The 57,671-nt window shown below is 57.0% G+C and carries 50 protein-coding genes, 1 tRNA gene and 1 pseudogene (2 of these 52 cut by a window edge); 34 read left to right on the forward strand and 18 right to left on the reverse strand.

The genetic code is table 11. The features are described 5' to 3' along the window. The 21 genes from AC0V61_RS11700 to AC0V61_RS11800 all read left to right on the forward strand — a co-directional run. On the forward strand, nucleotides 1-871 hold the 3' end of the coding sequence (locus AC0V61_RS11700; protein ID WP_486157724.1) for a peptidoglycan D,D-transpeptidase FtsI family protein. 944 nt of this gene lie to the left of the window's left edge; only the last 871 of its 1,815 coding nucleotides appear in the window; its start codon lies off the left edge, out of view; the stop codon is at nucleotides 869-871. Further along, the gene (locus AC0V61_RS11705) at nucleotides 868-2,355 is read left to right on the forward strand and encodes a UDP-N-acetylmuramoyl-L-alanyl-D-glutamate--2,6-diaminopimelate ligase (protein ID WP_486157726.1); all 1,488 of its coding nucleotides are present in this window, start codon (nucleotides 868-870) and stop codon (nucleotides 2,353-2,355) included. Before AC0V61_RS11700 ends, AC0V61_RS11705 begins: the two co-directional genes overlap by 4 nt. Continuing rightward, nucleotides 2,352-3,824 (forward strand): UDP-N-acetylmuramoyl-tripeptide--D-alanyl-D-alanine ligase, encoded by a 1,473-nt coding sequence (locus AC0V61_RS11710; protein ID WP_486157728.1) that lies wholly within the window; start codon nucleotides 2,352-2,354, stop codon nucleotides 3,822-3,824. Before AC0V61_RS11705 ends, AC0V61_RS11710 begins: the two co-directional genes overlap by 4 nt. Nucleotides 3,825-3,846: 22 nt before the next feature. Continuing rightward, nucleotides 3,847-4,917 carry a phospho-N-acetylmuramoyl-pentapeptide-transferase gene (gene mraY / locus AC0V61_RS11715; protein WP_486157730.1) on the forward strand — a complete coding sequence of 357 codons (1,071 nt, stop codon included), beginning with the start codon at nucleotides 3,847-3,849 and terminating at the stop codon, nucleotides 4,915-4,917. Between the two features lie 10 nt (nucleotides 4,918-4,927). Then, complete coding sequence (gene murD, locus AC0V61_RS11720) at nucleotides 4,928-6,349, forward strand: UDP-N-acetylmuramoyl-L-alanine--D-glutamate ligase (protein ID WP_486157732.1); 1,422 nt, start codon at nucleotides 4,928-4,930, stop codon at nucleotides 6,347-6,349. Further along, entirely contained in the window at nucleotides 6,346-7,599 is a 1,254-nt protein-coding gene (locus AC0V61_RS11725) for an FtsW/RodA/SpoVE family cell cycle protein (protein WP_486157734.1), read from the forward strand. The genes murD and AC0V61_RS11725 overlap by 4 nt, the downstream gene beginning before the upstream one ends. Beyond that, entirely contained in the window at nucleotides 7,596-8,816 is a 1,221-nt protein-coding gene (murG, locus tag AC0V61_RS11730; RefSeq protein ID WP_486157736.1) for an undecaprenyldiphospho-muramoylpentapeptide beta-N-acetylglucosaminyltransferase, read from the forward strand. Before AC0V61_RS11725 ends, murG begins: the two co-directional genes overlap by 4 nt. Beyond that, the gene (murC, locus tag AC0V61_RS11735; protein ID WP_486157738.1) at nucleotides 8,813-10,237 is read left to right on the forward strand and encodes a UDP-N-acetylmuramate--L-alanine ligase; all 1,425 of its coding nucleotides are present in this window, start codon (nucleotides 8,813-8,815) and stop codon (nucleotides 10,235-10,237) included. The genes murG and murC overlap by 4 nt, the downstream gene beginning before the upstream one ends. Beyond that, a complete protein-coding gene (gene murB, locus AC0V61_RS11740) occupies nucleotides 10,234-11,229 on the forward strand; it encodes a UDP-N-acetylmuramate dehydrogenase (RefSeq protein ID WP_486157740.1) in 996 nt (331 codons plus the stop codon). Before murC ends, murB begins: the two co-directional genes overlap by 4 nt. Beyond that, nucleotides 11,229-12,227 carry a D-alanine--D-alanine ligase gene (locus tag AC0V61_RS11745; RefSeq protein ID WP_486159538.1) on the forward strand — a complete coding sequence of 333 codons (999 nt, stop codon included), beginning with the start codon at nucleotides 11,229-11,231 and terminating at the stop codon, nucleotides 12,225-12,227. Before murB ends, AC0V61_RS11745 begins: the two co-directional genes overlap by 1 nt. Continuing rightward, entirely contained in the window at nucleotides 12,220-13,122 is a 903-nt protein-coding gene (locus AC0V61_RS11750) for a cell division protein FtsQ/DivIB (RefSeq protein WP_486157742.1), read from the forward strand. The genes AC0V61_RS11745 and AC0V61_RS11750 overlap by 8 nt, the downstream gene beginning before the upstream one ends. Nucleotides 13,123-13,134: 12 nt before the next feature. Next, nucleotides 13,135-14,472: a cell division protein FtsA gene (gene ftsA, locus AC0V61_RS11755; RefSeq protein WP_486157744.1), complete on the forward strand. Its 1,338-nt coding sequence runs from the start codon at nucleotides 13,135-13,137 to the stop codon at nucleotides 14,470-14,472. 183 nt (nucleotides 14,473-14,655) lie between these two features. After that, complete coding sequence (gene ftsZ, locus AC0V61_RS11760) at nucleotides 14,656-16,455, forward strand: cell division protein FtsZ (RefSeq protein WP_486157745.1); 1,800 nt, start codon at nucleotides 14,656-14,658, stop codon at nucleotides 16,453-16,455. A 143-nt stretch (nucleotides 16,456-16,598) separates the two neighbouring features. Then, nucleotides 16,599-18,173 carry a tetratricopeptide repeat protein gene (locus AC0V61_RS11765; protein ID WP_486157747.1) on the forward strand — a complete coding sequence of 525 codons (1,575 nt, stop codon included), beginning with the start codon at nucleotides 16,599-16,601 and terminating at the stop codon, nucleotides 18,171-18,173. A gap of 178 nt (nucleotides 18,174-18,351) precedes the next feature. Next, the gene (locus tag AC0V61_RS11770) at nucleotides 18,352-18,858 is read left to right on the forward strand and encodes a type III secretion system chaperone family protein (protein WP_486157749.1); all 507 of its coding nucleotides are present in this window, start codon (nucleotides 18,352-18,354) and stop codon (nucleotides 18,856-18,858) included. Between the two features lie 19 nt (nucleotides 18,859-18,877). Further along, nucleotides 18,878-19,690, forward strand: a complete 813-nt coding sequence (locus tag AC0V61_RS11775; protein ID WP_486157751.1) for a pyrroline-5-carboxylate reductase family protein — start codon at nucleotides 18,878-18,880, stop codon at nucleotides 19,688-19,690. 147 nt (nucleotides 19,691-19,837) lie between these two features. Beyond that, nucleotides 19,838-20,584, forward strand: a complete 747-nt coding sequence (locus AC0V61_RS11780; RefSeq protein ID WP_486157753.1) for a Bax inhibitor-1/YccA family protein — start codon at nucleotides 19,838-19,840, stop codon at nucleotides 20,582-20,584. A 210-nt stretch (nucleotides 20,585-20,794) separates the two neighbouring features. Beyond that, a complete protein-coding gene (locus AC0V61_RS11785) occupies nucleotides 20,795-21,751 on the forward strand; it encodes a hypothetical protein (protein WP_486157755.1) in 957 nt (318 codons plus the stop codon). 114 nt (nucleotides 21,752-21,865) lie between these two features. Continuing rightward, nucleotides 21,866-22,924, forward strand: a complete 1,059-nt coding sequence (gene obgE / locus AC0V61_RS11790) for a GTPase ObgE (RefSeq protein ID WP_486157757.1) — start codon at nucleotides 21,866-21,868, stop codon at nucleotides 22,922-22,924. Beyond that, nucleotides 22,909-24,051, forward strand: a complete 1,143-nt coding sequence (proB, locus tag AC0V61_RS11795) for a glutamate 5-kinase (protein WP_486157759.1) — start codon at nucleotides 22,909-22,911, stop codon at nucleotides 24,049-24,051. The genes obgE and proB overlap by 16 nt, the downstream gene beginning before the upstream one ends. A 10-nt stretch (nucleotides 24,052-24,061) precedes the next feature. Beyond that, the gene (locus AC0V61_RS11800) at nucleotides 24,062-24,976 is read left to right on the forward strand and encodes an NAD-dependent epimerase/dehydratase family protein (protein ID WP_486157761.1); all 915 of its coding nucleotides are present in this window, start codon (nucleotides 24,062-24,064) and stop codon (nucleotides 24,974-24,976) included. A 12-nt stretch (nucleotides 24,977-24,988) separates the two neighbouring features. On the opposite strand, the gene AC0V61_RS11805 is transcribed toward AC0V61_RS11800, so the two are convergent. The 10 genes from AC0V61_RS11805 to AC0V61_RS11850 all read right to left on the reverse strand — a co-directional run bounded on the left by AC0V61_RS11805 (nucleotide 24,989) and on the right by AC0V61_RS11850 (nucleotide 34,395). Then, nucleotides 24,989-25,771: a phosphoadenylyl-sulfate reductase gene (locus AC0V61_RS11805; RefSeq protein ID WP_486157763.1), complete on the reverse strand. Its 783-nt coding sequence runs from the start codon at nucleotides 25,769-25,771 to the stop codon at nucleotides 24,989-24,991. A gap of 1 nt (nucleotide 25,772) precedes the next feature. Beyond that, nucleotides 25,773-26,228 (reverse strand): DUF934 domain-containing protein, encoded by a 456-nt coding sequence (locus AC0V61_RS11810; RefSeq protein WP_486157765.1) that lies wholly within the window; start codon nucleotides 26,226-26,228, stop codon nucleotides 25,773-25,775. Continuing rightward, a complete protein-coding gene (locus AC0V61_RS11815) occupies nucleotides 26,221-27,852 on the reverse strand; it encodes a nitrite/sulfite reductase (protein ID WP_486157767.1) in 1,632 nt (543 codons plus the stop codon). Before AC0V61_RS11815 ends, AC0V61_RS11810 begins: the two co-directional genes overlap by 8 nt. Further along, on the reverse strand, nucleotides 27,852-28,151 hold the full coding sequence (locus AC0V61_RS11820) for a DUF2849 domain-containing protein (protein WP_486157769.1): 300 nt from the start codon (nucleotides 28,149-28,151) through the stop codon (nucleotides 27,852-27,854). Before AC0V61_RS11820 ends, AC0V61_RS11815 begins: the two co-directional genes overlap by 1 nt. Further along, the gene (gene cobA, locus AC0V61_RS11825) at nucleotides 28,148-28,903 is read right to left on the reverse strand and encodes a uroporphyrinogen-III C-methyltransferase (protein ID WP_486157771.1); all 756 of its coding nucleotides are present in this window, start codon (nucleotides 28,901-28,903) and stop codon (nucleotides 28,148-28,150) included. The genes AC0V61_RS11820 and cobA overlap by 4 nt, the downstream gene beginning before the upstream one ends. A 90-nt stretch (nucleotides 28,904-28,993) precedes the next feature. After that, nucleotides 28,994-29,593 carry a hypothetical protein gene (locus AC0V61_RS11830; protein ID WP_486157773.1) on the reverse strand — a complete coding sequence of 200 codons (600 nt, stop codon included), beginning with the start codon at nucleotides 29,591-29,593 and terminating at the stop codon, nucleotides 28,994-28,996. A 45-nt stretch (nucleotides 29,594-29,638) separates the two neighbouring features. Continuing rightward, a complete protein-coding gene (locus AC0V61_RS11835) occupies nucleotides 29,639-30,712 on the reverse strand; it encodes a mechanosensitive ion channel family protein (RefSeq protein ID WP_486157775.1) in 1,074 nt (357 codons plus the stop codon). Then, the gene (gene metC, locus AC0V61_RS11840) at nucleotides 30,712-31,917 is read right to left on the reverse strand and encodes a cystathionine beta-lyase (protein WP_486157777.1); all 1,206 of its coding nucleotides are present in this window, start codon (nucleotides 31,915-31,917) and stop codon (nucleotides 30,712-30,714) included. The genes AC0V61_RS11835 and metC overlap by 1 nt, the downstream gene beginning before the upstream one ends. Next, nucleotides 31,914-32,786: a sulfurtransferase gene (locus tag AC0V61_RS11845; protein ID WP_486157779.1), complete on the reverse strand. Its 873-nt coding sequence runs from the start codon at nucleotides 32,784-32,786 to the stop codon at nucleotides 31,914-31,916. Before AC0V61_RS11845 ends, metC begins: the two co-directional genes overlap by 4 nt. A gap of 61 nt (nucleotides 32,787-32,847) precedes the next feature. Then, complete coding sequence (locus AC0V61_RS11850) at nucleotides 32,848-34,395, reverse strand: hypothetical protein (RefSeq protein ID WP_486157781.1); 1,548 nt, start codon at nucleotides 34,393-34,395, stop codon at nucleotides 32,848-32,850. 213 nt (nucleotides 34,396-34,608) lie between these two features. On the opposite strand from AC0V61_RS11850, the gene queF reads away from it, so the two are divergent. Then, entirely contained in the window at nucleotides 34,609-35,073 is a 465-nt protein-coding gene (gene queF / locus AC0V61_RS11855) for a preQ(1) synthase (protein WP_486157783.1), read from the forward strand. Between the two features lies 1 nt (nucleotide 35,074). Here the strand turns inward: queF and AC0V61_RS11860 are convergent, their stop codons facing one another. Then, on the reverse strand, nucleotides 35,075-35,971 hold the full coding sequence (locus AC0V61_RS11860; protein WP_486157785.1) for a LysR substrate-binding domain-containing protein: 897 nt from the start codon (nucleotides 35,969-35,971) through the stop codon (nucleotides 35,075-35,077). Next, entirely contained in the window at nucleotides 35,968-37,194 is a 1,227-nt protein-coding gene (gene rnd / locus AC0V61_RS11865) for a ribonuclease D (protein WP_486157787.1), read from the reverse strand. Before rnd ends, AC0V61_RS11860 begins: the two co-directional genes overlap by 4 nt. 194 nt (nucleotides 37,195-37,388) lie before the next feature. On the opposite strand from rnd, the pseudogene aspS reads away from it, so the two are divergent. The 3 genes and pseudogenes from aspS to AC0V61_RS11880 all read left to right on the forward strand — a co-directional run bounded on the left by aspS (nucleotide 37,389) and on the right by AC0V61_RS11880 (nucleotide 40,791). Continuing rightward, nucleotides 37,389-39,174: pseudogene (aspS, locus tag AC0V61_RS11870) on the forward strand (aspartate--tRNA ligase). Between the two features lie 7 nt (nucleotides 39,175-39,181). Continuing rightward, a complete protein-coding gene (locus tag AC0V61_RS11875; RefSeq protein ID WP_486157789.1) occupies nucleotides 39,182-39,736 on the forward strand; it encodes a hypothetical protein in 555 nt (184 codons plus the stop codon). A 65-nt stretch (nucleotides 39,737-39,801) separates the two neighbouring features. Further along, nucleotides 39,802-40,791, forward strand: coding sequence for a tetratricopeptide repeat protein (locus tag AC0V61_RS11880; RefSeq protein ID WP_486157791.1), 990 nt, complete (start codon nucleotides 39,802-39,804; stop codon nucleotides 40,789-40,791). A 211-nt stretch (nucleotides 40,792-41,002) separates the two neighbouring features. Here the strand turns inward: AC0V61_RS11880 and AC0V61_RS11885 are convergent, their stop codons facing one another. Continuing rightward, on the reverse strand, nucleotides 41,003-41,437 hold the full coding sequence (locus AC0V61_RS11885; RefSeq protein WP_486157793.1) for a PA2169 family four-helix-bundle protein: 435 nt from the start codon (nucleotides 41,435-41,437) through the stop codon (nucleotides 41,003-41,005). Between the two features lie 143 nt (nucleotides 41,438-41,580). After that, a complete protein-coding gene (locus tag AC0V61_RS11890; protein WP_486157795.1) occupies nucleotides 41,581-42,591 on the reverse strand; it encodes a histone deacetylase family protein in 1,011 nt (336 codons plus the stop codon). A gap of 45 nt (nucleotides 42,592-42,636) precedes the next feature. Between AC0V61_RS11890 and AC0V61_RS11895 the strand changes: the two genes are divergently transcribed. From AC0V61_RS11895 to AC0V61_RS11930, 8 genes are all read left to right on the forward strand, one after another. Then, nucleotides 42,637-43,419: a hypothetical protein gene (locus AC0V61_RS11895; RefSeq protein ID WP_486157797.1), complete on the forward strand. Its 783-nt coding sequence runs from the start codon at nucleotides 42,637-42,639 to the stop codon at nucleotides 43,417-43,419. Between the two features lie 97 nt (nucleotides 43,420-43,516). Next, complete coding sequence (locus AC0V61_RS11900; protein ID WP_223073001.1) at nucleotides 43,517-43,753, forward strand: acyl carrier protein; 237 nt, start codon at nucleotides 43,517-43,519, stop codon at nucleotides 43,751-43,753. 157 nt (nucleotides 43,754-43,910) lie between these two features. Further along, nucleotides 43,911-45,170: a beta-ketoacyl-ACP synthase II gene (gene fabF, locus AC0V61_RS11905; protein ID WP_486157800.1), complete on the forward strand. Its 1,260-nt coding sequence runs from the start codon at nucleotides 43,911-43,913 to the stop codon at nucleotides 45,168-45,170. A 4-nt stretch (nucleotides 45,171-45,174) separates the two neighbouring features. Further along, on the forward strand, nucleotides 45,175-46,143 hold the full coding sequence (gene mltG, locus AC0V61_RS11910) for an endolytic transglycosylase MltG (protein ID WP_486157802.1): 969 nt from the start codon (nucleotides 45,175-45,177) through the stop codon (nucleotides 46,141-46,143). Between the two features lie 8 nt (nucleotides 46,144-46,151). Continuing rightward, entirely contained in the window at nucleotides 46,152-46,673 is a 522-nt protein-coding gene (locus tag AC0V61_RS11915) for a 2'-5' RNA ligase family protein (protein WP_486157804.1), read from the forward strand. A 141-nt stretch (nucleotides 46,674-46,814) separates the two neighbouring features. After that, the gene (locus AC0V61_RS11920; RefSeq protein WP_486157806.1) at nucleotides 46,815-47,402 is read left to right on the forward strand and encodes a Crp/Fnr family transcriptional regulator; all 588 of its coding nucleotides are present in this window, start codon (nucleotides 46,815-46,817) and stop codon (nucleotides 47,400-47,402) included. Nucleotides 47,403-47,517: 115 nt separating this feature from the next. Continuing rightward, nucleotides 47,518-47,594: transfer RNA gene (locus AC0V61_RS11925), tRNA-Met, on the forward strand. A gap of 297 nt (nucleotides 47,595-47,891) precedes the next feature. Beyond that, nucleotides 47,892-50,801, forward strand: coding sequence for an adenylate/guanylate cyclase domain-containing protein (locus AC0V61_RS11930; protein ID WP_486157807.1), 2,910 nt, complete (start codon nucleotides 47,892-47,894; stop codon nucleotides 50,799-50,801). A 176-nt stretch (nucleotides 50,802-50,977) separates the two neighbouring features. On the opposite strand, the gene AC0V61_RS11935 is transcribed toward AC0V61_RS11930, so the two are convergent. The 4 genes from AC0V61_RS11935 to AC0V61_RS11950 form a co-directional block, all read right to left on the reverse strand. Beyond that, nucleotides 50,978-51,583 (reverse strand): hypothetical protein, encoded by a 606-nt coding sequence (locus AC0V61_RS11935; protein WP_486157809.1) that lies wholly within the window; start codon nucleotides 51,581-51,583, stop codon nucleotides 50,978-50,980. A 169-nt stretch (nucleotides 51,584-51,752) separates the two neighbouring features. Further along, the gene (locus AC0V61_RS11940) at nucleotides 51,753-53,300 is read right to left on the reverse strand and encodes a sodium:solute symporter family transporter (protein ID WP_486157811.1); all 1,548 of its coding nucleotides are present in this window, start codon (nucleotides 53,298-53,300) and stop codon (nucleotides 51,753-51,755) included. 233 nt (nucleotides 53,301-53,533) lie between these two features. Beyond that, nucleotides 53,534-56,413 carry a TonB-dependent receptor gene (locus AC0V61_RS11945; protein ID WP_486157813.1) on the reverse strand — a complete coding sequence of 960 codons (2,880 nt, stop codon included), beginning with the start codon at nucleotides 56,411-56,413 and terminating at the stop codon, nucleotides 53,534-53,536. 234 nt (nucleotides 56,414-56,647) lie between these two features. Continuing rightward, nucleotides 56,648-57,472 (reverse strand): helix-turn-helix domain-containing protein, encoded by an 825-nt coding sequence (locus AC0V61_RS11950; protein WP_486157815.1) that lies wholly within the window; start codon nucleotides 57,470-57,472, stop codon nucleotides 56,648-56,650. Nucleotides 57,473-57,621: 149 nt separating this feature from the next. Here AC0V61_RS11950 and AC0V61_RS11955 point away from each other — a divergent pair, with 149 nt between their 5' ends. After that, a protein-coding gene (locus tag AC0V61_RS11955) for an alpha-galactosidase (protein WP_486157817.1) crosses the window boundary here: on the forward strand, nucleotides 57,622-57,671 show its 5' portion. The gene runs 2,218 nt beyond the window's last position; 50 of the gene's 2,268 nt are visible here — the first part of the coding sequence; the start codon lies at nucleotides 57,622-57,624; the stop codon falls past the right edge of the window.

A 57,671-nucleotide genomic window follows, 5' to 3' on the forward strand; every position in this document is an offset into this window, starting at 1 on the left:
CTCGACCTTTAAACCAATCACTATTGCGGCGGCCATTGATGGCGGGGTGGTAAAGAACCTTCGCAAACAATGGGATGCCTCAAATGTGGAGATTGCAGGGCGCAAAATTCGTGATCTTCACCCCAAGGGGGCAACGCTTAACGTCCCTGAATCGCTGGTCTACTCATCGAACACCGTAACAGCGCGCGTGGCGGATGAGCTGGGCGAGGAAACCATGCGCAAAGTCATGCTCGACCTGCAAATGAACAAGCGCCCTCAAATCGAGCTTCAGGCAAAGGGCCGCCCGCTGTGGCCTGAAGAGCTGCCCAATGGCAAGTGGTCGCGCATCACCAATATGACGGTCAGCTATGGCCACGGGATCGCTGTGACGCCGCTGCACCTCGCCAATGCCTATGCTGCGATGGTCAATGGTGGGATCTGGCGTCCGGCGACTTTGCACAAGATCGAGCCGGGCGAAGCGCCCAAGGGCAAGCGCGTGTTCAAGGCCTCCACCTCTTCGCGGATGCGTCAGATGCTGCGGATGATTGCAATGTATGGCACGGGCCGCAATGCTGATGCGCCGGGATACCGAGTGGGTGGTAAGACGGGCTCTGCTGAAAAAGCAGGGCGAGGCGGGTATCGTCAAACCTCGCTGATCACCTCCTTTGCCGCAGCCTTTCCGATGGATCGTCCGCGCTATGTGGTGGTCACCGTTCTCGACGAGCCGCGCGGCACGATTGCGGCAAGCGCTCAACGCACGGCCGCCTTTAACGCTGCCCCTATTGTGAAGGAGCTTGTGCCTCGGATCGGCCCGATGCTTGGCGTGAAGCCTGATGCCAACCGCGATGTCGACATTTCGGACCTGCGCTATCTGGTGGAGGGCCGCCGGTGAAGCTCAGCGCTCTTATTGACCAGGCGGGATTGCAAGTCGAAGCCGGTGCGGATGTGGCCGTCACCGGCTTTGCCATTGATCACCGCAAAGTCGCATCTGGCACAGTTTTCGGCGCGTTTCGCGGTGCGAAGTTCAACGCGGAAGACTTTATTCCAGCTGCTGTTGAGGCAGGCGCGGTGGCTGTGATCGCGTCATCAGATGCCAAGGTCGAAGGCGCGCTTCATATCGCGAGCGATGAGCCTCGTCAGACATTTGCGCAGATGGCGGCAGGCTTTTTCACGCCCGTCCCTGAAACCGTCATCGCAGTGACAGGCACCAATGGCAAAACCAGCGTCTCTGAAATGACCCGCCAAATTTGGCGCATGTGCGGTGAGCGCGCGGCGAGCATTGGGACATTGGGCGTGACGACACCCGATGGCAGCGTCTTAACTGGGCTCACCACACCCGATATTGTGACGTTCCTAAGCAATATGAGCGGCCTAGCGCGCGAGGGCGTAACCCATGTTGCTTACGAAGCGTCGAGCCACGGGCTCTCGCAATTCCGCAATGAGGGTTTGCGCGTGAAGGCAGGGGCTTTCACAAATTTAAGCCGCGACCACCTCGATTATCACGGCACGATGGAAGAGTATTTCGCTGCCAAGATGCGATTGTTCTCAGAAGTAGTTGAAGATGACGGCCATGCGGTGATCTGGCACGGAGCGGACGATAGCGAATGGGCGGTGAGCGCCATTCAAAGCGCTAAGGCGCGCGGTCTTCAAGTGAACACCGTTGGAGAGAAGGGTGAATTCCTTCGCCTCATATCTCGCGCCGCGACCCAGTTGGGGCAGGTGCTTGAGATAGAATTCGGGGGCGAGGCGCGCTCTGTTAAACTCCCTCTGATTGGTGCCTATCAGGCTGCAAACGCTCTAGTCGCGGCAAGCCTTGCTATTGCGAGCGGAGCGTCGCCTTCGCAGGTGTTTGACGCAGTTTCGCGGCTTCAGCCTGTGCGCGGGCGTTTGGAGCGGGCTTGCATTACTGCGTCCGGTGCGCCTGCCTATGTCGATTATGCACACACCCCAGACGCGTTAGAGGCAGCGATTGCAGCGCTTCGCCCGCATGTAGGCGCACAAGGTCATTTGATTGTGGTGTTTGGAGCAGGCGGCGACCGCGATACAGGTAAGCGCGCACCCATGGGCGAAGTAGCCGCCAAGACAGCCGACCTAGCGATCGTGACCGACGACAACCCACGCGGCGAATACCCCGCAGACATCCGTGCAGCCGTGCTTGCAGGCGCAAAGGGTGTGGCTCATGTGCGCGAGGTGGCGGGACGGCGCGAGGCGATCCTTGCCGCGATCACCGAGGCGAGCGCAAACGACATCATTCTCATTGCTGGAAAAGGCCATGAGCAAGGACAGATAATCGGATCTGGAGAGACAATGCGAATTTTGCCGTTCGACGATGTGGAAGTGGCGCGTGAATGCGCCGCAGTTGAGGTGACAGCATGACCGTCTCGCATGCTCTTTTGCGGCCATGGCCTGCCGATGTGCGTGACGCTCTCCCGCTGGCGCTGTGGGATGCACAGTCTATTGAAGCGGCGACCGGCGGCAAAGCCTCTCACAGTTTTCAAGCATCAGGCGTCGAGATGGACAGCCGTGATGTTCGCCCCGGCGACCTGTTTATCGCGCTCAAAGGTGATGCGATGGATGGGCACAAGTTTATCCCGGCCGCGTTCACCAAAGGCGCGATTGCAGCAATCGTGGACCGTCCCGTGGACTTTCCGCATGTGCTGGTGGAGGACACCACTGATGCGCTCCACGCTTTGGCTCACGCAGCGCGTGACCGCGGCGAGGCGGTGCGCATTGGGGTGACCGGTTCCGTTGGGAAAACGGGCGTCAAAGAGGCAATCTTTGCCGCGCTTGACCGTTCAAGCCGGGGCGCGGCCCATCGCAGCGTTCGCAGTTATAACAACCATGTTGGCGTTCCTTTGAGCCTTGCGCGGCAACCTGCGCGGGCGAAGTATGGCGTGTATGAAATGGGTATGAACCACGAGGGCGAGATTGCGCCCTTGTCGGCCCACGTGCGCCCCCATGTGGCGCTGATTACCACTATCGCACCCGCTCATATCGAGAATTTGGGTTCAATGGAGGCAATTGCTGACGAGAAGAGCCAGATCTTCTCAGGCCTGATGCCCGGCGGCACTGCGATTATCCCAGCAGACAGCGACTACACCGAGCGCATGATCACCAATGCTAAGCGCATGGGTGTCGAAGTCGTCACTTTTGGGCGCAGCGCCAACGCCGATGTGCGGCTGATCGATGCTATTTCTACCTCCAATGGCGGTTCCCTCGTCACGGCGCAGCTTGGCCCTGACGCGGGCAGTACGCGGGTTTGCTTTACTGTTGCAGAGCCAGGTGAACACTGGGTCTCCAATGCGCTTGGCGTGATCGCAGCGGTGCGAGCAGCGGGCGGCGACTTGGGTAGCGCAGGCCTCGCGCTTGGCGAAATGGGCGGCCTTAAAGGACGCGGCGCTCGCCACACTGTGAACGTTCCAGGCGGCACCGCTCTTTTGATCGACGAAAGCTACAACGCAAACCCTGCATCAATGCGCGCAACTCTTAAGGCGCTTGGTCAAACGCCATCTCTCAGGCGTGTTGCTGTGCTGGGTTCGATGAAGGAGTTGGGTGACTTTGCCCCCGACTTCCACCGCCAGCTGTCAGAGCCGCTTGTGGCCGAAGGTATCGACCACGCGATCCTCGTGGGTGAGGAAATGCAGGCGCTGGCTGGAGAACTCGGCCGCAGGGCGGCAAATTCGCTTGGCTTTAAGCCGACATTCGACCAATGCGACACACCTGCAGAGGCGATAGAGGCTCTGGGTGCATTTGGCCTGACGCATGGAGACACGGTGCTGGTCAAAGGCTCCAACTCAGTCGGGCTTGGCAGGCTTGTCACACATTACACAGAGTTGACCCCGTAAATCGGGGGCAAGAGGGGTCTGAATGCTCTATTGGATCGCAGAGTGGTTGAATTTTGAAGGCGCGCTTAACCTGGTGCGTTATCAAACGTTTCGCTTTGGTGCAGCGTTGATGACAGCGCTTATTCTGGGTCTTATAATCGGCCCTCGATTGATTGACATGCTGCGCGTGCGCCAAGGCAAGGGTCAGCCGATCCGCGAAGACGGTCCGCAAAGCCACCTTGCAAAACGCGGTACGCCTACGATGGGCGGATTGTTGATCCTCGTCTCACTTCTGGTGTCGCTACTCTTGTGGATGGACCTTAGCAATCCGTTCGTATGGGCCTGTCTTGCGGTCACGATTGGTTTTGGTGTGATCGGCTTTGTCGATGATTATGATAAAGTTACCAAGAACAGCCATGCCGGGCTTTCAGGCCGTATTCGTTTGCTGCTTGAGTTTGGAGTGGCAGGTATCGCGAGCTATATTATCGTGAGCCAAATCAACACCAACCTCTACATCCCGTTTTTCTCCGACGTCGAGATACCCTTGGGGCCGGCTTATTATGTCTTTGCCGCCTTCGTGATGGTGGGGGCAGGCAATGCCGTCAATCTGACCGATGGGCTTGATGGGCTTGCGATCATGCCCGTCATTATCGCCAGCGGGACTTTCGCAATCATCGCATACCTTGTGGGCCGTCCTGACTTTAGCGAATATCTCGGCATTCCGCATGTGCCGCGCGCCGGCGAACTCGCCATATTCTGCGCAGCGATCATGGGAGGAGGTCTTGCCTTCCTGTGGTTCAATGCCCCCCCTGCGGCGGTGTTTATGGGAGACACCGGGAGTCTTGCCTTGGGAGGCGCTTTGGGAGCGATTGCGGTCGCCTCTCACCACGAGGTTGTCCTTGCGATTGTCGGCGGGCTGTTTGTGCTTGAGGCGGTCTCAGTCATCGTTCAGGTTTTCTGGTTTAAGCGCACAGGCAAACGTGTGTTCCGCATGGCCCCCATCCACCACCATTTCGAACAACTCGGTTGGTCAGAGAGCAAGGTTGTGATCCGTTTCTGGATCATCGCAATCGTGCTTGCGCTGATCGGTCTTTCCACTCTCAAACTGAGGTAATGTACCGCTCGTGATCACATCGCCCGCCTTTGCTGACAAACGCTATGCCATTCTTGGGCTCGCGCGTTCAGGCGCGGCGGCGGCTGAGGCGTTGCTGGCGAGCGGTGCGGTGGTCACGGTGTGGGACCGGCAGGATGTTGCGCGCGCTAAGTTCGAGGGACGCTGTGAGATTGCCGATCCGTTGGAGATGGACCTCACAGGCTTTGATGGTCTTGTGGTGTCGCCCGGAGTGCCCCTGAACACGCATCCGATTTCGGACCATGCGGCCAAGTTTGGTGTGCCGATCATTGGCGATATTGAGCTTTTTGCCATGGCTCGCTCAAACCTGCCCAGGCACCGGATCGTGGGCGTGACGGGCACCAATGGCAAATCAACGACAGTCGCGCTTATTCATCACATCTTGTCTATGGCAGGGGTTCCCTCTTTGCTCGGTGGCAATATTGGCGAACCCATTTTGGGTCAGGAGCCGCTTGCCCCCAATGAGAACGGGGACGCGGTCTATGTGCTTGAACTGTCGAGCTATCAGATTGACCTCACTTACAATTTAGACTGCGCGGTGACGGCGCTTACCAACATCACGCCCGATCATCTTGATCGCTATGACGATTTTGCAGCCTATGCAGCCTCCAAAGCGCGCCTGTTTGAAATGCAGAGTGAGAGCGGTCTTGCGGTCTTTGGGTCATTAAAGGCACCTTCCGGCGCTATCTATGAGGCAGAACGCGAGCGCCGCGCTGTGCCCCGTAGTGAGCCCCGCGCGCTAGCTGCTGATCTTGAGGCTCTGGCGCCTTTGCAAGCCGATTGGCCGACCTTACAAGGCCCGCACAATCTTGAAAATGTTGCCGTTGCAGTGGCTATCGTTGAAGAGCTGGGCGTGACCCGCGCACAGTGGCAACATGCATTGAAGCGCTTCCGCAGCCTGCCGCACCGGATGGAGCTGGTGTGCGAAGAAAACGGCGTTACCTTCGTCAACGATAGCAAGGCGACCAACACAGCATCCTCTGCCCCTGCTCTGGCAGCCTATCCGCCGCGCACCGAAATCCGTTATGCGGCACCGCGCGTTCACTGGATTGTAGGCGGACTCGCCAAAGAGGATGGGCTGGGCGAATGCGAAGCTATGCTGCGCAACGTGGCTGCGGCTTACACAATCGGTGAGGCAGGCCCCCGGTTCGCGGACCTGTTGGAGGGCAAAGTTGGTCAAGTCGAACGCTGCGAACTCGTCTGCGAAGCTGTCAGCCGCGCACGCGAGGCGGCAAAACCGGGCGATGTGATCTTGTTTTCTCCTGCGTGTGCAAGCTTTGATCAGTTTCGGGACTACGAAAATCGCGGCGACCATTTCCGCAAGCTGGTTGGCGTGCTGGTCGAAGATGCCACTTGCGAACCTGCAACCTTCCCCAACACCGATGAAGATTACATCAAAGGAGAGATCGCATGAGCCTCTCTTACAACGCATCCGGCCGTCCTTCCGTTAGGGGAGACGCGCGCTTCCATGCACCGGTCGCTGTTCGGCGCGGTATTGCGGATCGCATCCTGATTTGGTGGCGCGAAGTCGACAAATGGCTTTTGGGCCTTGTGATCCTTCTCATGGCGCTTGGCACTGTCGCGGTGGCCGCGGCCTCTCCTGCGGGAGGAAAGCAATACGGTGTAGGCGAATTTGCCTTCCTTCAACGCCACATCGTCTTTCAGGTGATGGGCCTTGGCGTTATGATCGGTGCCTCGTTCCTTAAACGCGAAGACGCGCGCCGGGTCGGCATTCTGCTTGCAGTAGTGATGCTGTTCCTGCTGCTTTTGGTTCCTCTTATTGGGGTGGAAAAGAATGGGGCACGGCGCTGGCTCAATGTGGGTATGTCGTTGCAGCCCTCCGAATTCTTGAAGCCCGGATTTGCCATTCTGCTTGCATGGATGCTCTCGTGGCGGATGCGTGATGAGAGCCTACCAGTGCTTGGCTATGCGACGCTCGCGATGGTTCTGGTCGCTGCCCTTTTGATGCTTCAACCCAATCTTGGCGCGACCATTTTGTTTGCCGGCATTTGGTTTGTTCTTGTGCTTCTTTCAGGCGTATCGCTCGTGCGCATGGGCGCTTTGGTTGGGGCAGGGATTGCAGGGCTTACAGCGGCCTATTTCTTTTACGACAACGCGCGTTACCGGATCGACAGCTTCCTTGGCGGAGGCACGGCGTATGATCAGGTCTACCTTGCCGAACGCACGCTTACCGCAGGCGGATGGACCGGCAGCGGCTTGTGGCTGGGCACGCGCAAGATGCAGCTGCCAGAGGCGCATACGGACTACATTTTCTCCGTCATCGGGGAAGAATTCGGCCTGTTCGCCTGCGCCATCATTCTGCTGCTTTACGTGGCAATTATCACCCGCGCTTTGGTTCGCCTTGTGAATGAGGAAAACCTATTTGCTTTGCTCGCAGGCGCGGGCCTTGCTGCTATGTTTGGGGGGCAAGCCTTCATCAATATGGCAGTGAACCTCCAACTGTTCCCTTCCAAGGGGATGACCCTGCCTCTGGTAAGTTACGGGGGATCATCCACTCTGGCGATTTGCTTGAGCCTTGGACTGCTTCTAGCGATTACCCGTCGCAATCCCTTCCTCGAGCGCGAAAAGCCGGGTCTCAAAGATCTGCTTGGACGTTCGGTGGGAGGCTCCTTGCGACCGGGCAATTCTAAGGTGCAGGCATGAGCAGTGAAATTCCAACAGGTGCAAGCCGCCATTTCGTACTGGCAGCAGGGGGCACAGGCGGGCATCTCATACCCGCTTTCGCTTTGGCCGAAGAACTGCACGCGCGCGGCCACCATGTCGCGTTGATCACTGATGAGCGCGGTGCGAATATTCCGGGCAAGCCCGATTTTTTGACCGCCCACGTTTTGCCAGCGGGCCGGTTTGGTAAGAACCCACTGAAGTGGGTGAACGGCGTTCGCGCAGTGCTTGAAGGGCGCAATATGGCACTCAGGCTGTTCGAGACGATTGAGCCCACGGCTATCATCGGTTTTGGCGGCTATCCTGCGTTTCCGGCGCTTCTTGCGGCGAGCGCTGTCGATTTACCGAGCGTGGTGCACGAACAAAACGCAGTGCTTGGCCGGGTGAACCGCCTGCTTGCGCGCAGTGTTGATGCGATTGCGACCTCGTATCCTCAGGTTCAGCGGCTGAAGGCGAAATATTCGGACAAGGTCCATCTTGTCGGCAATCCGGTACGCGAAGAGGTGCTCGCACTAAGGGATGAAGATTTCCCGGCGCTGACTGAAGAAGGTCTTTTGCGGGTCCTGATTACAGGCGGATCTCAAGGGGCAAGCGTGCTTTCCGAGGTGGTTCCCGATGGTTTGGCTATGCTGCCGCCAGCGCTTCGCTCGCGCCTTCAGGTGACGCAGCAATGCCGTCCTGAGGATTTGGATAAAGTGCGTGAGCGTTATGCCAATCACGATATCCCAGCAGAGCTTGGCACGTACTTTGAGGACATGCATGAGCGGCTTGCGGGCACGCATCTGTTTATTGGGCGGGCAGGTGCATCGACCATTGCAGAGCTAACCGGCGTGGGTCGCCCTGCTATCCTCATACCGCTTCCCATTGCCACCGATGATCACCAAGCGGCCAACACCGCTGAAATCGTCAAAGCAGGCGGAGCACGCATGATCCGTCAGGATGCTTTCACGCCTAAAGAGCTTGCCAAGCAAATTCAGGCGCTTGCACAAAACCCAGGAAGCATGGCGAATGCCGCACACGGTTCGTGGAACTGTGGCCGGCCTAAGGCTGCAAAGGACTTGGCGGACCTTGTTGAAAGCATGGGCGGCATTGACCTTATGGACGTGATCCGCGTGGGCGAAGGCGCTCCCAAAGAAGCGGCCAAAGCGACCAAGCCGCAAACCGCAACATGCGACAGCGCACAGGATGAGCTCGCGTGAAGGGTGTTGGCACTGACATTGGCACGATCCATTTCGTCGGCATTGGCGGGATTGGCATGTCCGGCATTGCTGAGGTCATGCACAATTTGGGCTACGCCGTGCAGGGCAGTGACCTTGCCGAAGGGCCCAGCGTTGAGCGCCTTAGAAAGCGCGGCATCACCGTTCATGTCGGGCATAAACAAGAGAATGTAGAAGGTTCAGCGGTGGTCGTGACATCCACCGCCGTGCGCCGCACCAATCCGGAAGTGGCTTACGCTTTAGAACAGCGTATTCCGGTGGTGCGGCGTGCAGAGATGCTGGCCGAGCTGATGCGCCTCAAATCCACCGTCGCGGTGGCGGGCACGCATGGTAAGACCACGACGACAAGCATGATCGCAAGCTTGCTTGATAAAGGCCAAGTTGACCCCACCGTCATCAACGGCGGGATTATTGAGCAATATGGCTCGAACGCGCGGCTTGGCGATAGCGATTGGATGGTGATTGAGGCTGATGAAAGCGACGGCAGCTTCCTAAGGCTCGACGGTACAATTGCGGTTGTCACCAATATCGACCCCGAGCATCTCGATCACTATGGCGATTTCGACGGGGTCAAACGCGCCTTTGTTGAGTTCATTCATAACGTGCCGTTTTACGGCGCTGCGATCCTGTGTGTGGATCATCCCGAAGTCCAAGCCGTGATTGGCGAAGTGCGCGACCGCAAGGTTGTGACCTATGGCTTCTCGCTTCAAGCTGACATTTGCGGCGTCAACGTGCGCCCTTCTGATGGGGGTAACACTTTCGATGTGATCGTGCGCCAGCGCGGAGAGGAAGATCGCAGGATCGAGGGCGTGCATCTGCCTATGCCAGGGCGGCACAATGTGCAGAATGCTCTCGCGGCCATTGCGGTTGCGATTGAGATGGGCTGCGCTGACGAGGTTATCCGCGAGGGCTTTGGCAGCTTTGGCGGTGTCCGCCGCCGCTTCACCAAAGTGGGCAGCATTGATGTGGATGGTGGCGCGGTCAGCGTAATCGACGATTACGCCCACCACCCGGTAGAGATTAAAGCCGTGCTCGAAGCTGCGCGCGAAGCCGTACCAAAGGGCCGCGTGATTGCTGTTGCACAGCCCCACCGCTACACCCGCCTACGCGATCTGATGGATGATTTCCAAAGCTGCTTTAACGAGGCGGATACGGTCTATGTCACCCCTGTCTATGAAGCGGGGGAAGACCCGATTGAGGGCGTTGATGCAGAGGCGCTTGCCGCAGGGCTTAGGTCACGCGGGCATCGCTCTGCGCAAACGACTGCCAGCCAAAGCGACCTTGCTGCCACACTGGCGGGGGAAATCGCACCGGGCGACATCATTGTGTGCCTTGGCGCGGGGGATATCACCAAGTGGGCCGCTACCCTTGGTCCAGCTGTTTCAGCGATAAGAGTGGCATGAGCTCTCAGATGAACAATAAGCAGCCCCCCATCCAACCCGATGATTGGAACGATAGAGACGATGGCCGCGCGCCCAATTGCGCGGTCGAAGGCAGCGTTGCTGCGTCTGTTCCCGTCGACAGCATTCGAGGGAAACTGACGAAAGACGCCCCGCTTGCCAAACACGTCTGGTTCAAAAGCGGCGGCAATGCCGATTGGCTGTTTGAGCCAGCGGACTTGGACGACCTTAAAGCTTTCCTCGAAGCGCTCGACCCGAGCATCCCAGTGATGGCGCTTGGCGTGGGCTCCAATATGATCATCCGCGATGGCGGCGTGCCGGGCGTGGTGATCAAGCTTGGCGCACCCTTTGCCGAAGTCAAAGTGACCGGTGAGACCACAATCGAGGCAGGCGCCTTTGCTCCAGTCAGTGTCCTTGCACGCCGCGCGGCAAAGGCTGGTATCGACGGCCTCAGGTTCTTTATTGGCATCCCCGGCTCCGTCGGCGGCGTCACGAAGATGAACGGTGGGTGCTATGGCCGCGAGACCTGCGATGTGCTGACCTCCTGCGACGTGATCCTGCCCGGCGGCGAGTTCGTGACGCTCACCAATGCGGACCTTCAATACACCTACCGCCACTCGGCCTTGCCCGAAGGCGCAGTGGTGGTCGCGGTGCGTTTTGAGGGCTTTCCCGGAGACGCGGAAGAGATCAAAGCCGACATGACCCGCATCTCAAATACTCGCAAAGACAGCCAGCCTATTGGTTCCATGACCGGCGGCTCGACTTTCAAGAACCCGGAAGGGCATTCGAGCTGGAAACTGATCGATGATGCAGGCCTTCGCGGCTTCACCCATGGCGGGGCACAGGTTAGCGAAAAGCACTGCAATTTCTTGATCAACACAGGCAACGCCACCTCGACCGAAATCGAGGAACTGGGTGAACTAGTGCGCGAGAAAGTCTATGCCAATTCAGGCATCAAGCTGGAGTGGGAAATCCGCAGGGTAGGACGGCCATGATGGCGCCTGTGAACCCTCTTCATGTCGTTGTCCTGATGGGCGGCTGGGCGAATGAGCGTGAGGTCTCGCTCATGTCAGGCGCTGGCATAGCTGATGCGCTTGAGATGAACGGGCATCGCGTCACACAAATTGATATGGACCGCGATGTTGCAGCCAAGATCGCTGCCGCCAAGCCCGATGTTGTGTTTAACGCGCTTCACGGTGTGCCGGGCGAGGATGGAAGCGTCCAAGGGATGCTCGACCTTATGGGCATTGCCTACACCCATTCAGGGCTCGCCACGAGTGTCATCGCCATCGACAAACAGCTGACCAAGCAGGCGCTTACGCCCCACGGTATCCCAATGCCAGGCGGGCGGATTGTGCCTTGTGGTGAACTCTATGAACGCGATCCTCTGCCGCGCCCTTACGTGCTTAAGCCCGTCAATGAAGGGTCGTCGGTGGGCGTCGCTATCATTACCGAGGACAGCAATGTGGGCAATCCGATTGCCCGCGATGCGAAGGGGCCTTGGCAGGAGTTCGACGAACTTCTCGCTGAGCCTTTCATCAAAGGGCGCGAGCTGACCACTGCTGTGATCGATGGAGCGTCTGGACCTCGCGCGCTCGGCGTCACCGAACTCATCGTCGACAATGGGTTCTACGACTACGAGAACAAATATACCGAAGGCCGCACTCAGCACGTGTGCCCCGCACAAATCCCGCCGGAAATCGCAGCGCTGTGCGAAGAATACGCCGTTAAGGCCCACACTGTCCTTGGCTGCCATGGCACCAGTCGCACCGACTACCGCTGGGATGAAGAATTGGGTGAGGAGGGGCTATTCGTCCTTGAAACCAACACACAGCCCGGCATGACGCCTTTGAGCCTCGTCCCCGAACAGGCACGCCATGCCGACATCGGATATGCAGAACTGGTTGAACTGATCGTGATGGAAGCGATCCGCGTCCACTCTGACAAAATTCAGGGGGACAAAATCAAACAGGTGGAGGACGCAAATGGCTAAAATCACGCGTTCAGGAAGCAAAGGTGTACGCCGCGCTGCCAAGTCTCAGAGCCGTGCTGCTACCGCGCGCCGCGCAAAGGCGAAGACTGGCGGCGTGCTCGACACAATCATGGGCTGGCTGCCGTTTACCGAAGAGCAGTGGAGCACCATCTGGTTCACAATTATCATCGGCGGTGCGGTGGGCCTTGCCTTTGTGATTGCAAACCTTGCCGGCGTTCCCGCAATGGCAAAAGCGCAGGTTGCTGTCCTCGCCTCTGATGCGGGCTTCGAGGTTAAAAATGTGCGCGTCACCGGCACAAGCCGCATGGACGAACAGCAAATCTATGCCCGTGCGCTTGCGCAAAAAGACCGCCCAATGCCCACGGTCGAACTCGACGCTCTGCGCGAGGAATTGCGCGAGCTGCCCTGGGTGCAAGACGCGCGGGTTTCGATCCAGCTTCCCTCAACCTTAGTGATCGATATCGTCGAGCGCACACCTCATGCAGTTCTTGAGAAGGCCAATCGCATGATGCTGATCGATGCAGAGGGCGTCGAACTGGAGCCGGTTGCAAAAGACAAGATTGGCGAGAAGATGGTGATTTCCGGGCCCGGCTCGAACATGCAAGTTGCCCCGCTTGAGGCATTGCTTGCCGCAGCGCCTGCTCTGGGTCCGCAAGTCGAGGGCGCTGAATGGGTTGGCAATCGCCGCTGGAACCTCTCGTTTAAAAGTGGCCAAGTGTTAGCGCTACCGGAAGGTGCGCAGGCTTCTGCAACAGCGCTCGTCAAGTTTGCGCGCATGGACGGGCAGAACCGCTTGATCGGAGGGCAAGTCGCAACCTTCGATATGCGAAGCCCTCCGCGCATTTACATGCGCGTGCCAGGACGCGCCGATGCGGTTGAGCTGAGCGGCACATAAGAGGACATAAGAATGGCTCGACCAAAATCCCCGCCCAAGCCTGCTCCATCCAAGGCGCGTCTCGCTAAAGTCTTTGGCGCGGTAAATGTTGGGTCTTTCCGCATTTCAGCCATGATCATGGGCGAGACTGAGACAGGCGATCTTGTTGTGCTTGGTTCTGGACACCGGGCAAGCAATGGGGTCAAGCGCGGCTATGTCACCGATATGAAAGCGGCGACTTACGCCATTCGCGACGCGGTGGAGCGCGCGGAAAAGAATGCAGGCACCAGCGTGCAAAGCGTTTGGATTGCGTGTGCCGGCGCAGGGCTCAAAAGCACGATTTCCAAGGTCGAGATCGACATTGGCGGCAGGCGTATAGAGGAAGAGGATATCGAGCACCTCCTCCTTGAGGCGCGCGACATGATCCATCCTGATGGCCGCAGTGTGCTTCACGCCATCCCCGCGCATTACACACTCGACGGCGCGCATGGCGTTGCCAATCCGCGCGGGCTTCATGCAGAGCGACTGGGCGTTGATATCCACGTTATGCTCGCCGATGGCGCGCCGGTGCGCAATCTTATGGAGGCGGTGCAAAGCGCCCATCTTGATGTCGAAGCCGTGGTCGCAGCGCCGCTCGCCTCTGGTTACGCATGCTTAACCGAGGAAGAGCGCGATTTGGGTGTGGCTCTGGTCGAAATCGGCTCTGACGTGACCAATGTGTCAGTTTTCGCAGCTGGAATGCTCTTGGGCCTGAAGTCCATTCCATTGGGATCCGGCGATATAACAGACGCCGTGGCAAGCGCCTTTGGCATTCGCCGGTTTCAGGCAGAGCGCCTCAAATGTGTCTCGGGCTCAGCTATCGCAAGCCCAAGCGATCACCGTGAGATGATCCCGGTGCATGGCCCCAACGAGGCCGAAGCGGGCGCAGGTGGTTCATCAAACGCTCGCGGCGCGGACGACAAAAACCGCATTGCCCGCGCCGACCTTATTTCCGTTATCACCGGGAGCCAGTCTCAACTTATGGGTGAGATCGGCAAAGCCTTAAAAGAGCTCGGCTTTGCAGGTGTTCGCGGTGGGCAAGTTGTTCTTACAGGCGGCGGCGCAGAACTCGCAGGGCTTGCTGAATTTGCGCAAAGCGCGCTTGCGATGCCGGTGCGTATCGGCCGTGCGCCAGCACTCACCGGCATGCCAGAAGCCCATGCGACCCCCGGCTTTTCAGGGCTTGCCGGGCTTTGCCTTTATGCAGCCGTAGATCCTGTCGACATTCGCGCGGTGGGAAGTGCGTATGGCGAAGCGTATGACTTTGGCGGCTCTGTTAACCTGTTCGCAGGTGTTTCGAGGCTTTGGCGAGCATTGAAGGAAAACTTCTAAAATTGACCCTCAATTTCAGCCGTTTCTCGGAGAAATGCGCAAGACTATGCAGATGTGATATTAAATGCCCGCTGTGGATAAGGAAGTGTTAAGTATAACAGACACATCACGAATGTGTCACAGAAGTCTAACCTCACGCTTGGGGTGTGTGATCCAAGCCATGAGGTCTGGAGGATTAAGGCCATGAGCATCAATATCGGACCAGCTGCTACGGACGATTTGCGTCCACGGATCACTGTGATCGGCATCGGCGGCGCGGGCGGAAACGCGATCACCAATATGATCGAGTCCGAGATCGAAGGCGTTGAATTTATTGTCGCGAATACCGACGCGCAGGCGCTGAATTCATCACCTGCCGAAACACGTATTCAACTGGGGCCCGACATCACCGGAGGCCTTGGCGCTGGTGCTCGGCCTGAAGTGGGTAAAGCGGCCGCCGAAGAGACAGTGGCGCAGATCGAAGAAGCGCTCGAGGGCGTCAACATGGTCTTTATCGCGGCAGGCATGGGCGGGGGTACCGGGACCGGTGCAGCGCCCGTCATCGCAGAGGCCGCGCGGCGCAAGGGTGTATTGACGGTTGGGGTGGTGACCAAGCCTTTCTTGTTCGAAGGCACGCGCCGGATGCGCGCGGCAGAAGCAGGGATCACCGAACTTCAAGATCACGTCGACACGCTGATCGTTATTCCAAACCAAAACCTGTTCCTCGTTGCCAAGCCTGAAACGACCTTCAAACAGGCGTTCCAACTGGCTGACGAAGTGCTCCAGCAAGGTGTGCGCTCGATCACTGACCTGATCGTCAATCCGGGCCTTATCAACCTCGACTTTGCCGACATTCGCGCTGTGATGAGCGAGATGGGCAAAGCGATGATGGGCACAGGCGAGGGCGAGGGTGAGAACCGCGCGCTTAATGCGGCGGAACAAGCCATTGCCAACCCGCTGCTCGACGGGGTCAGCATGCAGGGCGCGCGCGGCGTGATCATCTCGATCATTGGCGGCGAAGATATGACGCTGATGGAACTGGATGAGGCTGCCAATTATATCCGCGACCTTGTCGATGAAGACGCCAACATCATCTGGGGCAGTGCGTTTAACCCGGATATGGCGAACAAAATCCGTATCTCAGTCGTTGCAACCGGCATAGAAGCCGCCGCTGGTGCAGAGGCACCGCGCACTGTGCCACAAAGCTTTGCAGCCTCTCGTCCGCCAAAGCGCCCTGTGCTTGATCTTGGTGGGGAAACAGAGGCGACGGAAGAGGATGCAGTTTCCGAAGCTCCTGTTGTCGAAGGGCGCGAAGAGCCAGAGGACAAGTCCGATGCACCCGCAGCGCCATCGTCAGCACCGCGCATTCCTGCCATCCCCAATTCGATAACGGATTATCCTGAGCCAGAAGCTGAGGACGAAGCGCCTGAGCCAACGGCCAAGTCAGAACCTTTCGATCTGTCCGGTATGCAAGCGGGCGATGATATGGGTGATTCTGGCGATGATGTTGATGAGATCATTGACCCACTCGCTGGTCTTCGCGGCGCTGACGATGAAGACGCGGGCGGTGTTGGTGAAGATACTCTCGATCTGGGCTCTGAATTCCAAGAAGGCGGACCTGAAGAAGCAACATCGGTTCAATGGGCTGCAGCCCAAGACGCGAATACCGCGTCCGGGGGTGATGACCTATTGGCGGACGCTGACCGGCTTGCTGAACGCAATGGACAAGTTGAAGCGAAAGGAAGTGGCGGCTCCGCTGGTGCTTCAGGCGGTTCGGGTGACAGTGGCTCTGGTGGCGGTGCTCCGGCGGGTAGCGCATCTGGTGGTGGCGCATCTGGCGGTAGTTCTGGCGGTTCGGGTGCGACCTTGTTTGAGCGCATGGCTAACCTGTCCCGCTCTTCAAGCTCCGACGATGAGGACGATGGAGATGATGAGGATGATGGTAATGACGACGCACCAGCGCTTTCCATTCCGCGTTTCCTTGGTCGTCAAAACAACCAGTAAGACGTTCGGCATAAGACGGCCTACGTAAAACTGCGCGCCTTATCGGTGGCGACGGGCTGCTGATCCCTATTGCAGCCCGGTACAGGGCAAAAAAGGTGCACAGGGCTTTCCCATAGCTTTGCCTTGCTGTTATCGCTGCGAGCGTGACATGTTACCTATTTCTTCGCCTCAGCGGTGCACTTGCAGGTGCTTTTTCGTTTGCATTATGTCCAGCGGTGCATGCGCAAGGTTCAACCGCGCGCGAGGTGGTGCAGCCTTTGCCATCGCCCGAAGTGCAACGCCTCAATCGCGCTCTGCTTGAGCTTGCTAGGAACCCGCGCAGCGTCAGGGCCATGCTTGAGGCAGGCGATGCATCGCTTGCGGTGGGTGATCTGGATGCAGCCATTGGGTTTTACGGAAATGCCGCACAGCGCGATCCTGCAAACCCCCGCACGAAACTTGGCCTTGCCCGGGTATATTTGCGCTCCGGACGACCGGTAGAGGCCTTGCCGCTGCTCGATGAGGCACAAGCCGCTGGTGCAAAGGAGCGCGATGTTATGGGCGCGCGGGCCTTGGCTCTGGACCTGTTGGGCAATCAAGAGGCCGCACAAGCCGCTTATCAGCGGGCTATCGAATTGTCGCCGCAAGACGATGAAGCGCGCCGCCGTTTGGCTATTAGCCAAGCAATCGCAGGCAACGCCACCGAATTTCAAGAGACACTGGCACCACTTATAGAGGCGCGCGATGTGGCGGCATTTCGGGCGCGCGCCTTTGGTCTTGCGATCCTGGGCGAACAGGAGCGCGCAGAGGGGATCGTGAACTCGGTCATGCCGCCCGATCTCTCCGCACGCATCAATCCCTACCTTGCTTACATGCCCCGCCTTACTCCGGGACAGCAGGCAGCGGCGGCTAATCTTGGGATATTCCCGCGCGCTGCCGACATTGGCCGCGAAGACCCGCGCATCGCTCGCTTTGTGCGTGAAAGTGAAAGCGGCGCTTTGCTTGAGCCAGCAGGTGAGCCGCTTGGAACACCTGCCGCAGGCAACGAGCCTGAAGACACCCGAACCCGGCTTGTTTCAAGCGCTGCGTCTGCCAACCTAGCTGAACCCCAGTCTCAACCTCAGCGCCAACCTCAGCCCCAGCCTCAGCCCCAGCCCATACCTGCTATCATCGAGACAGATGCAGGGCCGAGCCTGGCCAAGGCATTGCCTAGCGTAGCCACGCGCGAGATCGAGGGGGAGGCAAGCGGGCAAACCTCGAACGCTCTTGCAGAAGGCAATCAGGCGCCTGATGCCGCAGCGACGCAGCCTGAGCCTGCAAGTGTTGCTGACGCTTTTGCAGACTTTGATATGGCCGATGTGCCTGACGTTAAGAGCAGCAGTGACGCGGTCGATATCGCTGAGATTGAGGTACCGCGTGAAGTCACGCCTGAGCCCAAACCCCAATCTGAGTCTGCTGAACCCGATCATCCCCGTCGTATCTGGGTGCAACTTGCAACAGGGCGCGATGTAAAGGCGCTTGGTTTTGATTGGCGAAGGTTTTCGCGCCGAGCACCCGATCTTCTAGGCGAGTTCGAGCCGCATGTGACACCATGGGGAAGAGCCAACCGGCTTTTAGCAGGACCGCTGACAAATACCCGCGATGCCCGTGCGCTTGTCAATTTGCTTGCTGAAAAAGGCATTGAGACATTCACTTATACGAGCCCGGAAGGCACTGAAATAAAAGAGCTTAAGCGCTAAAATCACGTCTTCCCCGGCTTTCTGTGCACAGGGTTTGAACAACCCAAAAGGGTTCTCCCCAAGACTTAGAGGGCGCACGGATTGCCAAACAGCCAGCCATGGGTGCATTCCTGATTGCGATGCTAAAACCCGTTCCTCCCCTAAGCCCCTTTGCGACACGAACCATGGCTGGTGAGCTATGAGACCGCGCGAGGCTGAGTTTTTCAACGACGATGATGCGGCACCAATTGAAATGCTTGCGGCCTTGTTTGAAGCGCGCAGCTGGCAAAGCGAAGTTGTCAGTGATGACGAGCTTGTGGGCGAAGTACAGGGCAGCTGGGCAAAGTATCAATTGCGCGCCATTTGGCGAGCGGCTGACAATGTTCTACAGTTCTTGTGTCTGCCCGATATCCGAGTGACGTCAGAAAAAAAGCACAGCGCCTACGAGCTTTTGAGCCTCGTGAACGAGCAAGTTTGGCTTGGCCATTTTGATATTTGGTCACAGGGCGACGTGCTGATTTACCGCCACGGCGCGCTGTTGGGGGATGAGGGCATGCTATCGATCCAGCAAGCTCAGGCTCTGGTGGAAAATGCTATTGACGAGTGCGACCGGTTCTATCCTGCGTTTCAGTTTGTGCTGTGGGGCGATAAATCCCCGCGCGCAGCGCTTGATGCAGCAATGGTTGACGCCGCTGGCGAGGCTTAAACACGCATAGGAACAAGCGATGGCGCAGATCAAAAAACTCCTCATCATCGGTTGCGGCAATATGGCAGGCGCCATGCTCGCCGGATGGTTTGCCGCCGGCTTTGAACCGTCGCGTTTTTCGATCCTGAGTAAATCTTTTGAGCAAGCTCCTGAAGGTATTCCGCTTTACCGCGAAGTTTCAGAAGCGATGGCTGCCGGAGATCACGATGCGGTGATGCTGGGTTTCAAGCCTCAGCAATTGGGCGAGCGTTCGTCGGAAATTCAGTCGCTTACCGGGGAGGGCGTGGCAGTATATTCCCTGCTCGCTGGGATCACCCTGGAGCAGCTCAAAGGAGCATATCCGGATGCGTCATCACACATACGCGTGATGCCAAACCTTGCGTGCGAGGTGAACAAGTCTCCGATTATTCTTGCGCAAAAGGGTATGGGCGAGGGTGAGCGCGATGCTGCTTTTGCGTTCTTTGACGCTCTTGGAACGGCACTTTGGCTTGAAGATGAGGCGAAATTTGATCTTGTAACGGCGCTTGCAGGATCAGGGCCGGGGTTTGTTTATCGCTTTATCGATGCATTGGCAGAGGCGGGAGCCAATTTGGGGCTCGATCAGTGTCAGGCGACTGCGCTGGCACTCAGCATGGTGGAAGGCGCATCGGCGCTTGCCTCTCAATCGGATGTGTCGCCAGGGGTTCTTGCGGACCGAGTGGCGAGCCCGGGAGGAATGACACGCGAGGGGCTAAACGTGCTCGATGCCGATAAAGCGCTCGTGGAACTGCTGACGAGGACCCTTGATGCGACAGGAAAACGGGGCGCTGCGTTGTCTGCCGGGGCTGACTAGCACCTTTTGTTAATCATAATTCGCTCTTGCATGAACAACATTCGTCGATTGAGTGCCCATTTCTCTTGAAAATCACGCTCAAAAGACCGATATTGCATCCACAAGGCGCGTATTCTCGCGTCAAAATTGGAGACAAAGGGATCCAAAATGTCTGATTGGAAAGACACACAACAATTTGGTTCTGTGCCACGCGCAGGCGGCGATGTTGCCGGACGTGAGACCTATGATGAGGGTCTGCGTTCCTACATGCTTTCGATTTACAACTACATGGGTTCAGCCGTTCTGCTGACCGGTATTGTAGCAATCATGTTCTCATGGGGCGGTGCTGAATCGCCTGCTGCATGGCTTGCATTCAACGGTGGCCTGCTTTTCTGGGCGGTCAAGCTTGCACCACTGGCCTTCATCCTCGCGATGAGCTTTGGCCTTCACAAGATGAGCTACACCACGCTGCAGATCGTGTTCTGGTCGTTCGCGACCGTCATGGGCATGTCGATGTCGACGATCTTCCTCATCTACACAGGCGAATCTATCGCAGTGACGTTCTTCGCAACGGCTGCCGCTTTCGCAGGGCTTTCGCTCTTCGGTTATACGACGAAGAAAGACCTGTCGGGCATGGGCTCATTCCTGATCATGGGTGTGATCGGCCTTATCGTGGCCAGCATCGCGAACATGTTTATCGGCTCTGGTCCGCTTGCTTTCGTGATCAGCGGTCTTGGCGTGCTGATCTTCGCAGGTCTTACCGCTTATGACACACAGCGCCTCAAGAACGACTATCAGTACCTTCGCGGCACTGACTTCATGGGCAAAGCCGTAATCATGGGCGCAACGAGCCTGTATCTCGACTTTGTGAACATGTTCCAGTTCCTCCTTAGCTTCCTTGGAAGCCAGGAATAGTCTTAACGCTACATCCGTAGCTTGAAATCTAAGAAAGCCCGGTGCCTTTCAGAAGGCAGCCGGGCTTTTTCTTTTCTGGTTGGCAAATTGTAAGGTCGGCTTTGGCGGCTAATTGAGACTATTACGCGCCTAACCCCATTGCGCTTGAAACCTGTTTTGACCATGGTGCGTCACCGCCGGTTCATGCGGCCATGGAATAAAGAGATGACAATGAAACGCGCCAAATCTTCTGTGTCTGCCCAACCTTACGCAAAGCGCAAAGCCCCTTTGAAAATTATTGCAGTGGGAGCCGCTGTGTCAGTGCTCGCTGCTTGCACGACGCCTGCACCGCCACCGCCGCCTCCACCCCCTCCACCGCCACCTCCCGCAGCCGAGCGCATTCCTTACCGCCCCCTACCACCGGGCGGGGCGAGCTATGTGATGGATATCCCAGGCAAGAATGCGAGAGGGCAAAGGGACACGGTCAACAAGGGCGTCTCAGATAACGAGCGCGTTTGGCATTTCCGCTCTGCCTGGAACGTGGCCGCGCTCAATTGCACAGCGGATCAGTATCAACCCATTCTCACCGCTTACAGTGCCTATATCAGCGATCATGCGCGCGGCCTTAAGACCATCAATGACCGGATTGATCGCCGGTATCGCCGCGACAATGGCGGTCGGCGCGCAGGCATTTTGGCGCGCGAGGAGCACATGACCTCGGTCTATAACTACTTCGCGCTTCCTCCTGCACGCGCAGGGTTCTGCCGCGCGGCTCTGGATGTGTCGAACCGCTATCTGGCGGCCCCTCCAAGCGATCCGGCCGCGTTTGCAACAGCCAATTTTGCGGGTCTCGAAGTGCCGTTTGAGACCTTCTTCACCAACTACGAGCGCTATCAGCGTGAATCCGCTGCATGGGACGCGGAATATGGCGAGCGCTACGGTGCCTCACAGCCAGGTTGGGTAGCGGTGCAGAAGGCGCGCGCCAATGGGACGCCTGTTCCAAGCGCTGAGGGTGATCCAGCCTCGACACTTGCAGAACCGACCACCATTGCAGGCGCGGTGGCCGATCAAGACACTGGCGCGGATGTACCCGTGGTCCCGGTGCAAGAGAATGTGGTCTCGCAGCCTGTGACACAGCCAATTGCCAGCGATGGCGAAGGTGACGCAGGGGACGAGGGTTCAAGCTAGAGCATCTGGCAGCAAAGGGCGCTTTGCTTGTCGTTAGCGTTTTAACCGCCTAAAGGAGCCTCAATTCAGCCCGGTGGGTTCGAAATCCCTTTGCGCGCTTGAGGCTCACAGACAATGCATTTCTTAGATCAGGCTAAAATCTATCTCCAATCGGGTGCTGGCGGCCCCGGAGCAGTTTCGTTCCGGCGCGAGAAATACATCGAATATGGCGGCCCTGATGGCGGCAATGGCGGCAAGGGCGGCGACGTTGTATTTGAAGCGGTCGCCGGCCTCAACACGCTCATCGACTTTCGCTATTCGCAGCACTTCAAAGCCAAGCGCGGCATGCACGGCCAAGGCAAGGACAAAACCGGGGCAAGCGCCAAAGACCTCGTGATCCAAGTGCCTGTGGGCACGCAGGTTCTGTCAGAGGATAAAGAAGAAGTTCTCGCCGACTTCACCGAAGTGGGCCAGCGCGAGATCTTCCTTGAAGGCGGCATGGGCGGTCGCGGCAATGCCTCGTACAAAAGCTCTACAAACCGCGCGCCAAGACAGCACCAACCCGGTGAACCGTCCGAAGAGATGTGGGTGTGGCTGCGTCTCAAATTGCTGGCCGATGTGGGGCTTTTGGGCCTTCCTAACGCGGGTAAATCGACCTTTATCAATGCGGTATCAAACGCGCAGGCAAAGGTCGGGCATTATGCCTTTACCACGCTCATCCCAAAGCTTGGCGTTGTGCGTCACCGGCAACGCGAATTCGTGCTTGCCGACATTCCGGGCCTCATCGAGGGCGCAGCGGACGGCGCTGGCATTGGCGACCGGTTCTTGGGCCATATTGAGCGCTGCCGGGTGCTGATCCACTTGATCGACATTGCAGGCGATGATCCCGCAGAGGCTATGGGCGTCGTGCGCGATGAGCTTGCCGCTTATGGCGCTGGCCTAGAGGATAAGCCGCAGCTGGTTGCATTGAACAAGCTCGATCTGGCTGACGCAGAATTGGCCGAGGCGTTTTCTAAGGAGCTAATCGAAGCGGGCGCGGATAAGGTCTTCACCGTGTCTGGTGCCAGCGGTGAGGGTATCGAGCAATTGCTCGACGCTGTGCTTTCCTATCTGCCTGACCGGACTTCTACTGAGACCAAGACTGTTGAGGTTGAAGACGAGGCTGAGGATGAAGGCGAATGGTCGCCGATCTAAAACCCATGGCGGTTACCAGCCTCAAGGATATTGCCAAGGCGAGGCGTGTCGTTGTCAAGGTTGGCAGCGCGCTGCTTGTCCGTGATGGTGAGCCTGACACTGAGCTTATCCGCTCGCTTGCAAAAGACTTGGTGAACCTTCGCGAGAATGGCGCTCAGATCATTGTTGTGAGCTCGGGCGCGATTGCATTGGGTGCCTCGCGCCTTGGTCTGCCCAAAGGCGGTCGGGCGAGCCTTTCTGATGCGCAGGCCGCAGCCTCTGTTGGCCAGGTAGCTCTCGCGCAGCTGTGGGCCGATGTGCTGGGCGCTCACGATATTGTGGCCGCCCAAATGCTGGTCACACTGGATGATCTTGAGGATCGCCGCCGCTATTTGAATGCTGCTGCGACGCTCGACCGCTTGCTTGAGGCGGGCGCGGTGCCAGTGGTCAATGAGAACGACAGCGTTGCGACCGAGGAAATCCGCTTTGGTGACAATGACCGGCTTGCTGCGCGCGTGGCGCAGGCAGGCAATGCAGATGCGGTGCTGCTTTTGTCCGATGTCGACGGCCTCTATGACAAGCCGCCAAGCGAAGAGGGCGCGGCGCTGATTGAGCGGGTGGAGGGCGTGACGCCTGAAGTCATCGCAATGGCAACGGGCGAAAGCTCATCGGGCATGGGCTCAGGCGGAATGCTATCCAAGCTTCAAGCCGCCCGTATTGCGGAGCGCGCAGGGATCGCACTTGCTATCATCAATGGCACGCAAAGCTCTGCGATTACTAAGGCGGTTGAGGCCGGGCGGGGCACGATCTTTCTGCCGGTGCGCAGCGATAATGCTCGTAAGAGCTGGCTTGGCGGGAGATTGGCGCTCGAAGGCGTTCTGACCGTCGATGAAGGCTGTGTCGCCGCCCTTCAAGATGGCGCAAGCCTTCTTGCTGCGGGCCTGACCGAGGTCGAAGGTGAGTTTGCACGCGGCGCTCTGGTGTCCTTGCACGGTCCCAAGGGGGAACGGCTGGGACAGGGCCTCGTTGAATATTCAAGCGAGGAATGCCGCGCGATCCTTGGTTTATCAGGAAGTGAACAAGAGGCAAAGCTCGGCTATGCCCCGCGCGCAGCCGTCGTCCACCGCGACCATATGGTGCATGAATGAGACCTAACGCATGACGAGAATTGCGATTACGGGAGCCACCGGCTTTGTAGGTAAGGCGACCCTTGATGTGGCCTTGCACAAGGCCTTGAAGGTGTGCGCACTGACCCGGCAGGCCTCGGCCCCGCGCGAAGGCGTTGAGTGGGTTTCCGGCACTCTCGACAACACCGCTTCCTTGGACGAGTTGGTGCAAGGCTGTGACGCGGTAATCCATGTTGCGGGGCTTACAAACACTCCCAATCCGGGCCGGTTCGAAGCGGCCAATGTCGCCGGGACTGCCAATATGATTGCGGCGGCGAAGGCAGCAGGGATCGAGCGCTTCGTATTTGTCTCCTCGCTTTCGGCGCGCGAACCGGACCTATCGGCTTACGGCGCGTCCAAGGCGCGCGCAGAAAAGCTCGTGGAAGACAGTGGCCTGAACTGGACCATCGTGCGCCCTCCCGGCGTCTATGGTCCGGGCGACAAGGATTACCTCGACCTCTTTAAAGCGGCCAAATTGGGCATTGTCCCCGTGCCGCCAGAAGGGGCAAGCTCCCTTATCCACGTGGAGGATTTGGCGCGGTTATTGGTAGCGCTTGTGCCGCTTAACCCCAAAACCAAGGGGCAGATGTATGAACCGTGGGACGACAATGCCTATGGCTACACGCATAAGGATCTCGCCAAGATGATCGGCGAGGCAGTGGGCAATCCCAATGCGATCGCCGCGCCGCTCCCGCCCCAAATCATGCAATTGGGCGCAAAGCTCGACGGGCTAATCCGCGGCGGAAAAGCTAAACTGACCGAGGACCGGGTTGGCTATATGCTCCACAAAGATTGGGTAAGCGACCTTCGCCGTGCGCCGCCGATTTCGGTTTGGCAGGCGGTATGGGGCGGCGAGGCAGGCCTCAAAATGACGGCTGAGTGGTATAGAGAACAAGGCTGGCTTTAGCGCCAAGCACGCCTAGAGGAAGGGTTCCTCGCCTGGCTTGTGTATGCCGCATTCGGTTTTGTCCCAGCCTTTCCAGCGGCCTGAACGCGGGTCTTCACCCGGCGCCACCTTGTGGGTGCATGGCTCACAGCCAATGCTGGGAAAACCGCGCGCGACCAGCGGGTGACGAGGCAGGTCATGCTCTTCGAGATAGGCCGCAATATCTTCAGCCGACCAGTCGATCAGTGGATTGATCTTTAACCGGCCTGCTGCGTCTGAGGTGTCCACCTCGAAACGGGGCAGATTTGCGCGGGTGGCAGATTGGAAGCTTTTGCGCCCCGTGAAGCTTGCATCAAAGCGGTCAAGCGCCTTTTCCAGCGGTTTCACCTTGCGGATTTCGCAGCAACCATCGGGGTCGTATGACCAACGAAGGCCGGTCTCGTCCTTGGCGATAACTTCTGCTTCGTCAGGCGTGAGTATTTGCAGATTGGTGAGGCCAAGGCGTTCCACTACCGCGTCGCGGTATCGAAGCGTCTCGGCAAAATGCTTGCCTGTGTCGAGGAAGAGGACAGGGATATTCCGGTCAACTTGTGCGAGGAGGTGTAAGAGCACAATGCTCTCCGCGCCGAAGCTGGAAACGGTCGCAACATCGCCTGCCAGAGATCCTTCGATCACCCCCTTGAGCATTTCTTGCGTGGATGACCCACGGAACATGCGGTTGAGGCGCACGGCGTCATGCTCGGTGAAACGCGGTGACACATCGAGAGTGTCGACTTTGCGCTCCTCCATCGCAGTGGGGGATTCTGGCTTGGTCATATTAACCTCCGTGCCGGATTTGGGGGATCGTCCGGCGGCCATCTACGGTGGCCTGATATACGTTTTCCCAAGTGGCAAAAGCGCGCCGTGCGTCCTCCTCATTGAGAGGGTTTTGCGGGGCAAACGCGTCAAACCCGCAGCGGCGCATGTGGCTAAGCTGGTCAATGCCAACATCACCCACTGCGCGCAGTTCTCCGGTGAAACCAGCTTCGCGCAAGATACGGGCAGAGGAATATCCGCGCCCATCGCCGAACGCTGGAAAGTTGACTTCGATCAGAGCCAAACGGTCGAGGAAGGGCAGCAGCACACGCGCATCATCGCCCGGCTCAATCCGGACAGCGGTGGCGTTGGTCTGCTCACAGCAGGAATCGACAGTCACCGCCGCGTGATCGACTACTTCATCATCGCGAAAGCGGAATTGCACTTCGTCGGGGGACGTACCGAGTGGATTATCCATAAAGCGCCTCCTTGAACGGGGCCATGCCGATACGGCGGTAGGTGTCGAGGAAGCGTTCACCGTCCTCGCGTGTGTTCAGGTAAACGTCGGTCACGGTATCGACCGCTTCGATGACGCCGTCCTCGGTAAAGCCGGGTCCGGTGATCTTGGCGAGACTGGTGTCCTCTGCCTCTGAACCGCCGAGCGAAAGCTGGTAGTTCTCAAGGCCTTTCTTATCGACACCAAGGATGCCGATGTGACCTGCGTGGTGGTGGCCGCAAGCGTTGATACAGCCGGAGATTTTGAGCTTTAGCTCGCCCAGTTTCTCGGTCTTGCCCGAGGCATCGAAACGCTCCGAAATGCGCTGTGCCAAGGGAATCGAGCGGGCATTGGCGAGAGCGCAATAATCAAGACCGGGGCAAGCGATCATATCCTCGATTGTGTCGAGGTTGGGCGCGCCAAGACCGGCAGCCTCCAGCTCAGTCCAAAGCGCGTGCAAGTCGGCGATCTTCACATGCGGGAGCACCACATTCTGAGTGTGCATGATGCGGAGTTCATCAAAGCTGTACTGCTTGGCAAGCTTCGCCATCAGACGCATTTGGTCACCGGTTGCATCGCCGGGAATGCCGCCCACGGGTTTGAGCGAAATCACCGCACTGACATAGCTATCGTGCTTGTGGCGATTGGTGTTGCGGTCCACCCAAAGTGCGAAGTCTGGGTCGGAGCGGTCGACCTGCTTGGGACCGTCTTCAAATGCAGGGTCAGCAAAGAACGGCTTGATCCGCTCCAATTCCTCGCGCGGTGGCTCAACGCCTTGATCGAGCATATGCGTGAATTCTTCTTCGACCTGGCGCACATACTCATCACGGCCCAGCTCATGGACGAGAATTTTGATGCGCGCTTTGTATTTGTTGTCGCGGCGGCCATAGCGGTTGTAGACGCGCAGACACGCTTCGGCATAGGTGATTAGCTGATCCAGCGGCACAAAGTCCCGGATCATGGGGGCAATCATCGGAGTGCGGCCCATGCCGCCACCGGCATAGAAACGTGCGCCAATCTCGCCCGCTTCATTCTTCACAATCTGCACGCCGATGTCGTGAAGGCGCATCGCCGCACGGTCTTTCTCGCTCGCGATCACGCAGATTTTGAACTTGCGCGGCAGGTAGGTGAACTCCGGGTGAAAGCTCGACCATTGACGCATCAGCTCCGCATAGGGGCGCGGGTCGACCAGCTCATCGTGGGACGCGCCTGCGAAGTGGTCAGATGAGATGTTGCGGATGCAATTGCCGCTCGTCTGGATCGCGTGCATCTCGACCTTGGCAAGCTCTGCCAGAATGTCGGCTGTGTCTTCGAGCTTAATCCAATTGTATTGCAGGTTCTGGCGCGTGGTGAAGTGGCCATATCCGCGGTCATATTTGTCCGCGATATCGCCTAGCACCGTCATCTGCTCAGAATTGAGCGTGCCATAGGGAATCGCAACGCGCAGCATATAGGCGTGGAGTTGCAGATAGAGGCCGTTCATCAGCCGCAGCGGCTTGAACTCGTCCTCTGAGAGCGAGCCTTCAAGGCGGCGGCGGGCCTGGTCGCGGAATTCTTCAACGCGGGCATCGACCATCGCCTGATCATATGAGTCGTATTTATACATCAGATTACCCAATCAATCGCTTCGGGGTCTTTGGGTTTGAGCGTCAGATCCTGACGCACAGTCGGGCCAAGGGCACGGATGCGGTCCTTGATATGGGCAGGGCGCACGCCGCCACCTTCCTCGCGGCTTGCCTCGATCACGTAAGGGACGTTGACGCGAAGGGCGGCCTCCTCGGCGGCCAGCACTTGCTCTGCCTGTTCGCCCGCGTCTACGGCATCATCGACATGGCGCGACCAGCCTTCGCCAGTCCACCAGATCACATCGCCTGTTTTCAGGTCGTTGCCCGTCAAAACTCTCATTGATGCGCCTCCAGCGCGAGTTGTTGTAAATGAGCATCCTCGCGCGCCGTCACATCGCCGATGACGATAAGCGCGGGGCTCTTGATTTTGTGGGTTTTCACAAGGTTGGGGAGCCCTGCCAAGGGCCCGCGCACCACCCGCATATCGGCGCGTGCGGCGTTCTCGATCACGGCAACAGGAACATCAGGAGTAAGCCCATCGGCCATCAGTTTCTCAGCAATCTGAGGCGCGGTTTTGACGCCCATATAGATCACCAAGGTGCGCCCCTTGCCAGCCAGCCCTGACCAGTCTTGGTCGGAAAGTCCTTTGCATTGGCCCGCAACGAAGCTGACGATGCTGGCCGCGTCGCGGTGCGTGAGGGGGATTTGGGTTGCTGCCGCCATGCCATTGGCTGCCGAAATGCCGGGAACAAATTTAACCTTCACGCCGTGGGCGCGGGCCAATTCAGCCTCTTCCCCGCCGCGTCCAAAGATCAGCGGGTCGCCGCCTTTAAGGCGCACAACATCCTGACCCTTTTGAGCCAAACGCACGAGCAGCAGGTTGATATCTTCTTGCGGCATAGTGTGCCGCGCACGCTTCTTTGCAACCGAGATAAGCCGTGCATCAGGCCGCGCCATGGCCATTATTTCTGAGCTTACGAGCCCATCGTGCACGATCACTTCTGCCGTCTCGATCAACCGCGCCGCGCGCAGCGTCAGGAGGTCGGGGTCGCCCGGGCCTGCGCCGACAAGAAAGATAGTGCCAATCGTCATGGCACCCAAATGACCGTGAGTGGCCTATCGTTCCAGTGAGAATGGATTTGAGCGTGCGAAGGAAAGCTATTGCAGCGGCCGGTAACCGCTTTACGCAGCGCAGTAGTTGTCGCGAAATTGCTCCAGCGTAGCGATCAGTTCGTCGCCTTTTGCCCTTGTGTCCCAGGTTGAGATGATCTGCAGGCCGGGGGCCGTTTCGGGGGTATCGGCGAGGATTGCGCTTAATGGCCAAGGCTGTTTGCGATCAATCTTGAGTGACTGATCGATCACAACGCTCACCCAGCCCACTTGGCGGCCATAGGTGTATGATATGCGCCCAACCTTCGACCAGGGGATGGGTTGGCGAAAGGCATAGGGAAAGTGCAGTCCCGCATCGTCCATCACAATAACAGGCGGATTGCCCTGAATACGTCGCACCACCCACCGTGCGAGCGACGGAAGCTGTACGACGATCAATAGCAGACCCGTGATTTTCACCATCTCTTCCATGCTCCCGCCCAGGGCCGCTGCGATGACTATGGCGAGCGGGCCAATGACGAGCATATCCGACCAGTTAACGACGCGTTTGTGATAGGACTTGGGCGCGAGCGCCTGAGGCTCAGACACGGGATTTTGTGCAAGCCTGGCGTCTTCACCCATTCGTTCAGGTGAAAGACCGGTCCACCGTGTTGCATCAACTTTTCTCGTCATGCGCCTTTCCCTAAGGCAAAAACGCTAGTTGCAAGTTAACGCTCTTCAAGCCTTTCCAGCGCCCACAAGATCGACCAATTGGTCCAATTGCTTGGAAGGTCGCAGGTGCAAATCGCGCTGTGGGAAGGGGATCTCGATGTCGTTTTCTTTGAACAACTGCCAAATGCGCATGTAAACATCGCTTCGGATATTCGCGAGGCCGCCTTCTGGGTCTTGTATCCAAAAACGCAACTCAAAATTCACCGAATTATCGCCAAATTCCATAAGGTTGACGCGCGGCTTTGGAATAGAGCGCACACGCTCAATATCGTCTGCGGCTTGATACAAGAGCTTTGTGACAAGGTCCAAATCGCTATCGTAAGAGACGCCCACCGGCGCTTTTACCCGCACATCTTTCGAGCTGTATGACCAGTTTACCACCTGATTGGTCATCAAAAGCTCGTTGGGGATGAGATATTCGGTCTGATCGCGGGTGATAACAGAAATTGCGCGAATTCCGATCTTGCGGATCTGGCCCACCGCCTCGCTACCCGATTGGTCCGTTACCGATATCACATCGCCCGGCTTAATCGACTTATCAAGCAACAAGAGGATTCCCGAGATGAGGTTACCAAAGGTCTTTTGGAGACCAAAACCGATGGCAAGACCAAAGGCACCGCCGAAGATCGCAAGCGCGGTCAAATCGATGCCGATAAGGTCAATCGTCACGAAGAAGGCGACCGTCCAGATGATGATCGTTGCAAGCTTCTCAGCCAGCAATTTCTGACTGCCATCAAAGGCGGAAACGCGGCCGATTAGGTTGCGTACGAGCCTTGTGATGAACCACGCGGCCGTTAGGACAAGCCCAATAGTGGCGAACAAAAACACCACATCGAACAGCGAAACGCGCACATCGCCGACCACAAGCGCCCAGCTGTCCAGCGTGTCGATCACTGCGCCAAGCGCGTCACTTTGTGCAGCAAGCCCTTCTTTAGCGCCTTCCGCAACGCTGACGACCGCCTCTTCTTGAGGGGCCTCTTCGGCGAGGCTCCACGCTTGGCTTGGCGCTGCTTCTGCTTCAGGGACGGCCTGTTCGCCAGCTCCATCATTTGTCGAAGTGTCAGGCGTTGTTGCAGTCATCAATTGTCCAATTTGCCAAGGGCTTGCTCAAGGTCCGCGATGAGATCTTCAGCGTCTTCTAAGCCGATCGATAGGCGAATGGCAGGCTTTGCGCCAGCTTTGGAGTGGCCTTTCATCACAGAACGATGTGTGTCGGGATAAATTGGCAAAGCGAGGCTCTCAAACCCGCCCCAGCTATAGCCGATGCCGAAATGTTTGAGCGCGTCTGCGACTATGCCGCTGGCTTGTGGATCATCGCTGTTCAAGGCGAAGCTGAAAAGCCCGCATCCCCCGGTGAAGTCGCGTTTCCAAAGCTCATGCCCCGGCGCACCTTCGAGCAGCGGGCACAAGACGCTTACAATTTGCGGTTGTTCTTGCAGCCACTGGGCAATTTTGAGAGCGCTCGAGGAGCCTTGCTCAAGCCGCACTTTCATAGTTCGAAGCCCGCGCGCGGCCAAGGCTGCGTCATCAGGGGAAACGACTTGGCCAAGCTCATGGCTTGTGCGCCGCAGCGCCTTGTACCAACGCTCGCCCGCGCTGGCTGAGCCCATCATCAGATCAGAGTGACCTCCGACGTGTTTGGAAAGGCTCTGCATCACAATGTCGCAACCATGTTCTAGTGCCGCAAACCCCAGCGCGCTCGCCCAAGTGTTGTCGATTAGGGTGACCGCCTTGGCCTTGCGCGCAATTTCTGTGAGCGCGGGCACATCGCACACCTCCATTGTCAGGCTCCCGGGGTTTTCGAACCACACGGCGCGCGGTGACGTTTCTTTGACGAGGGCTGCGAACCCATCCAAATTTAACGGGTCGAAAAAGCTGTGCGTGATCCCCATCCGCTTAAGCAAGCCGGCCGCCATGCTGCGGCTTGGGTCATAGGCATTGTCGCTCATTAGCAGATGATCACCAGGTCGCAGGACCGCTAAGAGCGCGCCTGCAATCGCTGCAACACCGCTGGGGTAAAGAACGGTGCCAAAGGCGCCCGCTTCAATTTCGGTCAATGCCTGTGCCAAGGCCCACTGCGTTGGTGCACCCCGGCGCCCATAGAAAAACTCGCCATCGCCTTGTGCACCGCCCGCCGCTTTGCGCTGCGCTTCACTTTCATAAAGATGGGTTGAGGCGCGCCATACAGGCGGGTTTACCACGCGGCCTGTCCACTCAGGTCTTCTACCTGCGTGGGTAAGCTTTGTACCTTTTCCAAGCGCGCCGCCATCGTCAGAAGTGGTCATTTGGGTCCCTGTTCTCTAGGAGTGTTGGGATCAGCTTCCCATTCCTGCCAGCTGCCATCGTACAGGCTCACATCGTTTTTCCCAGTGAGATGAGCAGCGAACAGCAGCACTGAGGCGGTAATGCCGCTTCCACAGGTTGTCACTAATGGCTGAGCCAGATCAACACCGGCATCAGCGAACAGCGCGCGCAGTGCGTCAGGCGATTTGTATGTCCCGTCCTTAGCAAAAACTTCGCCGAAAGGCAGATTAAGCGAGCCGGGAATGCGTCCGTTCTGACCGCCGTGAACTGGGTCGATGCCTTCGCCAAAGACTCTGTCTGCGCCTCTTGCATCGAGCACTTGGAATGCACCGCTTTCGCAATTGGCGAGCATATCTGCCTTAGTTGCAACATGCCCCGGGGCGCTGGAGGAAACAGGGCTGGTGGGCGACGCAGCGATAGCGGGTGTGCCGGACGAGCCGCTCTTCACAACCGGTCGCCCTTCGCTGCGCCATTTGCCAAGCCCACCATCGAGAATGGATACGCTGGCTACCCCGCACCTTGTTAAAGCAAACCATGCGCGCGCCGAGGTTCGAAGCGCGCTGTCGTCATACAAGATCATATGAGCATCGCTTGGAACACCCAATTGGGCCAATCGCTCGCTTACCTGTGCTGGCGAGGGAAGGGCTGCGGGAACCGGTGAAGCGAGGTCGGTGAGGCCTGCCAGATCAAGAAACTGCGCGCCTGGTATGTGTGCTGCGTCAAACTCGGCGCGCGGCTGGCGACCGGTCGCAGGCAAATGACGCGAGGCATCGACAATGGCAACGCCGGGCGTTCCCAGCGCATTCGCCAGCCATTGGGTGGAAACAAGGCTTTCAGGAAAATTGCTCATACTCGCCTTGCTAAACGTGCAGTCACCGCCAGCCAAGCGCGATTGCACTAAGGTTGCCTGATCAATTGCGCACGCAAGGGAGGAAGACTTCCGGGTGGTCCTTCGAAAAGAAGGGGTGCACCCGTGTCGTGCTGGCGGTGCTGGGCGTGCCGATCACGAAGGTGCGCTTGATCGCTGGGCTGTTCGCTGTGCCTAATCTGAAATGCATCAATGGAATGACCAAGGGCTTGCCACTCTGCCTGATCGTCGTAATTTCGCTCATTGGGAGTTGCAAAATCCCTGTAACTCTGCGGCTTTGTCCAGGAGCGATGCGCTCGATCGTTGAGAGGTGCTGCGTCTTGTCGACAGGCGCAGGGCCTGCTGCACCTTCGCGTGCGCTGGAGAGCTCGCCTGCAACATTAAGGTCTCGGATCGCTTTATCGGTGCGATTGGCCACTTCCAAAGCAAACTCGACCGAAAGTCGCATAACGCTGCGTGAGGCGTTTTTGATATCGAGAGACAGGGCAACCTCTAGGGGCGGTGCGGGAACTGCTTTGGGCGCCAAGACGGGCTTGGCAACAGGCGGCGAAACAGGCGCAGATTGAGGCTTGGCAAACACCGTTGTGCCCGCTTGAGTTTCTGGCTCTGGCTCTGGCTCTGGCTCTGGCTCTGGCTCAGGTGCGACCGCAGGCTCTTGCATGGGCTCTGTTGGCTCTGGTTCGATGTCTGCGTCGCTCTGTGAAGGCATCTCGAGCGTTGCTGCGTCATCCAGAACAAGCTCGTCTGCGTTCTGGGCCTCCGCTTTTGGTGAGCCGCCATCCTCATCCTTCATGGACGCACGTATCCCAGCAGTCAGCGCAGGAGCTGTCGTACGCGCATCGCTGATTGCGCTTTCTGCTCGCTTACGCTGCATACGCACCCAGATAAGGATCGCAGCGAGGATCGCCATCAGAGCGATGAGAGCTAAGACTGTCTCGAACTGCGTGTTGAGACGGCTCAGAAAGCCGTTGCCATTGGACTGTGGCGAAGCCGCAGCAGAGGTCTCGCTCTCAGCCGTTCGACTTGACGAGTGACCCTCGTCTCCGGCTTCATCGACACTGTACCAACCATCGGGCCCCCGCGGTGAAAGAGCTTCTGCTTCCCCTTCGAGTGCCTCAAAGCCGGGATCAACAGTGGCATCACCGGCAATCCCCGAACCGGTAATTGATGTGCCTCTTGCATCGGAATTGCGGACACTTGGCGGTGACCTTTGCGCCGAGGGCCCGGAGGACCGTGGGGCCGGGTCTTGGGACTGCCGCGTGGGCGAGGTGGCTGCGGGTGAGGCCTGTGTTCGTCTCTCAGTCGTAGGTCTTTGCGCCGCGGGAGAAGCCGAAGTCTCGACCGGGATCGCGGCGGCTGGACTTGCGCTTGTTTCTGGGCTCGGCTGAGAATCAGGAATGACGCGAGGAGCGATAGGAACGCCCACCCGTTCATCAACAGGTCCTTGCGGTGCAGGAGTAGGGGTTGGAGTTGCTTCTGGAAGCGAGAATGTGCCCGGCGATTGGTTTTGCGCTGCCACCGGAGCTGGAATCAAAACACTCCCCAATGCCAACGCGCACACCGCACCAAGCGGCAGGGCGCATCGCGGCATGTGAATGCCTTCGCGGGGAGCCAATGAGAAATACGGACGCATCATTTCACAACTGGTGGTTTCAAAGCTGCTCTTTGGGACCTGACTGCAAGCTGAAGGCTGTATGCGCACGAGCTTGCGAAGGGCCATCATCTTATCTTGGAGATAGTACCCAATACGCAAGCGTCCAGATAGTGACTTGCAACCCATCACCTTTCGCGGCAACAGCGCGGCATGGAAACCACACCTGATACCGCTCCAGCATTTCTTGGTAAGCAAACCGATCTCCCGCAGTCTCCTGATGAGGCAGTGCTTGATTATGTGCCTAATCCTCGCGCTGGTACGCTCTATTGCGTGCGCTTTGTCTCGCCTGAGTTCACCTCGTTGTGCCCGGTCACAAATCAGCCCGACTTCGCACACCTTGTGATCGACTATGCGCCAGATGACACAATAGTGGAATCGAAGAGCCTCAAATTGTTCCTCGGATCATTTCGTAATCACAATGGCTTTCACGAAGATGTGACTGTTGGAGTGGGACAACGCTTAGCAGACGAGATGAAGCCCAAATGGCTGCGCATTGGCGGTTATTGGTATCCTCGCGGAGGCATTCCAATCGATGTATTTTGGCAAACGGGCGCGCCGCCAGCGGACCTTTGGCTGCCTGATCAAGGCGTTGCCCCTTATCGCGGGCGCGGTTGATTTACCCTGCGCGCAATTCCTCTGCGAGAAGTTTGAAGTCGGCCTCACGCGGTGAGTTTTTGCGCCAAACCAAAGCGATCTCGCGCTTAGCTGTGTTGTTTTCCATGGGGCGTGCGACGACATCTGTTCCTGATAGAATGCCCGCTTCCAAAGCCATCTCCGGCAGCAAGGTAAGGCCAAGGTCATTGTCTACCATCTGAACCAGGGTGTGGAGGCTCGTGCCGATCATCCCGGCGCTTGCCCGCAGTTCTGAGCGGTTGCACGCAGCCAAAGCATGATCACGAAGGCAATGGCCGTCTTCCAGCAGAAGAAGGCTGCCATGGTCGAGCAAATCAGGATCAACACTTGCAGGAGGCATGCGCGGATCGTCCTTTGGGAACGCCACATAGAGCCGGTCGTCAGAGATAGTCTCGCTGGCGACTTCGCCTGTATCGAATGGCAGCGCCAAAAGGACACAATCAACCCGGCCATGCTGAAGCGACTCAATCGCGTCCTGGCTGACCTCTTCTCGCAACAAAAGATTAAGGTCCGGGCGCTCTTTCTTGAGGCGCGGTAGAATGCGAGGGATCATAAAAGGCGCAATTGTTGGGATCACCGCCATGCGCAATTGGCCTGAGAGAGGCTTTCCAGCCGCCTGCACCAAATCTGCCAATTCTTCGGCCTGACGAAGCAGTGCGCTCGCCTTTTCGACCACTTGTTCACCCAAAGACGTAAACCGCACCACCCGGCGCGATCGTTCGACCAGCGTTACACCAAGCAGCGATTCCAGCTCGCGTATCCCTGCAGAAAGCGTCGACTGCGAGACAAAGCTCGCATCAGCCGCGCGCCCGAAATGGCCGTGCTCATACAACGCGACAAGGTATTGTAATTGCTTGATAGTGGGAAGGTAAGTGCTCATGCTTGTGACACTTCCTCCGGAACATCATCTGCAAGAGCCTCTTCCATGCTCGCTTGCATATCGTCGATATGGGTCATGACGAGTTTGCCGTTCTTAACCGCAAATGCGAGCTTGCCCTCGACCAGTTCCAGCGCATCTTTCCCAAACACGTCATAGCGCCAGCCGTTCAGCACTTTGAGATCGCGGACGCCGGCGGCCAAAGCTTCCATTTCATCGGCTCGGGTAAGAAGGCGGGCAGCCACATCAATCTCGCGAGCACGGATTTTGAGAAGCAGTTTTAGAAGGTCTGCGACCAGTGCGCCTTCTTTGCCCAAAGGCGCGCCGCGTTTCATCTTTTCGGGCATTTCCGATTTTGGCAGGGGTTCCGCATCAGCGATGACCTTCATCAAACGCTTGCCAATATCATTGTCGCGCCATGCGCTCGATAACCCGCGCACTTTGGCAAGATCGCCTTGCCTTTTGGGCGGGTGAGAGGCGATGTCGGCCAGCGTCTCATCACGCATGATGCGCCCGCGCGGAATATCCTTGTGCTGAGCCTCGCCTTCGCGCCATGCAGCCAAGGCTTTGAGGCGGCCGAGCACTTGCGGATTGCGCCCCGGTTGGCGGATTTTTTTCCAAGAGGTGCCGGGATCAGTGATGAAGTTTGATGCGTCGGCGAGCTTCTCCATCTCCGCATCCAGCCAATTGCCCCGGCCTGTCTTGATGAGCTTTTTAAGGATTTTGGGAAAGATCTTCGACAAATGTGTCACATCGCCGATTGCATATTCAATCTGGCGGTCGGTCAGCGGGCGTCGGCTCCAATCGGTAAAACGTGCGCCTTTGTCGATTTGAATGCCGAGCCAATGGTCAACCAGATTGGCATATCCAATTTGCTCTGACTGGCTGATCGCCATCATTGCGACTTGCGTATCAAAAATGGGGAAGGGCGTCTTGCCGGTCATATTGACGATGATCTCAACATCTTGGCCACCAGCGTGGAAGACTTTGAGCACTTCATCGTTATCGGTCAGCAGGTCGAGCAGGGGTTTGAGATCAATCCCATCGGCAAGTGGGTCAATCGCAGCGGCCTCTTCGGTATTGGCAATCTGTACCAGGCACAGCTCCGGCCAATAGGTATTTTCCCGCATGAATTCAGTGTCAACGGCGACAAATTCACTTTGAGAGAGGCGGTCACAAAGGTCTGAAAGAGCGTCTGTTGTGGTGATTAGATCGTGTATCTTCATGCACTTCTTTTCTTTTCAATTGAGCGGAGTGCCGCTCTCGGCTCAACGAGGAGCCAATGATCAATAGCCTCAGGCGACTTGACAAAGCGCTGGGCTTCCCCTGTTAGCGCGCCCATATCACAGCGGCTATAACTCGCTGGTTCAATATGGATCACGCTCTTAGCGCCATACATGTAAATAGGACAAGAATTTAGATGCACGCCTATCGTACCCACAATTGCGCACAGCTTTCTGCTGAAAATGTTGGCGAGACCGTCCGTTTGTCCGGCTGGGTCCACCGCAAACGCGATTTTGGCGGGGTTCTCTTCGTCGATTTGCGCGATCACTTTGGCATTACTCAGATTGTGGCGGATGAAGATCTCGCCAGCGTTGGCGGTGCTGGACAAGCTGCGCGCTGAATCGGTGGTGACCATTGATGGCGAAGTGAAGGCCAGAAGCGCCGACACTGTGAACCCAAAGCTAGCCACCGGTGAGATTGAAGTGTTTGCCCGCTCGATCACCGTGCAATCGGGTGCCGAAGAGCTGCCGCTGCCGGTTGCTGATGAGCTCGACTATCCAGAGCACATTCGCCTCAAATACCGCTTCCTCGATTTGCGCCGCGAAACCATGCACCGCAACATCATGCTGCGCAGCCACGTTATCACCTCTCTGCGCAAGCGGATGACCGATCAGGGGTTCACTGAGTTCCAAACTCCAATCCTCACGGCTTCCTCACCAGAGGGCGCCCGCGACTTCCTCGTGCCTTCACGGATGCATCCGAACAACTTCTACGCGCTTCCCCAAGCGCCGCAGATGTTCAAACAGATGCTGATGGTGTCGGGCTTTGATCGATACTTCCAAATCGCACCGTGTTTCCGCGATGAAGACCTTCGCGCTGACCGTTCACTTGAGTTCTACCAACTCGACCTTGAGATGAGCTTTGTGACGCAAGAGGACGTGTTCCAAGCGTTGGAGCCCGTTCTCGCGGGCACATTCGAAGAATTCGCAGATGGCAACTCGGTGACGCCAGCGGGTGAATTCCCGCGCATTCCTTATGCTGAGGCGATGATGAAATATGGCTCGGACAAGCCTGACCTTCGCAACCCACTGATTATTTCAGACGTCACCAGCCACTTTGAAAAATCGGGCTTTGGCCTTTTTGAAAAGATCGTTGGCGGCGGCGGCGTTGTGCGCGTGGTGCCTGCTCCAAACACGGCAGATAAGAGCCGCAAGTTCTTCGATGATATGAACAATTGGGCGCGCTCTGAAGGGTTTGCTGGCCTTGGCTATGTCACCCGCAAAGGCGGCGAGTTCGGCGGGCCAATTGCTAAGAACCATGGCCCAGAGCGCATGGAAGAGCTCTACAACGAGCTAGGCCTTGGCCCGGACGATGGTTTGTTCTTTGCCGCTGGCAAGGAAAAGGACGCAGCCAAACTCGCAGGCGCTGCCCGCACGCAAGTGGGTGAGCAACTTGAACTTATCGAGCAAGGGTGCTTCAAATTCTGCTGGATCGTCGACTTCCCGATGTTCGAATATGACGAGGAAGCGAAGAAGGTCGATTTTAGTCACAACCCATTCTCCATGCCGCAAGGCGAGATGGAAGCGTTGGAAACGATGGACCCGCTCGACATCAAAGCGTGGCAATATGACATCGTGTGCAACGGTTATGAGCTGTCCTCCGGCGCGATCCGGAACCACCGCCCGGACATTATGTACAAAGCCTTTGAGCTTGCTGGTTACGACAACGCTACAGTCGACAAAGAGTTCGGCGGTATGATCGAAGCGTTCAAACTGGGCGCCCCTCCGCACGGTGGATCGGCACCGGGTATCGACCGTATTGTGATGCTGCTGGCGGGCGAAGAAGCGATCCGCGAAGTGATCGCATTCCCGATGAACCAGAAGGGCGAAGACCTGATGATGGGCGCGCCTTCCAAAGCAACGCCTGCGCAATTGCGCGAACTGGCACTGCGGGTGATTGAGCAGCCTAAAAAGGAAGGGTGAATTAGCGTTGAGCGAGCAAGCGGACACGCCAGTCTTAAAAGGGGGAAGCACACTCCTCTCGCTTGCGGGATTTTTGACGCTGTCCGGCTGCGATCTGCCTGACAATCGCTTTGATGGCCAATTGACCGAGGAGCAAGCCGCAGACTTTGTGCTGTTGGACAAACGGTTTCCGCTGCCCGAAGGTGCGCAAAATGTATGGGTCAGCTCGATGGGCTTCCAAGATACAATCCTCTGGGCTCGCTTTGATGTTCCAGATCACGCGGCCCAAGATTTCGCTACAAGATATGTGGGCACCGGTGAACAAGAGGTGTGCGGAGTGGTCGACTATGAGCTCGGGCACGAGGGTGCCGGGTCAGACGAAATCCATTGCGACAAGACCAACCTTGCTCCTGGATGCGATGCAAGCGTTTCTGAAGGAAAGCCGGCATGGTGGCCCACGGCTTGCCCTGATGGAGCAATGTCCGGTTCGATCACCGACAGTGCCAATTACCCACCGCGCCGTGTTCTGATTGTACCCAACGGCGAGCAGGCCACGGTCTATGTAGAAACCTTTACTGTCTAAACCATTCACTGCCGATACATTGCTGCATATCCAGCTTTGGGCATCACATTGGAATGGGGGCAAGAATGCGCAAACTCACTGTTTTTGGGACGGCTATTGCGGTGTTCGCCTCGGTTGGAGTTGCGCAAACAGCGCACGCTGAGACCATTACAGTTGAGGGTGTTTATTCCGCCGGCGTCGACCTTCCTGCTGATGTTGAGCTAATCCTAATCGAACCTTTTCGCGGGAACTTGGGCCAAGATCTTGAGCTCGAGCTCATCAACCTGCTGGGCAATGTGACGATCCGGGGAGAGCCCTATTTTGATGTCATCACGCCGAGTGACTTGAGCAACGCACAGGTGCGAATAGAGGACAGCGAGAGCACGGGTGCAACCCGCCCGGTAATTCCGGATGCTCAATTCCGCGGCACTGTTCGCAGCGAGGTCATCGAGCGCGAGGTTGAACCCAAACGTGACCGCGAATGCGTCAAGCGCGACGGGGATGACAAATGCATCGAGCGCCGCGAAATCCGTATCGAGTGCCGCGAGCTCACCGTTCGCGTCGATCCGCGCCTGTTGCTAACCAGCGCACGCGGCGAGCAACTTTACGCTCATAACGAAACGCGCGTGGCGGCTGAGCGGTTTTGCGCTGATAGCGACTACGTTCCCTCAAGCCTCGATATGGAAAACGGTCTGATCACCGCGCTCGCCGACGAGATACGCCGCGATTTGGCTCCGATTGAAAGGCGTCAGAACATCCGTGTCATGGAGCGTCGAAAGGACCTTCGGAAAGAGGATCGCAAGGCCTTTAGGGCCGCTGTGAAAGCAACCGATACTGACTTGGAATTGGCTTGCGCTGGATTTCAGGCACTTGAGGCAACCAATCCCTCGCATGTGTCTGTGCTCTTCAATATTGGCCTGTGTCACGAGAGCGCCGGGCGGTTGGAAGGGGCGCTCGACTATTATGGGAAGGCTCTCGAAAACGATCCGGGGCGCGATTACCCAACCAAGGGCATGCGCCGTACGCGCAGTCAGATGAGAGCCGAAGAGTTTCTGCAGGAGCGCGAGACGCTTTGACCCTCCGGTTCGTAAACTCACCCGAACACAAAAGTGCCCGATTTCGCAGATGAAACCGGACACGAGTTCAATTGGGCTTGTTATGTTTTAGAGTAGGTGAACGGAGCGACGCTCGTCATGGCCCAACCTGTCTGGTCGACAGTGATGCCAACCATGGAGCGCGCTCAACGCTCAGATCGCAAGCTTCCACTTGCAAAGCCTAGCCCATGGCTTACGCGTATTGCTTTTCCAGCATGTCCGCGAACCGTTCGGCGGTCGCAATTTCGTTATACGCGTCCTGGATTAGCGAGCGCGATGCAACGTCAAAATCCTTGTCGTCCAGCGCTTCGCGGAACTGCTTGGCGATGTAGTCTTCGCCCTCTTCCACGCGCTTTGCCGCCGCTTCATCACCATCGGAAAATGCGTCACTGATGCTGGTGAACATTTGGTGTGCTTCACCGCTCATGCTTGTCGAAGTGACACGGTCCTTGCCCTGGTTCTCAAGCGCATTGTTCAGCTTGGCGAGCGTTGCCTGACGTGCGGTCAAACGACGGTCAAGCGCGGTCCTGAGTGCCGGGCTCTCGGCTTTCTGCATGGCTGATTTATAGCCTTCTACCGAGTCAAAAGTTGTCTGTGTAAGCGATTGAATTGTTTCAATGTTATTCATGGGTCTCCTTGAGAGAGTTGGTGTGGTCTTGCACAGGCACCTCGTGTGCCGTGCTTCCACTTCTCCTATGGATTGGGAGGGGTGATCGTTCCATCACCTCGCTGAGCCGGTTCTCATCTGCGATGGATCGATATTTAGCCGTTTTAACTGCCCAATCCGCCCAAAAAAGCGTCCACATTGCGGCCCAGCGCCTCGATATTGTAGCCGCCTTCCATCACTGTGACCGTTGGTAGGTCAAGGGTTGCGATGCGCTCTGCGATGCGGCCCATGTCCTGCGTCGTCAGTTTAAGATGCGAGATCGGGTCGGCTTCATACGTATCCGCGCCGTAGCTGATGACGAGGAACTTGGCTCCGAACGCGGCGATCCTTTCGCACGCTTTGTCCAGCGCAGGAGCATAGCCTTCCCATGTGGTGCCGCGCGGCAGAGGTTGGTTAAACGTCGCGCCTTCGCCTGCCCCTTCACCGGTCTCATCAGCGTGACCCCAGAAATAGGGATAGTCCATTTTGGGGTCGGCGTGAATGGATGCGAACAGCACGTCGCAGCGATCGTAAAAGATATCCTGCGTGCCGTTGCCGTGGTGATAATCCACATCGAGGACCGCAACCGGGCCTAGGCCCGTGTCTATGGCGCACTGAGCCACGATGGCTGCGTTGTTGAGGAAGCAATAGCCTCCGAAATAATCGCGCCCTGAATGGTGACCGGGTGGACGACACAGGGCGAATGCCTGGGGTTCGCCTCTTATTACTTCATCCAGAGCGCTCAGGGCCGATTGCGCGCCCCAATAGGCTGCGTCCCACGTTCCGCTCGCGATGGGGGTGGCGGCGTCGAAACCATACGCGCCTAGGCGTCCGTCGATACGAGTTAGGTCCAATTTACGGCGGCGGACTGCTGGAAAAGCGTATCCAATGGCATCACCTTCGCGCCCGGCGGCGAGCCAATCGGCGTGCGCGTTCTTCAGAAATTCCACATAGTCAGCGTCGTGCACCGCGAGGATTGGCTCCATCCCGTGGTCTGTTGGCGCCTGAACCTGCCCGATAGCCTCAAGCATGGACGCAACCCGTGCTGGACTTTCCGCAAAGTCCATCCATTCGCCATTGTTTAATTCGCGCAATGGCGCATGGAGGGTCTGCTGATCGGAAAAGAAGCGTTTCATGGGGCTCGCAGTAACAAGTATGCAGGGGCGACCGAAAGAGAAATTATGACCCTCAACCGCCGTTCTTTCATCGTTGCAAGCCTGGCCGCCTCAATGGCCGCTCCCATGATGTTGTGCTGCTCTGCTGTTGCTGATCCAGGCCCGCCAAAGACGAAAGTCTACGTGATCGGCGTGATCCACTCGAATCACCGGGACAGTGACACCTATTCTCTAAACGTGCTCGAAGCCGCGATCCGCAAGGCGAAACCTGATGTGGTTATCACCGAAATTCCGCCCGACCGCATCGACCAAGCCGTATCGAGCTTTCGCGAGACCGGCGCAGTGGATGAACCGCGCACGCAGGTTTTTCCGGAATACACCAATGTTGTCTTCCCGCTCAGTCGGGAGATGGGCTTTGAAATCGTCGCTGGCGCTGGATGGACGCGTGAGATTGCGCGCGACCGAGCAAAGGCACTGGAGCGCATCCAAAACGATCCTTCGAGAGCCGAGGAATGGGCAGAGCACCGCGCGGCTATCCGCGAATATTCTCGCAAGCTTCGGGGGCGCGGCGATGACCCTCGCTTTATCCATACACGTAAATTTGACGACCTGGTTGAAGACTCGCGTCAGCCCTATGAGCGATATTTTGATCGAGATTTGGGCGCAGGCGGGTGGAAGCAGATAAATCGCGCCCACAGCGATCTGATCAATTCGCAGCTTGATACAATCAGCGGGCAGGGGCTCACAGCGCTCATCACCTTTGGAACTGCGCATAAATACAAGATCTTGGAGAGCCTTGAGGGGCGCGATGATATTGAACTCGCCGATACACAGGAACTGTTCCGCTAATATCCCAAGACAGATTGCATCTTGACTTGCGCTCGTTACAACCGACCTCTAGGGGCAGGAGAGAAGTTTCAAACCCCACAGTTTAAGAGGGATAAACATGAGCGATACTGCAACACGCGTGCAGAAAATTGTCGTCGAGCATCTCGGCGTCGAAGCAGACAAAGTAACTCAGGAAGCAAGCTTCATTGATGATCTGGGCGCAGACAGCCTCGATATCGTTGAGCTGGTGATGGCTTTTGAAGAAGAGTTTGGCGTTGAAATCCCCGATGATGCGGCTGAAAAGATCGCAACCGTCGGTGATGCGACGAAATTCATCGAAGAGACACAAGGCTAATCAAGCCGGGGCTGAGCCTTAGGGCTTTCGCCTTCAGCCTGCCCGGTGCATTCGGGCGCTGACCGACAGGCCCGGGCCCTTTTCTAAGGGCCGCCGGGCCTGTAGTGTATTGGGATTAAACGTGTTTGCTCCCTTTGACGGGGCTATGGAGAGTTGAATGCGCCGTGTCGTTGTAACCGGTCTGGGTCTTGTCACACCGCTTGGCGGGGATGTGGAGACCTCTTGGAAAAACCTTATCGCTGGTGAAAGCGGGGCAGGGCCGATCACGAGCTTTGACCCTGAAGGGCAGAAGTGCACCATCGCCTGCGAGGTGAAACCAAAGGATCACCCATGGGGTTTTGACGCGGACAAGCGCGTTGATGGCAAGACACAGCGGCAGGTCGATCCCTTCATTGTTTATGGCATTGATGCAGCAGGGCAGGCGCTTGAAGATGCAGGTCTCACTGACCTTAGCGACGAAGAAAAAGAGCGCGTTGGCTGCTCTATTGGCGCTGGTATCGGTGGCTTGCCGGGAATTGAGAAGGAATCGGTCAATCTCCATGAGCGTGGCCCTGGCCGTGTGTCTCCGCACTTTGTGCATGGCCGGCTGATCAACTTGGTGACGGGCCAAGTTCAAATCAAATACGGCTTTATGGGACCAAACCACGCGGTTGTGACGGCCTGTTCGACCGGCGCGCACTCTATCGGTGATGCCGCGCGCATGATCGCGATGGATGATGCCGACATTATGGTCGCAGGCGGCGCGGAGAGCACCGTCAACCCGCTGGGTATCGCTGGCTTTGCGCAGGCGCGTGCGCTCAACACAAGCTTCAACGACCGCCCAACCGAGGCAAGCCGCCCCTATGACAAAGACCGCGAGGGCTTTGTGATGGGCGAGGGCGCTGGTGTTCTGATCCTTGAGGAATATGAACACGCCAAAGCGCGCGGCGCAAAGATTTACGCCGAAGTCACCGGCTATGGCCTCTCCGGCGATGCCTATCACGTCACCGCGCCGCACCCTGAAGGCAAAGGCGCTGAGCTGGCTATGAAGATGGCGCTTAAGAAAGCGGGTCTTGGGCCAGGCGACATCGATTATGTGAACGCGCACGGTACTTCGACCATGGCGGACACTATCGAGTTGGCGGCGGTGAAACGAGTACTTGGTGAGGGCCTCGGCGGTGCTTCGATGAGCTCAACCAAGAGCGCCATCGGCCACCTTCTGGGCGGCGCTGGCGCGGTTGAGGCCGTTTTCTGTGTGTTGGCGATGCGCGATCAAATCGTCCCGCCAACGCTCAACCTGCACAATCCTGATGAAGGCACCGAAGGCATCGACCTTGTGCCTCTCGAAGCGAAAAAACGCGAAGTGAAAGCGGTGCTCAACAACAGCTTCGGCTTTGGCGGTACAAACGCCTCTCTCATCATGCAGAAGGTCGATTAATCCTATGAAGAAGCTCGGCTGCATCGTCGGGCTGGGTCTTGCGGCAATTGTCGCAGGGGCTGTGCTGCTCGTCAGCTTCATGGGGCAGGCCGAGGTTGAGGCGGAGACGCCGTTCTTGATTCCGGCCGGTTCCTCGCTCACGTCGGTCGCACAAAACCTAGAGTCCGCTGGCCACATCAGCTCGGCGGACGGTTTCTTACTTCACGCTCGGATTTTCGGCTCCTCCGAACCGATCCAGGCTGGCGAGTTTGAATTGAAACCCGGTATGAGCCAGGGCGACATCCTCGCCATGTTCCAGTCGGGCGACGTCATCCGCCGCTTCATCACCATTCCAGAGGGTATGCCGAGTGTGCTCGTATGGGAGCGGTTGATGGCAGAGGAATTGCTCACGGGCGAGGTGGATGTGCCGTTGGAGGGCTCCATCCTCCCTGATACATATTCCTATGAACGCGGACAATCACGCGCGAGCCTGATTGAACAAATGCAAAGCGCGATGGACCTCTATCTCGCCGAGGCTTGGGCTGAGCGCAGCGAAAACACCGCTGTTGATACGATCCGTGAGGCATTAATCCTTGCAAGCGTGGTGGAAAAGGAAGTGGGTACACCCGGTGAACGTCGCACGGTCGCAGGGCTCTATTCCAACCGCGTGAAGTCAGGGATGCTACTGCAAGCTGATCCCACTATCATCTACCCCATTACCAAGGGTAAGCCTTTAGGCCGCCGTATCCGCCAGTCCGAAATTGCAGCGGTGAACGGCTATAACACTTATACCCGCGTTGGACTCCCCGTTGGGCCGATCACCAATCCCGGACGTGAGACAATCGCAGCGGTGCTGGACCCTGAGGATCACAATTACCTCTTCATGGTCGCTGATGGCACCGGCGGGCACGAGTTCAACGAGACGCTCGATGGGCATAATGAAGCGGTCGGCCGCTGGTTCCAGCTGCGCCGTGAACGCGGCGAAATGGACTAACCCAGCGCATGGGTCGGCCGTTCATTGTAACAGCGGCGCTACCGCGTGAAATCCAAGGCTGGGCAGACGCCTTACGACGTGAGCATTATCCGCCTGAGCGAAACCATCTTCACGCGCATGTGACGATGTTCCACTCCTTCGCGCCATCGCTTCTGGATGAGCTTAGGGACTTCCTCCCGCAATTGACGCGCGAATTTGCTCCTGTTGAGGGGTGGGTCACAGGCGTAATGGACCTTGGCAAAGGGACGGCTATCGCGCTTCAAAGCGAACCATTGCTTGCGCTTCGCGCGTTGATCGCAGAGCATTTTCACGGAAGCCTCACAGCTCAAGACCTTTACGAGCCGCGCCCACACATCACGATCCAGAACAAGGTGACCAAAAGCGAAGCGCGCGCACTCCAAGCCAGCCTTGGACCCACGATTGAACCGCGCGCATTCTCTTTTCCCGCGCTAGAGCTGCACCTTTATCAAGATGGTCCTTGGGAGCATGTCAAAACTTGTGCCTTTCGCGGAAGCGAACGTTTGGTGTAGGAGGCGTGTCGCCGGATTGTTTGGGGCCTCGATGGGCCCGGTGCGTCAAGAGGGGAGATAACAATCGAACTGACATCAGCCTTTGGCCTGATTGGTGGCATAGCCTTGATTCTGGGCGTTATCCCGCATCAGGTGCGCCTAATGCGCATGCTCCTCGTGATTAGCGGCATCGCCTTTGTGCTTTATTTTGCTGTGCAGGAGGAGGTCGGCTTCGGCCTTGCGCTCGCGCTGCTCTTTCTTGCGGTCAACGCGGCGCGTCTTTTCCAGTTGTGGAACAGGGCTCGCACCGGCTCTATGACACGCGAAGAACAGGAGCTCTTTGACCATGTGATGCGGATCGAAGACCCCTCCAAACAAAACCGCCTTCGCGACCTGATGCAATGGCGCGATATGGAAGTGGGGGATGTCTTGATCGAGCAAAATCAAGTTGACCCTCCTCTGATTTACATTGCAACAGGCCGCGCTTCGATCAAGCGCGATGGCCAATTGGTCAATGAATGCGGTGCCGGCGAATTTGTAGGTGAGATAAGCCATATTTCGGGTGAAGGGGCGAGTGCGACGGTGACGGTGGTGCTGCCCATGCGTATGGCCCAACTCGACCGTGATGCACTCGCGCAGCTAAGCCGCAGCCTTCCCGAGATCGGCCGCTCTGTGGACAGTGCGTTCAATCGCAGTCTGGCTGTAAAGGTCATCCGAATGAATGAAGCGGTAGAGGACGCGCAAAACTAAGGTTGACCGGAAAGATGACCCGCCCTAAATCGCGCGCTCGCTCGAGGCGATTGCGCTTCGCGATTCTGGATTGGTTTGTGACCAAACGGAAGCCTCTTAGAGGCGATCTTGGTGCGGCGGAGTAGCTCAGGTGGTTAGAGCAGCGGAATCATAATCCGCGTGTCGGGGGTTCAAGTCCCTCCTCCGCTACCAGGTTTGGTCCAGCCTCACGCACTCTCCAGATCCCAATTGGCGCTGAAACAGCCGAACAAGTCCGGGCATTGGTAACATTAGTGTTTGCCAGCTGCGCGATGATGACCCTACAGTTCGTGCCAAGGTGCGGCTGGCGGGGGCTCGAGTACACTGTTTTTCCAATGGGCAAGTTCGAATACTGAAAGGGAAGTGTCTGGCGCGTTGGATGACACGCAAGCCCCAAGGGCAGGCGGCGCGCGGCGACTTTTCTTCTCCCTTGTAACGCTCATCGCACTGCTCTTGCTGTGCGCTCCCTTCATGACGGACTCCACCGCGAGCGATGCTCCAAGTGCAAATGATGGGGTGGTCGATTTCTCAGGATGGGGGGAACTTGATGACCCGGTAGTCCTTGAGGGAACTTGGGCATTTGACTGGGACGATGCAATCGAAACACCTGCGACAAGAGCGGTGAGCATGGTCGAGCTGCCAGGCCTCTGGACAGCCAGCGCGCCTGATTTACCAAGGTCGGGAAGGGCGACTTATACACTCAACGTAGAGGGTCTTTCGCAGGGCTCTTACACACTCTTTGTGCCACTGATCTATACGGCGAGCGAAGTCTCACTAAATGGCGAAGTCGTGTCAGGCCGCGGAATTGTTGGATCGACACGCGAGGAAACCGAATACCACGTTCGCTCACAGACGATCCACTTTGAGAACCGCTCGGACAGTTTGGAAATCGCGATAGAGATCGCTGCGTTCCATCACAAGGACAACGGTCTTGAGGCAGCGCCTGTTCTTGGAAAAAGGGCCGCAATGGATGACTGGAGCGCGCTGCGTTGGTCGCGCGAGACGCTTTATCACGGCACGATCTTATTGATTTTGTGCCTGAATATTTCCGTTTTTGTCATCAGACGAAACGACAAACCCGCTCTTTTCCTCGCCATTTCAGCTGCAGCATTTATGACGCCAGCCGGTGTCGCCGGATTTGACAATCTGTTGTTGTTGGTCGCGCCATCCATCACTTTTCAGCAAATGATGTTCTTGAACTCTGTGTCGCTTACGATCGCACCGCTTGCGTTCTTTGCCTATTGTCAGGCGCTATATCCCGATGAAACGCCGCGCTGGTTGGCTTTGCCTATCTATGTTTTGCTCCCCTTCTTCGGGGTGATCCATGCAACGATGATTGCGCTCGATTTGATCTTAGATGCAACGCTGCTTCAATCTTACATGGCCTTCATGAACATTGGCACATTGGCAGGTGTCGCAGCGATTGGCTTTCGTGCCTTTCTCAATCAACGCACCGGCGCTGCACTGTTTTTCATCAGTCTGGCTGGTTTTGTGTTCATCTTCGGGATGAATGCGTTGATCCACACAGGGATATTCCGCGAAAGCGAGATTCCCGCCTATTCTTTGGCAGCGTTGAACCCGCTTTTGATGCTGTTCTCTCAAGTCATCATTATGGCAGAGCGCTGGGGCATTGCGATCACCGATATGGAAGACCGCAACCTTGAACTCAAACGCTTACTGGACATCAATACGTCTATCTCCACGGAAATCGAGCTTGAGCCGCTGCTTCGCAAGATTGTTGGAGTGACGAGTGAAGTTATCGCTGCGGATCGCTCCTCGCTGTTCATTTATAACCCCCTCGAACACAAGCTGGTCTCAACTGTGGCGCAAGGGATGGAAGGCCAGCAAATCCGGCTTGACCCTGAGCAAGGTATCGCTGGTGCGTGTCTCACTTCAAAAGAGCCGATATTCGTCCCTGACGCCTATCGCGATCCCCGCTTTGATCGGAAGACTGACGAGAATACAGGCTATCGTACACAGAGCATTTTGGCCGTTCCGATCCTCTCAAAGGATGGCAAGGCTCTTGGCGTGATGCAGGCTCTTAACCGCGAAGGGGGAAGGCCGTTTCTTCAAAGCGACCTCGTGCGCGCCAAGGCATTTGCCTCGCAAGCTGCGATTGCGATCGAGAATGCCAACCTGTTTGAAGAAGTCGTCTCTGAACGCAACTACAATGACAATATCTTGAGTTCTCTTCGGAACGGCGTGATCACCATCAGCAAGCAGGGCAAGGTGGTCAAAAGTAACGACGCCGCGCGTTCCATTCTCTCTCGTGATGAAGCCGAGCTGACTGACGGCGACATTGGCCTTATCCTTCGGTTGAAGAACGAGAACCTAAACGAAGATTTGCGGCAATCCTTAGAAGCGGGTGACCAGGCAAACCTGGTCGATGTCGATCTAAGTAAGCCAGAAAAGGGCATAGAGAAGTCGGTCAACATATCGGTCTCCCCTCTTTTGCGAGGCAGCAATCTAGCAGATGAGACCTTGATCGTTCTGGAGGATATTTCCGAGAGCAAACGCCTTAACAGCACGCTTCGGCGGTTCATGCCTCAAGAGATCGTGGACGAGGTCTTGGGGCAGGACACCGATCTCTTGTTTGGAAGCTCGCTAAACGCCAGCGTGCTGTTCGCAGATATTCGCAAATTCACCACAATGTCTGAACAGCTGTCGGCAAGAGGCACCGTGGACATGCTCAACGAGGTGTTTGGCGAGCTTTGTGATGCGATCTCATCGACCGAAGGGGTCGTCGATAAATTTATCGGCGATGCGATTATGGCCGTTTACGGTGTGCCTTTGAGCCGCAAGAATGATGCTGAGTTGGCAGTGCGAGGTGGCTTGGAGATTTTCGCCGCTATGCGCGAGCTAAACGCAAAGCGGTTGGCGCGCGGGCAAGAGGAGTTATCGCTTGGCGTTGGCATTTCAACCGGTGAAGTTGTGGCGGGTACAATCGGCTCTCAAAAACGCATGGACTACACCGTCATTGGCGACACAGTGAACTTGGCTTCTCGCTTGCAATCCGCGACCAAAGCCTATGGCATTGAATTGATCATATCAGAGCAAAGCAAATCTAAGCTCAGCGACGAGATTGCGACGAGAAATCTTGACAAGATCAAGGTTCGAGGACGGCAGGCGTCAACAACACTGTTCGAGGTTCTCGATCCCAATCATCCCCGGCACACCCGGCAATTTGAACAGATGCTTGCCTGTTATGAACAAGGCCGCGAATTGTACGCTAGGGGTGACTTTAAAGCTGCTGAGGAGGCCTTTGGAGAAGGGCTTGGAATTTTCAGCGCAGATAGGCCTTCACAGCTAATGCTAGAGCGGTCGCGAACTTTGGCGGCGAACCCACCCAAGGGTGACTGGGATGGGATATGGGGAAGCTAGGCAAAACACGCTATCTCAGGGCCAAATTTTCACATTCGTAGCCTTTGCCCCCATCGATGTTATTCGAAGCAGCATATTCATGCGCAACACCATGACACCATGGAGGGGTACACGCTAACTTTGCGAGCATACTTCTGAGGGCAAATTGGCGCATCCGTGAACGCCTTCTGGACATTCTATCTGGTGCCACAACACAGGTGTTGTCCTCCGGTCCAATCCCGATCTGTAATCGCCTTTTGCACCAATTCACGGTCAATACGCTCCAGACGTCGCCCTTTGGTGTTCGCGTTCATTCTTCCCGCGATCAGCGGAAGCAGGTCTTCAGACCGATTGCCGATCCAATAAGGAGCGGAATCTTGGTTTTGCGGCGGTCTTTGTGAGTTGTTGCCTTTGTGCGTGAAATCAAAAACCGAGTTCTTGTCATGGAACTTATCGATCACATGCACGGTCTCATGGATCAAAGTGTTCGTGTTCGCTCCCTCGCCCCTGCCAAGCGCGTAGGTGTTAAAGAAGATCGTGTCTCTAACGTTTGGTTTCACGCGAGCGGTGGTGAGGCGTCCAAACCACGGCCTCTTGCTGAACATTTGCAGCTTGATTTTCGCATTGGACTCAAAAATCAGCTCGGCGATCTCAGCACATGTTCGAGTGGTATTGAAGAAGAGCTCCTCACGCTGCTCGATGACTTCTCTGAACGCTCTGCTTTTCAAAAGTGCTGTCGCATTGTTGATAGCCACAATCAGGCGCATGTCAGTGCCGGTGTATCTAAAACTAATCCCTGTCATTCGATCTACCCCCTAATGATTACACTCTTCCATTTCTTTTCGGAGTTCATCAAAGGTTTGGCTATCAAATTGCCGATACTATGGGCCTGTCACTGCTTTGAATGTGTACCCGAGCTACGCACTGCCGCCAATTCAGCGTTTGATAGGCTGTTGGTCTCAGCATCGAATATTACGCGGTTTTGGCCTTTCCAAACCCAACGAACTGCGCCCTGTTTCCAAACACAAATCGGTTGGTGAACAAGGCTACGGCTATGGACGAGAAGAGCACAAAGACCATCACATCGATATAGTGCAGCCAATCGAGACCCAGATAGCGGTAATAGGTCATGCCGCCCCACATCTCCTGATCGGTGTAGAGGAAGAAGGTGTGGAAGGCGTAGATGCCAACGCCGTAAACCAGCCCTGCAACCGCGGCGCGCGCGTCCATATTTCGGAACAGAAGCGCTGCTGCGAAGGCTGAGAGGATCGGCATTGAGAGAAGGCCGTTCAACTGCTGGAGCAGGTCGATGATGCTCTCTGCATTGGCATAGAGTGGAACAAGGGCGATTGAGACCACCATGGCGCCAATTCCAACCTTGCGGTTGAGCTTGATCACATCGACATCCTTGTTGATGAACTTGCGGTGGAAGTCGACCGACCACAGCGTAATGGTCGCGTTCATGACGGCTGAGTAAGTGGTCAGCACGGCTGCTGCGATCATCGCGGCAAAGAGGCCGCTCATCCAACCAGGCAGGATCTGGTCAACGAGCAATCCGTAAGCCTTATCGCCCACTCCGCCGAACAATTTGTAAGCGACAACGCCGGGGATCACAACAATCGGCGGCACGATGAGAACGCGCACGATGGCCGCTGCCATGATGCCTTTTTGTGCCTCTTTGACGTTTGGCGCAGCGAGCGCTTTTTGCGTAATGTTTTGATTGGTGGACCAATAGAAGATCTGGATAAAGATCATGCCGGTAAACAGCGTGTGGAAGGGGATTTGCGAGTTGTTGTCGCCCACCATGGACATGCGCTCTGCCGGCACGCCTGAGAAGTCAAAACCGATCGCCTGAAGCGCGAGGAACACGACGATCAGCGCCAATCCAAGGATGCCGATACCGCTATAGGTGTCGAGCACGGCCACCGCACGAAGCCCACCGAGGATTGCGTAAGCGGCCCCGACAATCGCGAAGATGGCTGCAATCATCAGAAGGCTTGTATCGAGGCCTGCGCTGTCGGTGGCCCTCCCGCCTTCGATGGTGACGACTTCCTGCGCTCCAAACCCAAAAAGCGACTGAATAAAAAGCGCGCCTGAATAGATCACCGCGGGCAAGTAGATGAAAACGTTTCCGGCTAAAAACAGCCCTGAGATAACCGTGCGAATGCTGCCGCCGTTGTACTTCTTTTCAAGCAGCTCCGTGACCGTGGTGCACTTCTCGCGGTAGTAAATTGGCACGAATACGAAGGCGAGCAGCATCAGCCCGATAAATCCGGCAATCTCCCACCAGGCAAGAAGGAACATCTGTGCCCCGTTCATGCCCACCAACTGGTCGGTTGAAAGGTTGGTCAGAGTGATCGCACCGGCGACAAAAAACCAGCTCAGACCGCCGCCAGCAAGGAATATCTCCTTATCCGCAGACGCGTTACTTGCTGCCTGCGCCGCTGCCACTTTGCGCCAGGTGAAATAGGCGAGGGCTGCCATGAGCCCAAAGAACACGGTGATCTGAAGAACGAACATTTTGCTTATCTCTCCCTAGCGACCCTGTCCGGCTCTTACGGCGCGGTTGGGTAGCGGTCCCCACTCTTTCAATTTGATTGGGACTCAGCAAGTCCCGTTTGGGAGCAAATCGGCTAATTGGCCCCTGTTTGCCCCAATAAAAAACGGCGGGCATCATTGGTTAAGATGCCCGCCGCCTTTCGCGTTATGTCGCCGTTTTACCAGCGATCATGCGACCCGATAGACTTTAGTCCCTAGAACTTAGCCCGAACGCCTGCTGTGTAACGAGCGCCAACGCGGGTGTACTCAAGCACCCGGTTCGGGAAACGCGAGAAATCGCGTGTGTCTTCGTTGAGGATGTTGAGCCCTTCAACAAAGACCTGGAACTGATCGGTCAGCTCATAGCTTGCCGAGAAATCGACCTGCGTGAAGCTCTCACGCTGGCGTGGCTCGCTCTGCACGTCGTTTTCCTGCACGAGGAAGCCGTCGCGGAAATTGTACGAAACACGCGCTGAGAAACGGTCGCCCTCGTAGAATGCCGTCGCGTTGACCGTGTGCGGGGTAAAGCCGTTAAAGCCAAGGTCGCCCGCCGGTGCATCATCCTGTGTGGAGGTCACATAAGTGTAGTTGATGATGCCGCCAAAGCCGTTGTCGAGCGTTTTTTGTGCCGCGAATTCGAGGCCGCTGATGCTGCCTGAAAGGCCGTTGCGCTCCCGCGTGTCCTGGAAGGTCACATCCACTGGGGTGTCGACGGTAAGACCGCCATTGCCCGCTGGAAAGATGACCACACCGGGAACGCCAATGGTCGATTCTTCGATAAACCCGCCAAGCTCTTTGTGGAAACCTGCAAGACTCACGAAGCTGAGATTGTCGAAGTAGTACTCAACCGAAAGGTCGAAGTTATCGGCTGTGAATGCTTCGAGAAGTGGGTTACCGCCGCCGCTTAAAGGCGCATCCGAACGCCCGCCAAAGGTGTTTGCTACACCAAGCGAAGTCAGCGTTGGACGTGTTACCGTGCGAGCATAGGCAAGGCGCACGACCACATCATCCGCTGGCTCCAGACGGAAATTAACCGACGGCAGGAAGTTCACATAATCGTTTGGCACTTCGATATTGCTCGCAGGGCCAAAGACGGTGACGAGCTGCGTATCGCCCGGTGTCTCACGGAATTCGATCACAGGCTGATCAATACCGCTTGAAAGCACATCGGTGAACGCAATGCGGAAGCCGATACTGGCCGCCCATGGCATTTCGCCGCCAAAATCGCCGCCCCATTCGGTGTTGAAGTGCGCTGCGAAGATTTGCTCTTCCACTGCGAAGCTTCCGCCGGGATTGAACGATGGCGTGTAGATACCGAGCACAGGGTCAAGACCGCCGCTGTTGAGGTAGTCGAGCAGCTCGGCTGTGTTGCCACCGGTGCGATCCGGGTTTTGCAGGTTCGCCGCGCTGTTAAGCTGAGCGAATGCGTCTTCAAAGCTTGCAGTCAGGATCGTGCCGGGAACGGTGCTCGCCCCGTCAACGCCGCTTAGGAAGCCGTCAAAGCTGAACGGGCTCAGGATCGATGTGTCGAATGGCACGGTGTAGCCGCAGTAAGCGCAGAAGATTTGTGCCGAAGTGATCGAACCAAAGCCGGGCGCGGCAAAGTTATCGAACAGGTCCTGTGTCTTCTCACGGTCGGTGTAAATGCCGCCGAAAGTGATCGCTTCGAGCGGGCCTGCATCGACTTCCCACTCACCATCAAGGCGGACTTCAAACACTTCATCTTCCACACGGGTGCGGTTCACATTCACGAAGTGAAGGCGCTGAATGTCGGTGTTGGTGAAATCTGAATCGACAATGTTGGTGATCGTCGAAATGCCAGAATCGCTCGTCGACTGGATAAACGGCGAAGTTGGAGCAAGCGCGCCGAGCACCACGAACGGGTTGGTTCCATCACGCGTCGCGCGTGAGTATGAAATGTCAGCGACAAAGCTCAGGCTGTCGGTTGCTTCAAAGTCGAAGTTACCACCAACGGCCACAGTTTCCGCCAAACGGTTGTTCGACGTGAGAACGTTGTCGTTCTGCGAAAGGCCGACCGTCGCTGCAATGTCTGGGTTGCGGTTCTGGAAATCGATGCTCGGGCGGCTGAAACCGGTCACAGTGCCATTGCCATCGATCTGTGGATCGATGAAGGGCGGGCTGAAGAAGCCTGAGAACTGCTGGTCAAAGCTCTCAATATCGAGCCGCGAATACAGGCCATCGAAGGTCGCAGTGAAGCGGTCAGACGGCGCAAACTGAAGCGCGCCGTTGAGAGTGATACGCTCACGGTCCTGTTCGTCGCGGCTGAAAATCACCTGCTGTTGCAAGCGCGAACCTGCTGGAAGCTCGCCAATGTCGCCGGGTTGAAGGCCACTGGAGCTTTCCGGTGCAAAAATCGCCGCATCGCCCTCGCGAAGGGCAAATCCGTTGGTGATGTTGCGGTCGAACTGTGAGTTGCGCAGCTGATACGAACCACCAAACAGCACGCCAACGGTGCCGTTTGACCAGGAAACAACACCGCTGATGTCAGCGCCGAGGTCTTCTGAAAGGTTCTCGTAAATCGCAGCGGTTGAAAGCGAGGCGTTGAAGCCGAGGCGATCAATCGGCTTGGCGGTTTGAATGTTCACAACCGCGCCGATGCCGCCTGATTGGAGGCCGGGGAGCGAGGATTTGTAGACCTCAGCTGATTGAATGATATCGGCAGACAGAACGTCGAATGAGAATTCGCGTCCTGGGTTGTCGGTTGCGAGCGTGCGACCGTTCAAAAGGACGGCGTTAAATTCTGGGCCAAGGCCGCGAACCGTGATCGACTGACCTTCGCCGCCAGCACGGTCAATCGCGACGCCGGTGATACGCTGCAATGCTTCCGCGACGTTTTGGTCTGGAAACTTGCCTATTTCTTCGGCTGAAATTGCGTCGACAACCGCCGAGTTGTCGCGCTTCAGATTGATCGCATCTTGAAGACTGCGGCGAAACCCGGTGACGATAATGGTGTCACCATCATCACTGGCAACGGCGTCCCCAGCGGATTGCTCCTGCGCCATCGCGGGGGTCGCAGCTGCAACTGCGGCAATCGCTACGGATTGAGCCAGAACGGCTCGCTTCGAAAACAACATAATTCTCTCCCAATTCGGCCACACCCCGTTTTGTTTTTGTGAGGTGGAGCGCAGGTCCAGTTGAAGGACAGGCGCAGAATGATGCTGTGAGATTAGGGTTTCCATAGGCGGATTGGACCGCCATGTATTTTTTGGGAATTGTCGAGCCGTGAATTGTAAAGTGATGGCGTATTGTAATAAATCTGCAACGCTTTGTTCGGCATAGCTTTGGGCGCGCTCAGTTAATCCCAAAAACTAAAATGTTGCATCATCCATCTTGATGCGCGCTCGATATTCAGAAGGGCTCCATCCAACGGATTTTCTGAATTGGCGAGAGAAATGATACTCATCGCAGAACCCAAGCTTATCCGAGATATCGCGAAGCCGCGTTCCTGGCTTGCTCAGCATATCGCATGCCTCACCCATCAGAATGTTCGTGCGATGGCGACCGGGGGAGTGGCCGGCCAGCTTGCGGAATCGTTTACGGAACGATTCGTAAGACAAGCCGCAGGTTTGAGCGGCAACCCGAATGTCCATGCTATCCGTAATCGCCTGTTTTGCATTCTCCAACCACTCGATATCGCCCGACATCCCATCGTGCCCTGCTTGCTGCATGTCAGCAAGCAGCTCCTGCAATTTGATGGCCTCTGCAAGCAGCTCGGCCTCAGTTTTTGCCGGCCTTTGCCCAATGACTTGGAGAATTCGGTCGCGCCAAAAATCCATGGGTTTCAAAGGCAAAACAGGGTGTTCCCGGTCAAAGCAGCCCGTTGATCGCCACATGTCAAACACAGGACCCTCGAAGACAAGATAGAATTCGTCCCAGGTCTTACCTTTCTCGGGTCCATACCAATGCTGCCGTCCAGGGAAGACAATAATCGCATCACCTGCCGCGACCGACACGTCGATGCCTTTCTCATCGGTATACCGCCCCGATCCGCGCGTCACATAGACCAAGGTGAAGTGGGGGAGGGTCCGTCTCGAAGTCAGGACGCCAACGCCATTGTGCAAAAAACAAGCGATCTTGATCCCACCTAAAGGCGACAGATGCATATTCTGTTTGTATATCTTCTCTTCCCACATATTGAGTGTCTTACCTCAGAGCTGAGACACAGGAATACCAAAAAATTCATGGGCGGCCAAAAGACCACTTTCCCAGCTCGAGAAATTCTAGCAAGTTAGTGATGGGAGCAAGCGGCTCGATATATGATGTGCTTGGATGGACAATTTGGATGAGTGAAGGTGCAAAGCCGGACCAATGGGTAAGGGACGCCCGTGGTCA

Source organism: Erythrobacter sp. JB1-4 (genome assembly GCF_057365025.1).

Excerpts from the sequence above, each read along its gene's own strand:
- AC0V61_RS11710 (WP_486157728.1), top strand. The coding sequence starts at position 2,352 with ATGACCGTCTCGCATGCTCTTTTGCGGCCATGGCCTGCCGATGTGCGT.
- mraY (WP_486157730.1), top strand. The coding sequence starts at position 3,847 with ATGCTCTATTGGATCGCAGAGTGGTTGAATTTTGAAGGCGCGCTTAAC.
- AC0V61_RS11725 (WP_486157734.1), top strand. The coding sequence starts at position 6,346 with ATGAGCCTCTCTTACAACGCATCCGGCCGTCCTTCCGTTAGGGGAGAC.
- murG (WP_486157736.1), top strand. The coding sequence starts at position 7,596 with ATGAGCAGTGAAATTCCAACAGGTGCAAGCCGCCATTTCGTACTGGCA.
- murB (WP_486157740.1), top strand. The coding sequence starts at position 10,234 with ATGAGCTCTCAGATGAACAATAAGCAGCCCCCCATCCAACCCGATGAT.
- AC0V61_RS11745 (WP_486159538.1), top strand. The coding sequence starts at position 11,229 with ATGGCGCCTGTGAACCCTCTTCATGTCGTTGTCCTGATGGGCGGCTGG.
- AC0V61_RS11750 (WP_486157742.1), top strand. The coding sequence starts at position 12,220 with ATGGCTAAAATCACGCGTTCAGGAAGCAAAGGTGTACGCCGCGCTGCC.
- ftsA (WP_486157744.1), top strand. The coding sequence starts at position 13,135 with ATGGCTCGACCAAAATCCCCGCCCAAGCCTGCTCCATCCAAGGCGCGT.
- ftsZ (WP_486157745.1), top strand. The coding sequence starts at position 14,656 with ATGAGCATCAATATCGGACCAGCTGCTACGGACGATTTGCGTCCACGG.
- AC0V61_RS11770 (WP_486157749.1), top strand. The coding sequence starts at position 18,352 with ATGAGACCGCGCGAGGCTGAGTTTTTCAACGACGATGATGCGGCACCA.
- AC0V61_RS11775 (WP_486157751.1), top strand. The coding sequence starts at position 18,878 with ATGGCGCAGATCAAAAAACTCCTCATCATCGGTTGCGGCAATATGGCA.
- AC0V61_RS11780 (WP_486157753.1), top strand. The coding sequence starts at position 19,838 with ATGTCTGATTGGAAAGACACACAACAATTTGGTTCTGTGCCACGCGCA.
- AC0V61_RS11785 (WP_486157755.1), top strand. The coding sequence starts at position 20,795 with ATGAAACGCGCCAAATCTTCTGTGTCTGCCCAACCTTACGCAAAGCGC.
- obgE (WP_486157757.1), top strand. The coding sequence starts at position 21,866 with ATGCATTTCTTAGATCAGGCTAAAATCTATCTCCAATCGGGTGCTGGC.
- proB (WP_486157759.1), top strand. The coding sequence starts at position 22,909 with ATGGTCGCCGATCTAAAACCCATGGCGGTTACCAGCCTCAAGGATATT.
- AC0V61_RS11800 (WP_486157761.1), top strand. The coding sequence starts at position 24,062 with ATGACGAGAATTGCGATTACGGGAGCCACCGGCTTTGTAGGTAAGGCG.
- AC0V61_RS11805 (WP_486157763.1), bottom strand. The coding sequence starts at position 25,771 with ATGACCAAGCCAGAATCCCCCACTGCGATGGAGGAGCGCAAAGTCGAC.
- AC0V61_RS11810 (WP_486157765.1), bottom strand. The coding sequence starts at position 26,228 with ATGGATAATCCACTCGGTACGTCCCCCGACGAAGTGCAATTCCGCTTT.
- AC0V61_RS11815 (WP_486157767.1), bottom strand. The coding sequence starts at position 27,852 with ATGTATAAATACGACTCATATGATCAGGCGATGGTCGATGCCCGCGTT.
- AC0V61_RS11820 (WP_486157769.1), bottom strand. The coding sequence starts at position 28,151 with ATGAGAGTTTTGACGGGCAACGACCTGAAAACAGGCGATGTGATCTGG.
- cobA (WP_486157771.1), bottom strand. The coding sequence starts at position 28,903 with ATGACGATTGGCACTATCTTTCTTGTCGGCGCAGGCCCGGGCGACCCC.
- AC0V61_RS11830 (WP_486157773.1), bottom strand. The coding sequence starts at position 29,593 with ATGACGAGAAAAGTTGATGCAACACGGTGGACCGGTCTTTCACCTGAA.
- AC0V61_RS11835 (WP_486157775.1), bottom strand. The coding sequence starts at position 30,712 with ATGACTGCAACAACGCCTGACACTTCGACAAATGATGGAGCTGGCGAA.
- metC (WP_486157777.1), bottom strand. The coding sequence starts at position 31,917 with ATGACCACTTCTGACGATGGCGGCGCGCTTGGAAAAGGTACAAAGCTT.
- AC0V61_RS11845 (WP_486157779.1), bottom strand. The coding sequence starts at position 32,786 with ATGAGCAATTTTCCTGAAAGCCTTGTTTCCACCCAATGGCTGGCGAAT.
- AC0V61_RS11850 (WP_486157781.1), bottom strand. The coding sequence starts at position 34,395 with ATGCCGCGATGCGCCCTGCCGCTTGGTGCGGTGTGCGCGTTGGCATTG.
- queF (WP_486157783.1), top strand. The coding sequence starts at position 34,609 with ATGGAAACCACACCTGATACCGCTCCAGCATTTCTTGGTAAGCAAACC.
- AC0V61_RS11860 (WP_486157785.1), bottom strand. The coding sequence starts at position 35,971 with ATGAGCACTTACCTTCCCACTATCAAGCAATTACAATACCTTGTCGCG.
- rnd (WP_486157787.1), bottom strand. The coding sequence starts at position 37,194 with ATGAAGATACACGATCTAATCACCACAACAGACGCTCTTTCAGACCTT.
- AC0V61_RS11880 (WP_486157791.1), top strand. The coding sequence starts at position 39,802 with ATGCGCAAACTCACTGTTTTTGGGACGGCTATTGCGGTGTTCGCCTCG.
- AC0V61_RS11885 (WP_486157793.1), bottom strand. The coding sequence starts at position 41,437 with ATGAATAACATTGAAACAATTCAATCGCTTACACAGACAACTTTTGAC.
- AC0V61_RS11890 (WP_486157795.1), bottom strand. The coding sequence starts at position 42,591 with ATGAAACGCTTCTTTTCCGATCAGCAGACCCTCCATGCGCCATTGCGC.
- AC0V61_RS11895 (WP_486157797.1), top strand. The coding sequence starts at position 42,637 with ATGACCCTCAACCGCCGTTCTTTCATCGTTGCAAGCCTGGCCGCCTCA.
- AC0V61_RS11900 (WP_223073001.1), top strand. The coding sequence starts at position 43,517 with ATGAGCGATACTGCAACACGCGTGCAGAAAATTGTCGTCGAGCATCTC.
- fabF (WP_486157800.1), top strand. The coding sequence starts at position 43,911 with ATGCGCCGTGTCGTTGTAACCGGTCTGGGTCTTGTCACACCGCTTGGC.
- mltG (WP_486157802.1), top strand. The coding sequence starts at position 45,175 with ATGAAGAAGCTCGGCTGCATCGTCGGGCTGGGTCTTGCGGCAATTGTC.
- AC0V61_RS11915 (WP_486157804.1), top strand. The coding sequence starts at position 46,152 with ATGGGTCGGCCGTTCATTGTAACAGCGGCGCTACCGCGTGAAATCCAA.
- AC0V61_RS11920 (WP_486157806.1), top strand. The coding sequence starts at position 46,815 with ATGCGCATGCTCCTCGTGATTAGCGGCATCGCCTTTGTGCTTTATTTT.
- AC0V61_RS11930 (WP_486157807.1), top strand. The coding sequence starts at position 47,892 with ATGACGGACTCCACCGCGAGCGATGCTCCAAGTGCAAATGATGGGGTG.
- AC0V61_RS11935 (WP_486157809.1), bottom strand. The coding sequence starts at position 51,583 with ATGACAGGGATTAGTTTTAGATACACCGGCACTGACATGCGCCTGATT.
- AC0V61_RS11940 (WP_486157811.1), bottom strand. The coding sequence starts at position 53,300 with ATGTTCGTTCTTCAGATCACCGTGTTCTTTGGGCTCATGGCAGCCCTC.
- AC0V61_RS11945 (WP_486157813.1), bottom strand. The coding sequence starts at position 56,413 with ATGTTGTTTTCGAAGCGAGCCGTTCTGGCTCAATCCGTAGCGATTGCC.
- AC0V61_RS11950 (WP_486157815.1), bottom strand. The coding sequence starts at position 57,472 with ATGTGGGAAGAGAAGATATACAAACAGAATATGCATCTGTCGCCTTTA.